The 56579-nt window shown below is 69.1% G+C and carries 55 protein-coding genes and 1 pseudogene (2 of these 56 only partly in view); 22 read left to right on the top strand and 34 right to left on the bottom strand.

Features of this window, described 5'->3' with window-relative positions; genetic code table 11:
- The 3 genes in view from OG558_RS21510 to OG558_RS21500 are tightly spaced (at most 15 nt apart) and all read left to right on the top strand, a layout consistent with a single transcriptional unit that may run on beyond the window.
- Nucleotides 1-396: the final stretch of a polysaccharide biosynthesis C-terminal domain-containing protein gene (locus tag OG558_RS21510; RefSeq protein WP_405071849.1), read on the top strand. Its footprint begins 936 nt before the window's first position; 396 of the gene's 1332 nt are visible here — the last part of the coding sequence; the start codon falls outside the window, past its left edge; the stop codon is at nucleotides 394-396.
- Nucleotides 393-1466, top strand: a complete 1074-nt coding sequence (locus tag OG558_RS21505; RefSeq protein ID WP_329474717.1) for a hypothetical protein — start codon at nucleotides 393-395, stop codon at nucleotides 1464-1466. Before OG558_RS21510 ends, OG558_RS21505 begins: the two co-directional genes overlap by 4 nt.
- A gap of 15 nt (nucleotides 1467-1481) precedes the next feature.
- A complete protein-coding gene (locus OG558_RS21500; protein ID WP_405071848.1) occupies nucleotides 1482-2147 on the top strand; it encodes a sugar transferase in 666 nt (221 codons plus the stop codon).
- Here the strand turns inward: OG558_RS21500 and OG558_RS21495 are convergent.
- The 3 genes from OG558_RS21495 to OG558_RS21485 all read right to left on the bottom strand — a co-directional run bounded on the left by OG558_RS21495 (nucleotide 2129) and on the right by OG558_RS21485 (nucleotide 5949).
- Nucleotides 2129-3718, bottom strand: a complete 1590-nt coding sequence (locus OG558_RS21495; protein WP_405071847.1) for an MBL fold metallo-hydrolase — start codon at nucleotides 3716-3718, stop codon at nucleotides 2129-2131. The genes OG558_RS21500 and OG558_RS21495 overlap by 19 nt on opposite strands.
- 301 nt (nucleotides 3719-4019) lie before the next feature.
- Nucleotides 4020-5279, bottom strand: coding sequence for a sensor histidine kinase (locus tag OG558_RS21490; RefSeq protein WP_405071846.1), 1260 nt, complete (start codon nucleotides 5277-5279; stop codon nucleotides 4020-4022).
- A gap of 10 nt (nucleotides 5280-5289) precedes the next feature.
- Nucleotides 5290-5949 carry a response regulator transcription factor gene (locus OG558_RS21485; protein WP_329474713.1) on the bottom strand — a complete coding sequence of 220 codons (660 nt, stop codon included), beginning with the start codon at nucleotides 5947-5949 and terminating at the stop codon, nucleotides 5290-5292.
- Nucleotides 5950-6044: 95 nt separating this feature from the next.
- Between OG558_RS21485 and OG558_RS21480 the strand changes: the two genes are divergently transcribed.
- Genes OG558_RS21480 through OG558_RS21465 form a run of 4 tightly spaced genes read left to right on the top strand, consistent with a single transcriptional unit; the run spans nucleotide 6045 to nucleotide 9288 of the window.
- On the top strand, nucleotides 6045-6767 hold the full coding sequence (locus OG558_RS21480) for an ABC transporter ATP-binding protein (RefSeq protein WP_405071845.1): 723 nt from the start codon (nucleotides 6045-6047) through the stop codon (nucleotides 6765-6767).
- Complete coding sequence (locus OG558_RS21475) at nucleotides 6764-7531, top strand: ABC transporter permease (protein ID WP_405071844.1); 768 nt, start codon at nucleotides 6764-6766, stop codon at nucleotides 7529-7531. Before OG558_RS21480 ends, OG558_RS21475 begins: the two co-directional genes overlap by 4 nt.
- The gene (locus tag OG558_RS21470; protein ID WP_405071843.1) at nucleotides 7528-8001 is read left to right on the top strand and encodes a hypothetical protein; all 474 of its coding nucleotides are present in this window, start codon (nucleotides 7528-7530) and stop codon (nucleotides 7999-8001) included. The genes OG558_RS21475 and OG558_RS21470 overlap by 4 nt, the downstream gene beginning before the upstream one ends.
- Before the next feature lie 39 nt (nucleotides 8002-8040).
- Nucleotides 8041-9288, top strand: a complete 1248-nt coding sequence (locus OG558_RS21465) for an MFS transporter (protein WP_405071842.1) — start codon at nucleotides 8041-8043, stop codon at nucleotides 9286-9288.
- 108 nt (nucleotides 9289-9396) lie between these two features.
- Here the strand turns inward: OG558_RS21465 and OG558_RS21460 are convergent, their stop codons facing one another.
- The 8 genes from OG558_RS21460 to hpnC are packed head-to-tail and all read right to left on the bottom strand — an operon-like array spanning nucleotide 9397 to nucleotide 19631.
- Nucleotides 9397-11181: a 1-deoxy-D-xylulose-5-phosphate synthase gene (locus OG558_RS21460; RefSeq protein WP_405071841.1), complete on the bottom strand. Its 1785-nt coding sequence runs from the start codon at nucleotides 11179-11181 to the stop codon at nucleotides 9397-9399.
- Entirely contained in the window at nucleotides 11178-12176 is a 999-nt protein-coding gene (gene hpnH, locus OG558_RS21455) for an adenosyl-hopene transferase HpnH (protein WP_405072190.1), read from the bottom strand. The genes OG558_RS21460 and hpnH overlap by 4 nt, the downstream gene beginning before the upstream one ends.
- 8 nt (nucleotides 12177-12184) lie before the next feature.
- Complete coding sequence (gene ispH / locus OG558_RS21450; RefSeq protein ID WP_405071840.1) at nucleotides 12185-13651, bottom strand: 4-hydroxy-3-methylbut-2-enyl diphosphate reductase; 1467 nt, start codon at nucleotides 13649-13651, stop codon at nucleotides 12185-12187.
- On the bottom strand, nucleotides 13648-15555 hold the full coding sequence (gene shc / locus OG558_RS21445) for a squalene--hopene cyclase (protein ID WP_405071839.1): 1908 nt from the start codon (nucleotides 15553-15555) through the stop codon (nucleotides 13648-13650). Before shc ends, ispH begins: the two co-directional genes overlap by 4 nt.
- Nucleotides 15552-16565, bottom strand: a complete 1014-nt coding sequence (locus tag OG558_RS21440; RefSeq protein WP_405071838.1) for a polyprenyl synthetase family protein — start codon at nucleotides 16563-16565, stop codon at nucleotides 15552-15554. Before OG558_RS21440 ends, shc begins: the two co-directional genes overlap by 4 nt.
- Nucleotides 16562-17899 carry a hydroxysqualene dehydroxylase HpnE gene (gene hpnE, locus OG558_RS21435; RefSeq protein WP_405071837.1) on the bottom strand — a complete coding sequence of 446 codons (1338 nt, stop codon included), beginning with the start codon at nucleotides 17897-17899 and terminating at the stop codon, nucleotides 16562-16564. Before hpnE ends, OG558_RS21440 begins: the two co-directional genes overlap by 4 nt.
- Nucleotides 17896-18759, bottom strand: coding sequence for a presqualene diphosphate synthase HpnD (gene hpnD, locus OG558_RS21430; protein WP_405071836.1), 864 nt, complete (start codon nucleotides 18757-18759; stop codon nucleotides 17896-17898). Before hpnD ends, hpnE begins: the two co-directional genes overlap by 4 nt.
- Nucleotides 18756-19631: a squalene synthase HpnC gene (hpnC, locus tag OG558_RS21425; protein ID WP_405071835.1), complete on the bottom strand. Its 876-nt coding sequence runs from the start codon at nucleotides 19629-19631 to the stop codon at nucleotides 18756-18758. Before hpnC ends, hpnD begins: the two co-directional genes overlap by 4 nt.
- 176 nt (nucleotides 19632-19807) lie before the next feature.
- Here hpnC and OG558_RS21420 point away from each other — a divergent pair, with 176 nt between their 5' ends.
- On the top strand, nucleotides 19808-20992 hold the full coding sequence (locus OG558_RS21420) for a helix-turn-helix domain-containing protein (RefSeq protein WP_329474701.1): 1185 nt from the start codon (nucleotides 19808-19810) through the stop codon (nucleotides 20990-20992).
- On the opposite strand, the gene OG558_RS21415 is transcribed toward OG558_RS21420, so the two are convergent.
- The 4 genes from OG558_RS21415 to OG558_RS21400 all read right to left on the bottom strand — a co-directional run bounded on the left by OG558_RS21415 (nucleotide 20948) and on the right by OG558_RS21400 (nucleotide 24151).
- Nucleotides 20948-22252, bottom strand: coding sequence for a wax ester/triacylglycerol synthase domain-containing protein (locus OG558_RS21415; protein WP_405071834.1), 1305 nt, complete (start codon nucleotides 22250-22252; stop codon nucleotides 20948-20950). The two genes, OG558_RS21420 and OG558_RS21415, sit on opposite strands and share 45 nt — an antisense overlap.
- 27 nt (nucleotides 22253-22279) lie before the next feature.
- A complete protein-coding gene (locus tag OG558_RS21410; RefSeq protein ID WP_405071833.1) occupies nucleotides 22280-23023 on the bottom strand; it encodes an SDR family NAD(P)-dependent oxidoreductase in 744 nt (247 codons plus the stop codon).
- 85 nt (nucleotides 23024-23108) lie between these two features.
- Entirely contained in the window at nucleotides 23109-23573 is a 465-nt protein-coding gene (locus OG558_RS21405) for a hypothetical protein (protein ID WP_405071831.1), read from the bottom strand.
- Nucleotides 23574-23683: 110 nt separating this feature from the next.
- Complete coding sequence (locus OG558_RS21400) at nucleotides 23684-24151, bottom strand: SRPBCC family protein (RefSeq protein ID WP_405071829.1); 468 nt, start codon at nucleotides 24149-24151, stop codon at nucleotides 23684-23686.
- A 215-nt stretch (nucleotides 24152-24366) separates the two neighbouring features.
- Between OG558_RS21400 and OG558_RS21395 the strand changes: the two genes are divergently transcribed.
- The 3 genes from OG558_RS21395 (at nucleotide 24367) to OG558_RS21385 (ending at nucleotide 26237) form a co-directional block, all read left to right on the top strand.
- Entirely contained in the window at nucleotides 24367-24666 is a 300-nt protein-coding gene (locus OG558_RS21395) for a hypothetical protein (protein WP_405071828.1), read from the top strand.
- 61 nt (nucleotides 24667-24727) lie between these two features.
- Nucleotides 24728-25459 carry a GAF and ANTAR domain-containing protein gene (locus OG558_RS21390; RefSeq protein ID WP_405071827.1) on the top strand — a complete coding sequence of 244 codons (732 nt, stop codon included), beginning with the start codon at nucleotides 24728-24730 and terminating at the stop codon, nucleotides 25457-25459.
- Nucleotides 25460-25508: 49 nt separating this feature from the next.
- Entirely contained in the window at nucleotides 25509-26237 is a 729-nt protein-coding gene (locus OG558_RS21385; RefSeq protein WP_405071826.1) for a GAF and ANTAR domain-containing protein, read from the top strand.
- Between the two features lie 209 nt (nucleotides 26238-26446).
- On the opposite strand, the gene OG558_RS21380 is transcribed toward OG558_RS21385, so the two are convergent.
- The 6 genes from OG558_RS21380 to OG558_RS21355 all read right to left on the bottom strand — a co-directional run bounded on the left by OG558_RS21380 (nucleotide 26447) and on the right by OG558_RS21355 (nucleotide 31052).
- Nucleotides 26447-27118, bottom strand: a complete 672-nt coding sequence (locus OG558_RS21380) for a GAF and ANTAR domain-containing protein (protein ID WP_405071825.1) — start codon at nucleotides 27116-27118, stop codon at nucleotides 26447-26449.
- Between the two features lie 50 nt (nucleotides 27119-27168).
- The gene (locus tag OG558_RS21375) at nucleotides 27169-28116 is read right to left on the bottom strand and encodes a YihY/virulence factor BrkB family protein (RefSeq protein ID WP_405071824.1); all 948 of its coding nucleotides are present in this window, start codon (nucleotides 28114-28116) and stop codon (nucleotides 27169-27171) included.
- Entirely contained in the window at nucleotides 28116-28748 is a 633-nt protein-coding gene (locus OG558_RS21370) for a DUF3618 domain-containing protein (protein ID WP_405071823.1), read from the bottom strand. The genes OG558_RS21375 and OG558_RS21370 overlap by 1 nt, the downstream gene beginning before the upstream one ends.
- Nucleotides 28724-29149: a phage holin family protein gene (locus OG558_RS21365; protein WP_405071822.1), complete on the bottom strand. Its 426-nt coding sequence runs from the start codon at nucleotides 29147-29149 to the stop codon at nucleotides 28724-28726. The genes OG558_RS21370 and OG558_RS21365 overlap by 25 nt, the downstream gene beginning before the upstream one ends.
- A 1-nt stretch (nucleotide 29150) precedes the next feature.
- Nucleotides 29151-29837 (bottom strand): hypothetical protein, encoded by a 687-nt coding sequence (locus tag OG558_RS21360; protein WP_329474687.1) that lies wholly within the window; start codon nucleotides 29835-29837, stop codon nucleotides 29151-29153.
- 237 nt (nucleotides 29838-30074) lie between these two features.
- The gene (locus OG558_RS21355; RefSeq protein WP_405071821.1) at nucleotides 30075-31052 is read right to left on the bottom strand and encodes a GlxA family transcriptional regulator; all 978 of its coding nucleotides are present in this window, start codon (nucleotides 31050-31052) and stop codon (nucleotides 30075-30077) included.
- Between the two features lie 92 nt (nucleotides 31053-31144).
- Here OG558_RS21355 and OG558_RS21350 point away from each other — a divergent pair, with 92 nt between their 5' ends.
- Both OG558_RS21350 and OG558_RS21345 read left to right on the top strand, forming a co-directional pair.
- Complete coding sequence (locus tag OG558_RS21350) at nucleotides 31145-31942, top strand: dienelactone hydrolase family protein (protein ID WP_405071820.1); 798 nt, start codon at nucleotides 31145-31147, stop codon at nucleotides 31940-31942.
- A 72-nt stretch (nucleotides 31943-32014) separates the two neighbouring features.
- The gene (locus OG558_RS21345) at nucleotides 32015-32644 is read left to right on the top strand and encodes an MSMEG_1061 family FMN-dependent PPOX-type flavoprotein (RefSeq protein ID WP_405071819.1); all 630 of its coding nucleotides are present in this window, start codon (nucleotides 32015-32017) and stop codon (nucleotides 32642-32644) included.
- Here the strand turns inward: OG558_RS21345 and OG558_RS21340 are convergent.
- Entirely contained in the window at nucleotides 32641-33381 is a 741-nt protein-coding gene (locus OG558_RS21340; RefSeq protein WP_405071818.1) for an SDR family NAD(P)-dependent oxidoreductase, read from the bottom strand. The two genes, OG558_RS21345 and OG558_RS21340, sit on opposite strands and share 4 nt — an antisense overlap.
- A gap of 158 nt (nucleotides 33382-33539) precedes the next feature.
- On the opposite strand from OG558_RS21340, the gene OG558_RS21335 reads away from it, so the two are divergent.
- Entirely contained in the window at nucleotides 33540-34541 is a 1002-nt protein-coding gene (locus OG558_RS21335; protein WP_405071817.1) for a sigma-70 family RNA polymerase sigma factor, read from the top strand.
- 793 nt (nucleotides 34542-35334) lie between these two features.
- On the opposite strand, the pseudogene OG558_RS21330 reads toward OG558_RS21335, so the two are convergent.
- Nucleotides 35335-35607: pseudogene (locus OG558_RS21330) on the bottom strand (PaaI family thioesterase); the annotation flags it as partial.
- Between the two features lie 344 nt (nucleotides 35608-35951).
- On the opposite strand from OG558_RS21330, the gene OG558_RS21325 reads away from it, so the two are divergent.
- A complete protein-coding gene (locus OG558_RS21325; RefSeq protein WP_405071816.1) occupies nucleotides 35952-36968 on the top strand; it encodes an SDR family oxidoreductase in 1017 nt (338 codons plus the stop codon).
- A 10-nt stretch (nucleotides 36969-36978) separates the two neighbouring features.
- Complete coding sequence (locus OG558_RS21320; protein WP_329474678.1) at nucleotides 36979-37464, top strand: DUF6328 family protein; 486 nt, start codon at nucleotides 36979-36981, stop codon at nucleotides 37462-37464.
- Nucleotides 37465-37466: 2 nt separating this feature from the next.
- Here OG558_RS21320 and OG558_RS21315 read toward each other — a convergent pair whose 3' ends face one another.
- From OG558_RS21315 to OG558_RS21270, 10 genes are all read right to left on the bottom strand, one after another.
- Nucleotides 37467-38639 (bottom strand): protein kinase domain-containing protein, encoded by a 1173-nt coding sequence (locus OG558_RS21315; protein ID WP_405071815.1) that lies wholly within the window; start codon nucleotides 38637-38639, stop codon nucleotides 37467-37469.
- A gap of 37 nt (nucleotides 38640-38676) precedes the next feature.
- On the bottom strand, nucleotides 38677-40368 hold the full coding sequence (groL, locus tag OG558_RS21310; RefSeq protein WP_405071814.1) for a chaperonin GroEL: 1692 nt from the start codon (nucleotides 40366-40368) through the stop codon (nucleotides 38677-38679).
- A 23-nt stretch (nucleotides 40369-40391) separates the two neighbouring features.
- Complete coding sequence (locus OG558_RS21305) at nucleotides 40392-41417, bottom strand: NAD(P)-dependent alcohol dehydrogenase (RefSeq protein ID WP_405071813.1); 1026 nt, start codon at nucleotides 41415-41417, stop codon at nucleotides 40392-40394.
- Nucleotides 41414-42130, bottom strand: coding sequence for an iron-sulfur cluster assembly protein (locus tag OG558_RS21300; protein WP_405071812.1), 717 nt, complete (start codon nucleotides 42128-42130; stop codon nucleotides 41414-41416). Before OG558_RS21300 ends, OG558_RS21305 begins: the two co-directional genes overlap by 4 nt.
- Nucleotides 42130-43173, bottom strand: a complete 1044-nt coding sequence (locus OG558_RS21295) for an amidohydrolase family protein (RefSeq protein ID WP_405071811.1) — start codon at nucleotides 43171-43173, stop codon at nucleotides 42130-42132. Before OG558_RS21295 ends, OG558_RS21300 begins: the two co-directional genes overlap by 1 nt.
- A 12-nt stretch (nucleotides 43174-43185) precedes the next feature.
- On the bottom strand, nucleotides 43186-43560 hold the full coding sequence (gene mimD / locus OG558_RS21290) for a propane 2-monooxygenase effector subunit MimD (RefSeq protein WP_329474673.1): 375 nt from the start codon (nucleotides 43558-43560) through the stop codon (nucleotides 43186-43188).
- A complete protein-coding gene (locus OG558_RS21285) occupies nucleotides 43557-44741 on the bottom strand; it encodes a hypothetical protein (protein ID WP_329474672.1) in 1185 nt (394 codons plus the stop codon). The genes mimD and OG558_RS21285 overlap by 4 nt, the downstream gene beginning before the upstream one ends.
- Nucleotides 44738-45781: an NADH:ubiquinone reductase (Na(+)-transporting) subunit F gene (locus tag OG558_RS21280; RefSeq protein WP_405071810.1), complete on the bottom strand. Its 1044-nt coding sequence runs from the start codon at nucleotides 45779-45781 to the stop codon at nucleotides 44738-44740. Before OG558_RS21280 ends, OG558_RS21285 begins: the two co-directional genes overlap by 4 nt.
- Before the next feature lie 93 nt (nucleotides 45782-45874).
- Nucleotides 45875-47524 carry a hypothetical protein gene (locus OG558_RS21275; RefSeq protein ID WP_329474670.1) on the bottom strand — a complete coding sequence of 550 codons (1650 nt, stop codon included), beginning with the start codon at nucleotides 47522-47524 and terminating at the stop codon, nucleotides 45875-45877.
- Between the two features lie 93 nt (nucleotides 47525-47617).
- On the bottom strand, nucleotides 47618-47863 hold the full coding sequence (locus OG558_RS21270) for a hypothetical protein (protein WP_329474669.1): 246 nt from the start codon (nucleotides 47861-47863) through the stop codon (nucleotides 47618-47620).
- Between the two features lie 162 nt (nucleotides 47864-48025).
- On the opposite strand from OG558_RS21270, the gene OG558_RS21265 reads away from it, so the two are divergent.
- The 3 genes from OG558_RS21265 to OG558_RS21255 all read left to right on the top strand — a co-directional run bounded on the left by OG558_RS21265 (nucleotide 48026) and on the right by OG558_RS21255 (nucleotide 52339).
- Entirely contained in the window at nucleotides 48026-49831 is a 1806-nt protein-coding gene (locus OG558_RS21265) for a sigma-54-dependent Fis family transcriptional regulator (protein WP_405071809.1), read from the top strand.
- Between the two features lie 91 nt (nucleotides 49832-49922).
- Nucleotides 49923-51140 carry an MFS transporter gene (locus OG558_RS21260; protein ID WP_405071808.1) on the top strand — a complete coding sequence of 406 codons (1218 nt, stop codon included), beginning with the start codon at nucleotides 49923-49925 and terminating at the stop codon, nucleotides 51138-51140.
- Nucleotides 51137-52339 carry an MFS transporter gene (locus OG558_RS21255; RefSeq protein ID WP_329474666.1) on the top strand — a complete coding sequence of 401 codons (1203 nt, stop codon included), beginning with the start codon at nucleotides 51137-51139 and terminating at the stop codon, nucleotides 52337-52339. The genes OG558_RS21260 and OG558_RS21255 overlap by 4 nt, the downstream gene beginning before the upstream one ends.
- A 6-nt stretch (nucleotides 52340-52345) precedes the next feature.
- On the opposite strand, the gene OG558_RS21250 is transcribed toward OG558_RS21255, so the two are convergent.
- On the bottom strand, nucleotides 52346-53308 hold the full coding sequence (locus OG558_RS21250) for a helix-turn-helix domain-containing protein (protein ID WP_405071807.1): 963 nt from the start codon (nucleotides 53306-53308) through the stop codon (nucleotides 52346-52348).
- Between the two features lie 109 nt (nucleotides 53309-53417).
- On the opposite strand from OG558_RS21250, the gene OG558_RS21245 reads away from it, so the two are divergent.
- From OG558_RS21245 to OG558_RS21235, 3 genes are all read left to right on the top strand, one after another.
- Nucleotides 53418-54545 (top strand): hypothetical protein, encoded by a 1128-nt coding sequence (locus OG558_RS21245; RefSeq protein WP_405071806.1) that lies wholly within the window; start codon nucleotides 53418-53420, stop codon nucleotides 54543-54545.
- A 34-nt stretch (nucleotides 54546-54579) separates the two neighbouring features.
- The gene (locus tag OG558_RS21240) at nucleotides 54580-56499 is read left to right on the top strand and encodes a putative Ig domain-containing protein (protein ID WP_405071805.1); all 1920 of its coding nucleotides are present in this window, start codon (nucleotides 54580-54582) and stop codon (nucleotides 56497-56499) included.
- A 79-nt stretch (nucleotides 56500-56578) separates the two neighbouring features.
- On the top strand, nucleotide 56579 holds a 1-nt sliver of the coding sequence (locus tag OG558_RS21235) for a LacI family DNA-binding transcriptional regulator (RefSeq protein WP_405071804.1). 1028 nt of this gene lie beyond the right edge of the window; only 1 of the gene's 1029 nt is visible here; only part of the start codon is in view: it crosses the right edge, with 1 base visible at nucleotide 56579; its stop codon lies off the right edge, out of view.

Raw genomic sequence — 56579 nt, 5'->3', positions numbered from 1 at the left:
ATCGGCGTGCTGATCGCGGCCGTCCCGGTCGCGCTGCTGGCCGCGCCGGTGATGCGGATCCTGTACGGCGCATCGTTCGGCCCCGCCGTGACACCGGCCCGCGTCCTGGTCGCCGGGATGGTGCTGGCCGGCGGCTCCGGGATCGCGAGCGCCTATCTCTACGGGCGTGGCACTCCCGGCCTGAACTCGTTGGTCCTGGGCGTCGGCCTGGTCATCACTGTAGCGCTCGATCTACTCCTCATCCCGCACTTCGGTGCACTCGGTGCCGCCATCGCGTCGACCACGGCGTACCTGGCGACGGACGCACTCCTGATCGGCTTGTTGCTGCGACTCAGCAAGCCCTCGTCCTCCCGGCACCGAGCGGCTGTCGCCGCGACCTCCGGAGGAACGCCGTGAAAACCGCCGCGCTGATGATCTGCCTCGTGCTGTCGATTGCCGGATGTTCCGGCAACCAGGCAGGCCCCGGCCCCTCGGCGTCCCCCGGCCTCGCCAATACGGCCGGCCCGTCCCAACCACCTCGTCCGACTCCCGGTACGACGCAGGTGGTGAGTCCGGCGCCCAACCCGGCGGACGACAAGTACGTCGCACTCGCCGACGCACTGCATCACCGCGGCGTTGCCGTCTGGTGGGAGACCGATCTGGTAGCGCGTTGGCTCGAGGGAGACGCCGCGTTCCGTCAGGCCATCACCCGCCTCGGCGAACTGGCCAAGGTGCCTGGGACGGCCGGCTTCAAGATCTCCGACGAGATCGGGTACGGCGACGGCCTCGGATCGGTCCCGCAGGCCACGGACTTCCTCCGCCAGGCCCGGGACGCACTGGCAGAGGTTGCCCCGGGCAAACAGATCCTGGTGGACGCCGTCGTACCGGAGCTCGGCTGCCTGCCGTGGCGCGGAGGGAACCAGGAAGGGTGCGCCCAGCGGGTCCGCTCGAAGTATCCGGCCGCGACCGCTGCGGCGGTCGAGAGCTACCTGCGGGCCGGCCTCATCGACCGGCTGGACCTCAGCACCGGACTGCTGGAGGACAGCACCTACGCCAAGTGGGGCCTGACACGACGTGAAGCGCAGACCGATGCCTGGAACCGCGTCCGCGCCCAGGGATGGGAGTCGCTGACGATCCTGCAGTCGCGCAAGGCGCTCGCCGATGCCGACGGCTATCAGGGGTCCGCGGGTCAGGCCGGTGACGATGCGGCCACCTACATCGACGTACCGGTCGGCGCCGGCGCCAAGGCGGTCGACATCTGGACCTGGCGCCAGCCGTACCAGGGCCGGACCGTCAGCCTGCTCGCACCGGACCTGTCCGCCAATCCGCTCTGGTCGTCGCTCGTGCAGCGGCACCGCAGTGGGGTCCAGCTCATCACGCACATGACGCCGTCGACGATGCCCAGCGACTCGGCCGGCTACAACCGCGAGTGCGATCTCGCCGCAACCGCGTTCACCGCCATCTTCGTTGCCGCAGGCACCGGTTAACCCAGGAGGGGACAGATGTCATCGAGTACTCATCGCCGGGCCATCGGACCGGCGCGCCGGCTGCTGGACGTGCTCGTCGCGGCGCTCCTGCTGCTGCTCGTGTCACCACTGCTCGCGATCATCGCGCTGTCGATCCTGGTGACCAGCGGCCGGCCGGTCCTGTTCCGGCAGCCGCGGATCGGCGAGAACGGCCGTCCGTTCGTCCTGTACAAGCTGCGCACCATGCGGATGGTTGCCTCGGGCCCAGAAGTCACGGCGGCAAGTGATGCCCGGATCACCCGCCTGGGCGCCTTCCTGCGCCGGACGGCGATCGACGAGCTGCCCCAGCTCTGGCACGTGCTGCGAGCACAGATGACGCTGGTCGGCCCACGGCCGGAGAGTGCCACGCTGGCCGACAGGTATCCCGAGAGCTGCCGATCGGTGCTGCTCGCCCGGCCAGGTCTGACCGGGCCGGCGCAACTGCAGTACCGCGAGCGGTCCGCCGTACCGCCGGAGGGTTGGACGGATGTCGAGCGGTGGTATCTGGACGTGCTCGTGCCACTGCGCGTCGCGGCCGATCAGGAGTACCTGAAGCGGCCGACGGTGCGCCGGACGTTGCACTACCTCGTCGTGACCGCGTTGTTCGTGTTCGGGCTCGCAGATGTCCAGCGGCCGGTGACCGGTCAGACGGCCTCTTCGTAGTCTTCCTCGGCCGGCTTGACCACGATCGGGTCGCAGCGGGCGTTGAGACAACTCCCGCTGCTCAGGTCGAACTCGAAGTTGTGTCCGAGGCAGCGCAGTACGCCGTTCACCACGACGCCGGTCTCGGCGAGATCCTCGCCCGCGTGCGGGCAGTAGCGACTCACCTGGACCTGCTTGCCCTCGACGGTGATCTCGGTGGTCTCCTCCGGATCACGCGCGGCCTCGAACCGCTCGACCGCCCGCAACGCGGCCCGATCGGCGTGCTTCAGCAGCCCGACCAGGTAGTCGTTGTAGCGATCCGGTTGCCGGCGGGCGACGAACCGCAACGACAGCAGGAGTTCCTCCCACCGGGTCCGCCCGGTCACGACACCGTCCAGCCAGCGTCCGTCGAGCGTCAGCCGGTAGTCGGCGTGCCCGTTCCCGCCGTCGAGATCGACGACCACCCGGCCTGGACCGATGTGGGCGTCCCAGACTCCGCCGTACGGACCGGTGACGTCGAAGCGCAGCGTCATGCCGATCCGGGCCAGGAAGTACTCCGACAGGGTCCCGAGCGATTCCAGGTGGGTCTTGAACCGGTCGGCCAGCCCGGGCCGCGCCTGGGGATTCGCGGCCCAGGCGGCCTCGATGGCCGGCCGCCGACGGGCGGCGTAGTCCGCCAGATAACGCCGCCGCTCGTCGGGGCCGGAGTCGAGCGAGAAGCCGTCCCAGTGCGGATCGCGGATGACCTCGAGCCGGTCGAGCGCGATCCGATCCCCCGGCAGCAGGCAGGCTCCCGGCTGCGTGGGCAACCGGTCGGCGAGCCAGGCGAGCGCCTCACCCTGGTCCGGGAAGATCCCGCCCGGATGCAGGCCGCTGTTCAGCTCGAAGAGGTCGTCGTCGAGGAAGCAGGGCGGCCCGGCGTACGGCATCACCAGCCGGGGCTGGACCTGACGGACCAGACGCGTGACGGCCTTGAACTTGCCGACCCGCTTGATCGTGGAGATCCGCTCCCGCTCGACCTCGTCGTACTCGTAGCGGACCGGATGCCAGCTCGCGCCGGACATCTGCACACCCATCACGTCCAGCTCGCCACCGACCTCGGTCATCGCCCGGCGAGCCTGGGCGAGCGAGATCCGGGCGTCGTTGGTGTGCATCACGCTGTGGCCGGAGATCATGAACAGTACGGCGGAATCGTGGGCCATCGGGCACTGCTCGGGGATCACGGTGAGCCAGTCGTGGTCGTTGAGCGCGTACCGCTGCCAGGCGTCGAGAACCACGATCCGGGTCCGGCCGATCGCGCGGAGCCGGCGCTCCATGATGGTCGACGGATACCGCGGCACCACCACCGGAACGGTCTCGGGCAGGCTCGCGATCAGGTCGAGGTCCAGGTGATCCAGGTGCTCGTGCGACACGACCACGAGATCCACGTCGAGCATCTCCGGCGTCAGCAGATGCGCGTTGTCCGGAAACGGGAACCACGACCCGAGGAAGGCACCGCCGGGCGACAACCAGGGGTCGGCCAGGACTCGGACGCCAGGCCCGTCGATCCGCAACCCGGCATGACCCAGCGCTGTGACCATCGGCTCACTCATGTCACCAGGCTCCCGGCCCGCCACAGGCCAGGCATCCTCCGCCTGAACGAGCCTGCCTACGTCAGTCGAGCGATGCCCCGTCCAGACACGATAGGTCGTACCAGTGTTGGTTCGGCGGTGGCTGCGAAGGCATGCTCCGCCCCCAGCGGTGTGGGCGAGGTGAGCGGGGCCGGTGTGCAAGCTCGACAGGAAGTATCGGTCCAGGGCTACTGGTCGGGTCAGGCATTCACGCCTGGCTCCGGCCGGCCCGGCCGGAGCCAGGGCGAACACCTCCTGTCGACCTTGCACACCGCCGCTGACCTCAGCCAGGTCTCGGGAGCCGGGTTTCGAAGGTGGCGGGGCCGGTGATCCGGATGGTGCCGCGATGACGACGGACGACGTCGGCGACGATGGCCAGGCCGAGCCCGGTGCCTCCGGAGTCGCGGGAACGCGCGGTGCCGAGCCGGACGAAGCGGTCGAACACACGGGCCCGGTCGCCCGGCGGGATCCCGGGCCCGTCGTCGGAGACCGTGAGGACGACGGCGCCGTCGGACTCACAGAGGCCGAAGCCGATCCCCGACCGGGCGTGCCGGGCGGCATTGTCGGCGAGGTTGTGAATCATCCGCGCCAGCGCCGCCTCGTCACCGTGGATCTGGCCCGCGGACACCGCGGTGGTGTCGATCGTCAGGCTGGTCGCCGAACGCAGCCGGCGTGCCTCGGCGAAGACCAGGTCGTCGAGGTCGACCGGCGTACACCGAAGTTCGGACCCGGCCTCGTCGGAACGTGCCAGCAGGAGGAGGTCGTCGACCAGGCACTGCATGCGCAGGTCTTCCGCGAGAACGGTGGTGGCCAACTCGTCGACGGTCGTGCGCCCGGGATGGGCCTGGGCGACCTCGGTGTGCTGCCGGATCGCCGCGATCGGCGAGCGCAGTTCGTGCGAGGCGTCGGAGACGAAGCGTTGCTGCGCCTCGTGCGATCGCTGGAGGCGGTCGAGCATCCGGTTCATCGTCGTCGCCAACCGGCCGATCTCGTCGGCTCGGCGGGCCGGAACCCGGCGATGCAACTCCGTTGCGGTGATCTCGTCGACCTCGCGCCGGATCGCTGTCACGGGCGCCAGCATCCGGCCGGTCACCACCCAGGTCACGCCGCCGACGATCAGCAGCATCAACGGCAATCCGGCCGCCAGGATGCGACGGACGAACTGGGTCGAGTCGAGCACATCCACCAACGGCCTGCCCACGACGACCTCGCCGCCGGACGTGATCGAAGCAGCGGCGAAGACGAAGTCCTCCCCGTGGCCAGGCGGTTCGACCCTGACGCACTCGCTCCCCGGCGAGGCAAGCTTCGGATCCCCACCGATCACGTGACCTGAGCGGTCGATCAGCTGCACCAGTTCGCGACTGGTCGAGACCGGCCTGCTGGCGGCCGAAGGCGACGCGGCGAGTTGCGCGGCCCGGGCGCGCGCGTCCTGGCAGACCTGATCGGTCAGGGCCGAGCCGAGCAGCGCGGTCAGCACGGAGCCGCCGGCCACCAGGGCGATGCCGACCACCAGCACCGCCAGCAGAGTCACCTTGAGTCGCACGGCGCCTCCCTCACCGCTCGGCCAGCCGGTAGCCGGCGCCCCGCAATGTGACGATGGACTCGTCGCCCAGCTTGGTCCGCAGCCGCCGGACATAGACCTCGACGATGTTCGGGTCGCCTTCGAAGTCGTAGTCCCAGACGTGATCCAGGATCATCCGCTTGGACACGACCTCGCCCTGCCGCCGGATGAAGAACTCCAGCAACGACAGCTCCCGCGCCGTCAGCACCAGTTCGGCCTCACCGCGCCAGGCCCGCCGCGCCGCCGGATCCATCCGGAGTGCACCGGCCTCGAGCACCGTCGGTCGCTCGACACCACCTCGCCGGACCAGTGCTCGCAACCGGGCGATCAGAACGGCGTACGAGAACGGTTTGGTCAGGTAGTCGTCGGCTCCGGTGTCGAGGGCCCGGACCTGGTCGGTGTCGGCATCCCTGGCCGTCAGCATCAGGATCGGGGTCCAGACGCGTTCGGCCCGCAGCGTCGCGCAGATCTCGAAGCCGTCGATCTCCGGCAGCATCAGATCCAGCACCAGGACGTCGTACCCGTACTCGCGGGCGAACCACAGACCGTCCGTCCCGGTCAGCGCGACGTCGACGGCGTACCCCTCGGCTTCCAGACCGTTGCGCAGGCCCGCGGCCAGCCGCAACTCGTCCTCCACCACCAGCGCCCGCATCACGCACCTCCGGCCGATCCTCCTCCATTCTGGCTGAATCCCCGCTGAAAGCACCGTTCAGCTGGGATTCAGCCCTACCGCCCTACCGTCGGTCCATGGCGACCATCGAGGCGATCGGCCTGAGCAAGCGGTACGGCGCGCGCAACGCCCTCGACGGACTCACCTTCGCCGCGGACGCGGGCGACGTGATCGGCCTGCTCGGTCCCAACGGCGCCGGCAAGACGACCACCATCCGGCTGCTCACGACCATCCTCGAACCGACCGGCGGCACCTTCACCGTGGCCGGCGTACCCGGCGATCAGCCGCACCGGATCCGGCAACGGATCGGCGTCCTGCCGGAGAGCGCCGGCTACCCGTTGCGGCAGACCGGCGCCGAATACCTCCGCTACACCGCACGGCTGTTCGGCCGGAACCGCCGCGACGCCCGCACGGCCGCTGAGCGGCTGCTCGCCGACGTCGGTCTCGGCGATCGTGCGGGGACCCGGATCTCGACGTACAGCCGGGGCATGAAGCAACGACTCGGGATCGCTCGGGCCCTGATCAACGATCCCGCGGTCGTGTTCCTCGACGAACCGGCGCTCGGCCTGGATCCGGCCGGCCAGCGCGAGATCCTCACGACGATCGCGGACATCGCCGGCCGGCGCGGCGCCACGGTGGTGCTGTCGACGCACACCTTGACCGAGGTCGAGCAGGTCTGCGGCAGTGTGCTCATCCTCGACCACGGCGTCCTGCGGGCCGCCGGGCCGATCGACGAGGTCGTCGCCGGTGCGGGCAGCCTCAGTGATGCCTTCCTCCGCCTCACCGAGGGTCGGCCATGACTAGGTGGACCGTGGTCGCCGAGCAGGAGATCCGGGATCTGTGGATCCTCGGGCGCGGGCCGGTGCTCGTGTTCGGGTTCAGTGTTCTGCTCAGCACGATGACCTACCTGGCCGCGACCAACCGGGCGATGAACTTCCTCGAGCAACGCGAAGCGGTCAACCTCACCGTCCAGGTCGGCCTGGCGGTCGGTGTCCTGCTCACGCTGGTCACCAGCTCCGACGCGATCAGCGGCGATCGTGAACGCGGGACCTTCGAGGCGCTCCTGCTCGCTCCGGTGTCGCGGCGCGGGATCGTCGTCGGCAAGCTGGCGGCAGCTACGACCATGTGGCTGGCCTGCCTCGTCGTGACGCTGCCCTATCTGTGGGTCCTCGGGCGAGGCGTCGCCGGAGCCGGTCAGGCAGCACTGCTCGCCCTGATCGTCGGCACCTTGGTCGCGACCGGGCTCGCCGGGATCGGTCTGCTCATCAGCGCGGTCACCAACTCCAACAAGACGAGCCTGGCCGCCGGACTGCTTCTGCTGCTCGTGCTGTTCGCCCCGACCCAGCTCCCGGCGCTCCCGAAGACCGGCTTCGGCGAGGTGATCACTCGGATCAACCCGATCGGCTCAGCCTTGCACTACATCTCGCAGATCCTGGTGAATCGGCGCACCTGGACCCACGACCTCAGCTACCTGGCCTCTCCGATCGTGGTGGCCCTGGTCGTCGCCGGCGTGGTGATCGTCGCCGGCCCACGACTCGTCCGACTGACCGCGGGGTCGCGATGATGCTGCTGAACCTGCTCGCCACGGTCGGGCTTGCCGACCCGAGCATCACCATGAACACCGACCAGCTCACCGCCGTCATCGGTCAGACCCTCACTGTCGAGTCGGTCGTCAACGAGTCCGGCCCGGCGATCGCCCACCTCAACGTCGTGAGCCTCGACGGGGTGTACGTCGACTTGGAGGACTGGAGTCAGGACGTCACCCAGCCGGTGGCCGCCGGCCCGGACACCCAACTGGATTGGGAGTTCCAGGCCGTGAACCCGGGCCACTTCGCGGTGTACGTCGTACTGATCCCGAAGAACGGACCCCTGGTCGCCGGGCCACCGGTCCGGATCACGGTGACGCCCCGCCAGACACTCGACACCGGCGGAGCGCTCCCCGTCGCGATCGCCGTACCGACAGCATTGGGCGCCGTGGCCCTTGTCGGCCGGCTGAAAACACGTGGCCGCGTCACGCGGAAAGTGGGAGGCTGACCGGGATCAGGCGATTGAGTCTGGAGTGAGAAGCGGTCCGTGGCAGTCGACAACCCCAGGGTTCCGCTGCGGCGGAACCGGCCGTTCGCGTTCTTCTGGTTCGCCCAGCTGCTCTCCAATGCCGGGTCGCAGGTCAGCGAGCTCGCGATCCCGTTGATCGCCGTCCTCACGTTGTCCGCCGGACCGACCGCGATGGGGATCCTGACGGCGCTCGAGGCGCTGCCGAGTCTGCTGCTCGGGTTGCTTCTCGGCGTCTTCGTCGACCGCATCCGTCGGGGCCGAACGCTGTTCTGGTGCAACGTCGGGCAGGGCGTGCTGATGGCCACGGTTCCGTTGGCTGCCGCCTTCGACCTGCTGACCATGGCCCAGCTCTACATCGTGACCTTCGCTGTCGGTTCTCTGGCCCTCGTTTACAGCCTCGCCCACACGGCCTACATCCCGGCGCTGGTCAAGGATCGGCGGCAGTTGACGGCGGCGAACAGCAGCATCGCGTTGACCGACTCGATCACGTCGGTCGCCGGGCCGGGGCTCGGCGGCGTGCTGGTCCAACTGCTCACGGCTCCCGTCGCGATCGCCGTCGACAGTGCCTCCTTCTTCGTCGCCGCCTTCCTCCAGGCCTGCGGGCGAGGACCCGACCCGCTGCCGACGGCCGAGAAGAGCCGGTTCGGTCTGTCCGTTCGGGCCGGGTTCGCAGCGTTCCGTCGCCAGTCCGGGATCGTCGCCATCACAGTCGGCAAGGGCAGTCTCGACTTCTTCCACTGGGGAGTCCTTGCCCTCTACATCTTGTACGCCGTCCGCGAGCTCGGACTGTCGCCGGCCGAGATCGGGGTGATCGCCGCGATCGGCTCCCTCGGCCCACTCCTGGCCGGCGTGATCACGACTCCGGTCAGCCGCCGGTTCGGAACCACCTGGACCTCGGTCGTCGCCGCGGTCCTCCTCGGCGGCGATCTGCTGATCCCGCTCGCAGGTGGGCCGACCATCGTCGTGATCGCGACCATCGGCCTGGGGCAACTACTGCTCGGGCTGGGTGTCGTCTACCTGATCATCGTCCGGTCGACCATGCTGCAACACACCGTCGAGCCGCACCTGCTCGGCCGCGTCGGCTCCGTGATCCGGCTCGTCGAATGGGGTCCGGGCCCGCTCGGCGGTCTCTTCGGAGGCCTGCTCGGCGCCGCCATCGGGCTTCGGCCGGCGTTGCTCATCCTCGGCATCGGCACCTTGTCCGCCGTTCCCTGGGTCGCGGTGGGAGCGGCCCGCGGACACCTCACTCTGCCGGACGAACGGTAAGGCGACCGTCCCGCCATGGGACCGGGGAGGGTTTTACCCCCGGAACGGCACAAAATCCTCCCTAGATCCACACCCCCATGTCTCGCAGCCGCCAGTGGTGGGGCAGCGCTAGCTCAGATGGCGGGTGACCGCGTGCGTGATGCCGTCGGCGTCGAGGCCGTGCGCGTGCAGCAGGTCCGCACGCTCCCCCGCGGCGACGAACTCACCGGGTAACCCGAGCGTGATGAGCTCAGGGCGTGCCGCCGTACGCCGGAAGGCCCGTCCGAGCGCTTCCCCGAAACCACCGGTCACGGTGTTGTCCTCGATCGTCACCACCACGCGGTGCTCGCCGGCGAACCGGACGAGTTCGGGATCGACCGGGATGATCCACCGGGGATCGGCGACGGTCGCGTGGATTCCCAGCTGCCGCAGCCGGCGCGACGCCTCTACGGCCGCCGCCGCCAGCGGACCCACCGGCACCAGCAGCACCTCGCGGACCTCCGGCCGATTGTCGGTCAGCAGTTCGGCCGCACCGATGGTGCCGGTGGCGCGCAGGACAGCTCCGCCCCGTCCGCGCGGGAACCGAAGCATGGTGGGACCAGCCTCGTGATCAACGCAGGCACGCAGGAGGAGCCGCAGCTGCTGAGTGTCCCTGGGCGCCGCGATCCGCATGCCGGGCACCAGTCCGCACAGCGCCAGATCCCACATCCCGTGGTGCGACGGACCGTCCGGACCCGTGATGCCGGAGCGGTCGAGGACGAAGGTGATCGGCGCCCGGTGCAGCGCCGCATCCATCAGGACCTGGTCGAAGGCGCGGTTGAGGAAGGTCGAGTAGATCGCGACCACGGGATGCAGCCCAGCGGTCGCCAGCCCGACCGCCGACGTCACCGCGTGCTGCTCGGCGATCCCGACGTCGAACACCCGCGAGGGATACCGGCACGCCATCGGAAACAGTCCGGTCGGCCGCATCATCGCGGCTGTCACGGCGACCACGTCCGGACGCTCGTCCGCGATCGCCACCAGTTCCTTCCCGAACACATCTGTCCAGGCGGGTCCGTGGACCTGGCTGGTGGCAGCCGCCGGGTTGACCGTGTGATGGTGGTCGGCCTCGTCGAGTTCGGCGGCAGCATGGCCGGCGCCCTTGCGGGTGAGGCAATGCACCACGACCGGATGCTGGAGGAGGGCGGCGGTCCGCAACGCCGCCTCGACGGCCAAGGTGTCGTGACCGTCGACCGGACCGAGGTAGGCCAGACCAAGCTGCTCGAAGACGTTGCCCCGGGCGGTGCCCGTACTCAACGCGCGCAACTGGACGGCCAGCGATCCGGCGGTGGGTTCGTACGATCGCCCGTTGTCGTTGAGGACGATCACGACCGGCCGGTCCGGCGCGGCCGCGATGTTGTTGAGCGCCTCCCAACACATCCCACCGGTCAACGCACCATCACCCACGACCGCGACGACCCGCCGTTCGAGCGAGCCGGTGAGCTGGAACCCCTTCGCCAGGCCGTCGGCGTACGAGAGCGCGGTCGAGGCGTGTGAGTTCTCGATGACGTCGTGCTCGCTCTCGGTCCGGCTCGGGTAGCCCGACAGCCCTCCCGCCTGGCGCAGGGTGTCGAAGCGACCGAGCCGGCCGGTGAGCATCTTGTGCACGTACGACTGATGACCGGTGTCCCAGACGATGACGTCCTGCGGCGATGTGAAGACGCGGTGCAGCGCGATCGTCAGCTCGACGACACCGAGGTTCGGGCCGAGGTGACCTCCGGTCCGGGTGACGAGGCGGACGAGCTCGGCCCGGATCTCGTCGGCAAGTCCACGGAGCTCAGCCGCAGGTAACCGCCGGAGATCCGCCGGTGAAGTCAGCGTGTCCAGGAGCCGAGTGCTGGGGCGTGGCCGCTCGTCGACACCCGGCGCGCTCATGATCCGACCGCGGCACGGATGGTCTCCCGCAGCGACCCCATGGTCGCGACCACCGCCGTCGGCTCGTAGCCGCAGTGCGCCATACAGTTCGCACACCGCGGATCCTTGCCCCGGCCGTACGCCGACCAGTCCGTGTCCTCGAGCAGTTCCTTGTACGTCCCGACGTACCCGTCCTCCATCAGGTAGCACGGCCGCTGCCAGCCCTTCAGCGAGTACGACGGGATCGCCCACGCCGTACAGGCGAAGTCGGTCTTGCCCTCGAGGAAGTCCAGGAACAGCGGCGAGTGGTTCAGCCGCCACTTCTTCCGGCGGCCACCGGCGAACGCCTTCGCGAACAGCTGCCGGGTCTCCTCGGGACCGAGCCAGTGCTCCTGGTCCGGCGCCTTCTCGTACGCGAACCCGGGCGAGATCTGCATGTTGTCGACGCCGAGCTCGTCGTTCAGATAGTCCAGTACGTCGATCACGTCCTGCGGCGTGTCCGTGTCGAAGAACGTGGTGTTGGTCATCACCCGGAACCCGGCCGCCTGGGCCTGCTTGATCGCGGCGACCGCCTCGTCGAACACACCGTCCTTGCAGACCGACGCGTCGTGGCGCTCACGCAGCCCGTCGATGTGGACCATCCAGGCGAAGTTGCGGTGCGGCGTGAACTTGTGCAGGTGCTTGGGCAGCAGCAAGGCGTTCGTACACAGGAAGACGATCTTCCGGCGGGCCAGCAGTTGCCGGACGATCTCGTCGATCTGCTTGTGCATCAACGGCTCGCCGCCGGCGATCGACACCATCGGTGCGCCGCTCTCCTCGATCGCGGCGACCGCCTGCTCGACCGGCATCCGCTGCTTGAGGACCGAGGCGGGATGCTGGATCTTGCCGCAGCCGGCGCAGGCCAGATTGCAGGCGAACAACGGCTCGAGCTCGACCAGCAGTGCGAACTTCTCCCGTCGCAGCAGCTTCTGCCTGAGCAGATAACCACCGAGGCGGATCGACTGACGCAGTGGCATGGCCACGGTCAGCTCACCTCCCTGGGCAGGGTGAATCGGATGTCCTCGTCGGCGACGCTGATCTCGGTGACCGCGACCCGGCCGAGACCGGACAGGCAGCGGACCAGATCGTCGACAAGCTGAGGTGGTGCGGATGCTCCCGCGGTGATGCCGATCCGACGTACGCCGCGCAACCAGTGCAGGTCGACGGCGCTCGCGTCGTCGACGAGGTACGCCGGGACCCCATCGAACGCGGCGACCTCCGCGAGCCGGTGGGAGTTGGAGGAGTTCGCCGATCCGAGGACGAGCACGAGGTCGGCCTCCCGGGCGACGGCTCGGACGGCCTGCTGCCGGTTCGTGGTGGCGTAGCAGATGTCGTCATTGCGCGGGCCGTCGAGCGCGGGGAAGCGATCCCGGAGAACGGCCGCCGTCTGCTCGGCCTCGTCGACGGCGAGGGTGGTCTGCATGACGTAGGAGACCCGCCGCGGATCGGCGACGCGCACCCGCCCGGCCTCGTCCGGATCGGCCACCACGACCACCTGGCCGAGCGCCTCACCCTGGGTGCCGACGACCTCCTCGTGATCACGGTGCCCGATCAGGAACACTGTGTTGCCCCGAGCAACAAAGCGGCGTACCTCGCTGTGCACCTTCGCGACCAGCGGGCAGGTGGCGTCGATCACCCGGAGGTTGCGGGCCGCGGCGTCGGTCCGGACCTGCGGGGCGACGCCGTGGGCGGCGAGCACCGTGACGCTGCCCTCGGGAACCTCGGCGACCTCCTCGACGAAGACCGCGCCGCGTCTCTGCAGTTCACGCACGACGTGGCTGTTGTGCACGATCTGCCGGCGGACGTACACCGGCGGGCCGTACTTCACCAGCGCACGTTCCACGATCTCGATGGCGCGCTCGACGCCCGCGCAGAAGGATCTCGGGCCGGCGAGCAGGACCTCGCGATCGCCGGTCGCGGCCGCCCAGGCGTCGATGACGGGAGCGGCGCGACGCAGGGCCCACAAGGCCTTCGGCCCCCGCACGAGCGTCCCTGGACGGAGCAGGCGATGATCCGGCGTGTCGACGACGGCACGGATCACCGCTGCCTGTCCGGGAGGTGCGGCGGCGGCGACCAGTGCGGATTCGGTGTCGGCCGCCAAGGCTCCGGTTGCTGCGAGTGTACGGCGAGCATCCGGCGCGTCGACGATTCGCCGGGTCGTCACGATCGGCCCGTGATGGACCCGCACACCGGCCCGTCGCAACGCACCCACGAGCAGCGGGGACGCGTGACTGGGCAGGGGTTCGGCGTCGCCCCGGATCTCGTCCGCGACGACCAAGTCGCCGGGCCGGAGTTCGTTGCCGAGAGCACCGGCCACGCCGGCGACCAGGACTGGCTGTCCATCAGTCAGGCGGCCGCTGGACGAACGTCCGGTGCGTACGACGTCGGCCGTGAGCCGGTCGTGGAGTGCGAGCCACTCGGACCACAACGGCGTACTGACGATTCCGGTCATCGGGTGCTCCGCGCGACATAGCGGCCGAGCGCCCAGATCGGGAAGACGAGCCGGTAGATCTCGTAGTTGATGTAGAAGTCGCCGGGGAAGCCGGTGCCCGTGTAGAGGTCCTCGTCCCAGCCGCCGTCCGAGCGCTGAGTACGGACGAGATACTCGACGCCTCCGTCGACCGCGGCCGAATGCTCGCCCGCGGCAAGTAGCGCGAGCAGCGCCCACGCCGTCTGCGAAGCGGTCGACTCACCCCGGCCGATCCACGCGGGATCGTCGTACGAGCGTAGGTCCTCGCCCCAGCCGCCGTCGTCGTTCTGGTGATCCTCGAGCCAGCGGACCGCCGCTCGAACCGCAGACGCGTCGGCGGACATGCCCGCGGCGATCAGGGCCGGGACGACAGCGCCCGTGCCGTAGACGTGATTGGCGCCCCAGCGGCCGAACCACGAGCCGTCGGCCTCCTGCGCGTCGAGCAGCCACCGTACGCCGCGACGGCACGGCTCCTCGTCCGTACGACCCTCAGCCGCGAGCATCTCGACCACGTGGGCGGTGACGTCGGCCGACGGTGGATCGATGACGGCGCCGAAATCGCAGAAGGGCAACGCGTTCGCCAGTGTGTGGGTGTTGTCGGCGTCGAACGCACCCCACCCGCCGTCGCGCGACTGCATCCCGGTCGTCCACACCACCGCACGATCGATCACGGCCCGCACCCGGGCTGGATCCGGATGACGCACGCGGCGCAGGGCAAGCACGATCTCGGCGGTGTCGTCGGTGTCGGGATAGTTGTCATTGGCAAACTCGAAGGCCCAGCCGCCCGAGGGCAGCTCAGGCCGGCGCACCTGCCAATCACCTCCGGCCCGGATCTCTTCGCCCAGCAACCAATCGGTCGCCTTGAGGACAGCCGGATCGTCGGCCGGAACACCCGCGTCCAGCAACGCAGCAAGAGCAAGCCCCGTGTCCCACACCGGCGACTGGCAGGCCTCCAGCCACCGGACAGGTCCGTCGGGCGAGGAGGCACGGACGGTGAACCCGTCGAGCCCTTCGATACCGGCGCGCACCGCGGGATGATCGAGCGGATAGCCCATCAGGTGCAGTGCGATGAGCGAATACACCCACGGCGGCTGGATGCCGCCCCAGCCGCCGTCGGCCTCCTGGCGCGCCAGAATCCACTCGACGGCGAGGCGCATCGCCTTCTGCCGCAGGCGTTTGAGCGGTAGGCGACGATTGCCGTGCAGCACGGTGTCGAGGCGCTCGAAGAACCCAGAGATGCTGTACGCCGGTTGCCGTGGCGGCCGCGGAGTCCCGGTCTTCAACTCGGCGATGCCGAAATCCACCGGATGCACGGGCTCAAGGGCACTCACGATGGTAAGCGGCACGATCGTCTGCCGAGCCCAGCAACCCCAGTTGTAGATGTTGAGCGGCGCCCACGCCGGCAAGTACACGATCTCCGGCGGGAGCGCCGGACAGTCGTCCCAACTCCACAATCCGAACAGCGCGAGCCAGATATGGGTGAAGACGCGAGCCCGCTCGACCCCGCCCTCGGACTTCACGAACTCGGCAGCCCTTCGCAGCTGCGGGGTATCGGGCTGATCACCGGCGAAACGCAGGGCAACCCAAGCCTCGACCGTGGTCGACAGATCGCCCGGCCCGCCGTGGAACGTCGCCCACGAACCATCGGCCCGTTGCTGGGAACGAATCCAGCGAGCGGTCTCCTCGTTCGTCCGCGGCGTGGCGATGCCGAGGAACGTCCGCAGCATCAGATCCTCGGCGTCCATCGTCACGTTGGTCGCGAGCAGGCCCTTCCACCAGCCGTCCTCGTGCTGGCGCCCGCGCAGGTGTTCCACGGCCGCGTCAAGGGCAGACCGTACGCCGGCCGTCGTACCGATCGCTGGATCGACGCGTTCGCCAGCGGTCATGACTGCCGCTCGATCACGAAGCGGGCGAGCTCACCGAGCCGATTGCGGGCGATGTCGTCGAGCTGTGTGTCGTCGAGAGCCTGCTCGGCCAGACCGATGCGGTCCCGCGCTTCCTGGACGGCCCAGTCCCGGCCACCAGCCCGCTCGATCAACTGGGCGGCGTACCGGAGCTCGTCCTCCGTCGGACTGCCGTCGCGACACAGCCAGGCGGCCAGCTCCCGCCCGGCGTCGCCACCATGATCGAGCGACCAAGTGACCGGCAAGGTCTTCTTGCGCGCGATCAGATCGGAGAACACCGGCTTGCCCGTGACCTCGGGGGATCCCCAGATCCCGAGCAGGTCGTCGACGAGCTGGAACGCCATCCCAAGCTCGGCACCGAACCTGGACAACCCGCCGACCACGACCTGCGGCGCACCGACCAGGATCGCGCCGATCGCGGCGCTGACTCCAAGCAGAGCTCCGGTCTTGCCCGCTGCCATGTCGAGGCACTCGTCCAGCGTCACGTCGTTGCGTTGCTCGAAGGCCAGATCCAGCACCTGCCCGCGAATCAACTCCCGGGTCGCGATCGCCAGCGCCCGGCCGGCCGCTTGTCCGTCCGGAGACTCACCCTCGGTCAACACCTCGTGGGCCAGGGACAGGAGCGCGTCACCAGCCAGTACGGCGGTCGCGTCACCCCAGACCGCCCACACGGTCCGGCGATGGCGGCGTTCGGTGTCGCGATCCATCAGATCGTCGTGCAGCAAGGAGAAGTTGTGGACGAGCTCGACCGCGACCGCGCCCGGCAACCCCGGTTCGGGCCGGCCGGTGACCGCCTCGGCGGCGAGCAGTGCGAGCGCGGGCCGCAGGGTCTTGCCCGGGTTCGCCACAGTCGGCGTCCCGTACTCGTCGGACCAGCCGAGGTGGTACGAGACGACCAGCCGGGTGAACGGATCGAGGCGCTCGACGGCCAGGCGCAAGGCCGGTGCGACCATGCCACGACTGCGGTCGAGGGTTTCCGCGGTGATCGTCATACAACTGCCTCCCGACGTTCTGCGGGGCGTCGTTCGAGCAGTGCGGCCACTGCGGCCTCACCACTGCGGACGGCGCCCTCCATGGTTGCGGGCCAGCCGGTGTCGGTCCACGCACCGGCGAGGTAGAGACCGGGCAGCGCCGTACGCGCCGATGCACGCAGGCCGGACGTGCCCGGCCGCTGCCGGAACGTGGCCTGCCGCTCCCGGGTGACGAAGAACTCCAGGACCCGCGCGTCGGTGATCCGCAGCAGTCGCTCCAGGTGCGGCAGCAAGCGGTCACGCAGCTCCGGGACCGGTGTGTCGATCAGGTCGTCGGCCGCCGACAGCGACACGGCGATGTACTGTCCTCGGCTGAGTCCGGCCTGACGGGTGCGGTCGAACACCCACTGCAGCGGGCTGTCGACAGCCGCGAAGAAAGGCTCCTCGAGCACGACCCGGTCGTAGATGACGTGCAGGTTCACGATCGGCGTACTGCCCAACTCCTCCGCCCAACCCGACTCCAGCTCGACCGCTCGGGCCGGCACGAGCGTCTCCGCAGCCGCCGGCGGAACCGCGAGTACGACGTCGTCGAACGCAGCACCGTCAATGGTCCAGCCGTTGCCTGCCGGTACGACGTCGCGGACCTTGGATCGGGTCCGCACGGTCACTCCCGCAGCCGTCAGCGCACGCGCCGCCGCGTCGCCGTGCAGTTCCTGCAGCGGCACCAGCGACCAGCCGATGTCCGCCGCCGCGGCGGACTCCAGCAGCCCGAGTTGGAAGACCGTCGCGGCCAGCGCCAGGGAAGCCCGCTCGGCCGGAGCATTCAGGGTCGCGATGCCGATGAGGTCCCAGACGGTCTCGATGGCCCGCTGATCCTGCCCGTGCGCGGTGAGCCAATCTCCGAAGGACTGCCGATCGACCTCGGGATCCGTGCGATCCACCCGGCCCAGCGCCAGCGCCCCGCGCACGACCCGCGCCCGAGCCGCCGGGCTCAACCACCGATACCGCGCCAAGGTCGACCCCAGGTGAAGAGGCGCAGGCAATCCGGTCCGGCGAAGTCGCCCGGCCCGCACATCGAGCTCACTGCGAACCGGTACGTCGAGCCGGTCCTGCACCGTCACCCGGTCAGAGACGCCCAGCCGCTCCAGAAAGCCCTGGTACGCCGTGCAACACCGCAAGAACACGTGTTGGCCGTTGTCGATCCACAGTCCGTCGCGCTGGAACGAGTGCGTGAGACCACCGAGCCGGGGACGTGCTTCGAACAACGTGACCGCAAAGCCTTCGTCGGCGCATCGCAGTGCCGCGGTGAGGCCCGCCAGGCCACCGCCGACCACTCCGACGCGCCGGGCGGTCATCGCCGTCCTCCTCCGGCCAGGGCGGTCACGGCGACGCGCGCCTTCTGGGCGACGCTCAGCGACAGCCGCTGGTCGTAGACGAGAACCGGATCGCCGGCGATCCGGCCCAGCAGATGGTGATAGATGCCGGCCATCGCCCGGCAGCACGCCGCGCTGCGCCGGTCGAGGTGCGGGACGAGCCGCAGGCCGAGCGAATACCAGTCGCCGGCGCGACCGGCGGCGTACCGGATGTAGGCGGCGAGCCGGCCGGCCGGGTCCTCCAGCGTGCCGAGGTCGTCGACGCGCAGGTCCACGCCGTACCGATCGAGCTCGTCCTGCGGGAGATAGACGCGACCGTTGCCGAGGTCTTCGCGGATGTCGCGCAGGATGTTGGTCTGCTGCAGGGCGATCCCGAGCTGGTCGGCGTACAGGGACGTTCTCGGGTCGGTGGTGCTGCTGCCGAAGATCGACAGGCACAGCCGGCCGACCGACCCCGCGACGTGCCGGCAGTACACGACGAGTTCGTCGAAGTCGGCGATCCGGACGTCGCCCAGGTCCAGCTGGACACCGTCGATGAGTTCCTCGAACGCGCCCAACGGCACCGGGAATCGGCGGGCGGAATCGTTCACCGCGGCCAGCACCGGGTCGCTGCTGTCGGCCAGCCTGCCAAGGTCCTTGCGGACCCCGGCGAGGGCCGTCTCCTTGTCCGCGGTCGCGTCGTCGCCGTCCCCGATGTCATCGATCCGGCGCGCGAGCGCGTAGATCGCACAGAGCGCGGAACGTTTGTCCGGCGGGAGCAGGCGGATGCCGTAGTAGAAGTTGCCGGCCTCGGTCCGGGTGATCTGCTCGCAGGTGGCGTACGCCTGCTCGATCGTGCTCATCGCGCCGCCCGCCGGCTCGCCAGCAGGCCGACGGCGCGCATCGCCGTCGTACGGCGCGACGGCCGGGCGGATCGGGCGAGCACGTCGCCCTCGGTCTGCCTCAGCGCCGACACGGTGGCCTGTCCTCCGGCCACGAAACCGGCCACGCTGACCTTGCCCCATCCCTGCAGTTGCCGCACGATCGCCGTCCCTTCAGCGAGCAGACCGGCGGCCCGCTCGATCTCGAACCGCATCAACTCTCGAAGTTGTGGACCCGCGCTCTGCTGATCGAGGTCGTTCTCGGCGACGCCGTACCGGCGCAGATCTTCCTGGGGGAGGTACGCGCGACCGGCCCGCCTGTCCTCACCGACGTCCTGCCAGTGCTCGAGCAGTTGCAGCGCGGTGCACACCTGGTCGGATCGCGCGATGGTCTCCGGGGTCGCCTGCCCGAAGATCTCCAGCACCATCCGGCCGACTGGTTCGGCCGACAGGGCGCAGTACCGGCGGAGGTCGTCGAAGGTTTCGTAACGCGACACCACCTGGTCCTGCAGGTTCGCCTCGATCAGCCGCTCGAACGGCTCGGCCGACATCCGTCGGGCGTGCACAGTCGGGGCCAGCCTCCGCAGTACGGCGTCCGACGGCTGACCGCCCGACCAAATCGTGCCGAGGTCCGCGGCCAGCTCGTGCAGCCGGGCCGTCCGGTCACCGGTGAACGTGTCGCCGATCTCGTCGACCATCCGGGCATAGCCGTAGATCGCGTGCAGGTGGTCACGATGCCGGCGCGGCAGGAAGCGCAGGGCGACGGGGAAGTTCTCGGCGTTCTCGCGAGTACGCAGCGCTTCCTCGCCGGTTGACGGGGAAGTGCCGGACGGCCGGGGACGCGAGCTCGCCATATCAGCCATCTTCGGTCCGTCCGGATCGCCAGGTCTGCCGCCGCCGGAGTGATTCCTGGACCTGAAAATTGTCACGACCGTACAATCCGGAGCAGGGCCGCCCGTTCGGACTCGCAGCAGGAACGGTCGGTCGGCGACATCGGCGCGAGGGTGCGAGGGGGCACACGAGACAGCAGATGACCACGGACGCGGCGCAGGGCCGGGCGCAACTGGAGCTTGCCCTCGACAGCCGGCTGCCGGAGCTGATCGCCGAGGTGCGGGATCTGCTCGCCGACGGCTGGCCGGAGTACGCCGCGTTCCTCGACCAGAACCCGGACGGCATGCAGCAGGCCGCCGAGCTGTTCGTCCATCGGCTCCTCGACATGGCCGAGCACGGCCGGTCGGCGTCCCGGATCGACCGGCTCGAAGGCGCGCAGACGATCCAGATCGTGTTCGAGCAGATCGGCCGCCGCCAGTGGCAGGCCGGCGAGGATCTGACCCGCCTACTCACCGCCTACCAGCTCGGCGCCCGGACCGCCTGGCGGCATGTCTCTGCCACCGCGCTGGCCCTCGAGGTCCGGCCGGACGTGCTGGCCGCGCTCGCCGAAGCCGTCTTCGACTTCATCAACCAGCTCTCGTCGGCGTCCGCGCGCGGCTACGTCCTGGAACAGGGCGAGGACGCCTCGGCCCGGGAACGTAGCCGCGAGGAACTGGCCGACCTGCTGCTGTCCGATCGCTCGGGCATGACCGCGATCCGGGAGGCGGCCGCGCGGGCGAACTGGCCGCTGCCCACGACCGGGGCCGTCGTCCTGGTGGACGCGAACGCCGACGTCGCGCGGCGGGTGCTGTCCCACGTGGACGCCGGATCGCTGCCGGTGCGGCACGAACAACTGTCCGGCCTCATCGTCCCCGATCCCGGCCTGTCCGGCCGCCGGGAGCAACTGCGGCGCGCCCTCCGGGGAGCGAACGCGGTGGTCGGCCACACCGTGCCGCTGGAGTACCTGCCGCGCAGCGTCACGATCGCGCAGATCGCCGTACGGCTCAAGCAGCAAGGCATTCTCACCGACGACCCGGTGTTCGCCGACGAGCATCTCGACACGATCATCGTCCATCGCGACGAACGCCTGATGGGATTCCTCCGCGAGCAGTTGCTCGCGCCGCTCGACGACCTCCCGGCCGGCGCCCGGGAACGGCTGATCGAGACCCTCACCGCCTGGCTGCGGCACATGGGCGACCGGACGGCGATCGCCGAGGAACTGCACATCCACCCGCAGACCGTGCGCTACCGGGTCGCCCAGCTGCGCGAACGGTTCGGCGATCAGCTGGACTCGCCGCGGTCACGTGCGCGTCTCTTCCTCGCGCTCGTGTGGCCGATGCGGTGAGACGTTCAGGACGTGCGCCATCCGGGCGGCGAGGACGTCCGCGTCGAAGACCGCCGGATCAGTGGCCAGACCGATCCCGAGCGAGCCGGCCCAGCTCAGCGCGCCCGCGGCGATCGGGGACCCGGGCGCCAGCGGCAGGATCGGGTAGACCGACGCGATCGTGATCCCGTCCATCGACAGGGGCAGCGTCGAGCCCGGCATGTTCGACACGATGGCGTGGAAGAACCGGCGCCCGTAGACGGTCCGGGCGAACCACCCGGCCAGCGGCTCGGGCAACGCGCGCAGGCCGGTCGCCATCACGAACCGCGAGGCCACCGCCCGGCTCGGCGTCCGCAAGCGCCCGGTGCGCCGGCTGATCTCGAGGACCAGCTCGTCGAACGGACGGCCGTCGAGCGGCACCTCGACCATCACGGCCGCGGTCGCGTTGGTCTCCGCCGCCGAACCGGAATCGCGCACCATCAACGGCACCGCGACCCGCATCCGGCCGCGCAGCCGGGTGGCGACCTCGGGATGGGTGGCGGCGACCGCCTCGGCGACCAGACCGAGGACGACATCGGTCACCCGGACACTCCGATCCGACGCGGCCCGCCGTACGGCGGAGAGGTCGAGAGCGGCCGTGGCGAACTCCCGTCGTGCCGATCCGCTGTCCAGACGTGCTCCCGCTCCGCCGTCGGTGGCCAGCTGGGCGAGTCCGGCGATGGTTGCGCCAAGCAACTTTGCGCGACCGGGCGCCGGACTGCGGAGGCCGGGCAGCTCGATCCGCGGCCGGAGCAGGTTCAGTGCCTGGATCACGGTGCCGATCCCGTCCGCGACGGCGTGGTGCAGCAGCAGGATCATCGCCGAAGCTCCCGGCGCCGCGTCGCGGACCATCACGAGTCGCCACAGCGGACGGTCGCGGGGCATCGGGGTCTCGGCCAGCTCGGCGATGATCCGCCGTACGCCGGCCGGACCGTCCGCCGAGCGGCGTTCGCTGACGTGCCACGACCAGTCGATCTCGGCGACGTCGATCCACCGCTGCCGGCGCCAGCGCGACCGCGGCCCCAACCGCTGGCGGAACCGGGGCAATCGGTCGAGCTCACCCTTCACCAGCTCGGTCACTCGCTCGAGCGACAACGCGTCGCCCTCGCTCGGCTCGAACACGACCAGCCCACCGACATGCTGAGGTGCCGCGGCTGTTTCTACCTGCAGGAAGAAGCCGTCACTCGACGGCACCACCACGCCCGCGCGGGCGGCCCGATGCGTCGATCCTCCGTCGGCCACGCATTTGTCATAGCACAAGCAGTCCGGTCACCCGGACCGGATCGACTCCCCGAATCGGGTGGCGAGTCGCCGGAAGCCGGCTGGAAACAGCGCCCGGACGACGGCCGCGAGCCGGATCCAGCGCGGGATCCACGTCTCGGCCCGGTCCTGCTCGATCGCACGGACGACGGCTCGTGCGACCGCCGCCGGCTCGACCGGTCGCGGTACGCGCCGGTCGTAGGCGCGACCCCGGGTGGCGAAGAAGCCGGTGTCGACCGCCGCGGGAACGACGACGCCGACCTGGACGCCCGTCCCTGCCAGCTCCAGCCGCAGACTCTCCGCGAACGCGTCCAGCCCCGCCTTCGCCGCCGCGTAGACCGCCTCCCCCGCGACGCCGGTCCGCCCCGCGACGGACGTCACCAGCACCAGACAGCCGGTACGACGCTCGACCATCCCCGGCACCAGCAGTCGGGCCAGCCGCATCGTGGTGGTCAGATCCACGGTGATCAGGTCCGCGATCTCCTCGTCGCTCATCTCGACGAACGGCCCGGACCACCCCTGACCGGCGTTCGCGATCAGCACATCCAGCCGTCCATGCGCGGCCAGGGCTTCCCCGGCCAGCGACTGCACAGCGCCGTACTCACGCAGATCGGCCTGCACCGCAACGCCGTTGACCTGATCCGCGACGTCCTGCGTACGCCGTACGTCGCGCCCGTGCACCACGACCACCGCCCCGGCCGACGCGAGCTCGAGACAAACGGCCCGCCCGATCCCGGCCGACCCGCCAGTCACCAACACCACCGCGCCGCCCAGCTCCAAGGCCCACCTTCCAGTGCTCCCGACCGCGCTGACTCACGATACTCGCCCGGTGGACGCCTCAACCGCCGGCGGCACTCCGGTCCTCGGCCAGCTGGATCAGTGATTCGGCAACCATCACGCAGCGCTCCTCGGCGCGAGATCGGGCCGGTCCGGCGTATCTCAACCGAGCCGAGGCGGTGATCGGATCCGCTCTGACCTCGATCAGGCTCCCTCCCGGTCGTGGCTGCACCCTGATCGTCAACCGGATCCAGCCACCCAGTCCACTCCGCAGGCGGAGGACCAGCTCCTGAGGTGGCAGCCACGACTCGACGACCGCCACGGTCAGGTGACGGTCGTAGGAGTGCCTGCCGTGCGGCTCCCGATCGGTGTCCTTCCGGACGATGCTGCCGGTTTCCGGCCACCTCCGGTCGGCGTCGACAGGTGTGGGAACGCCGACCACCCAATCTTCGAACAGCTCGGCCGTCGCGACAACCGCCATCACAGCCTCGGCGCTCACCGCGCCGAAGCGCCACGCCATCACCATCGAAGAACTCTCGGTCGATCAGACATCCGACGGCCTGTTTATCAGTCACGCGGACCAGGAGCGATCACATCCGGCGAGTCCCGGCCAAGTGTTGCCGTCAATCGGCCGCGTCACCCCGGGTAGGTGGACTGGGTTCTGTGCAGGCCGGCGCGTGATTCGGCCAAGTAGGCGAGGCGACGCAGGGTTTCGGTGTTGCGCCAGTGCAGGACGGGGTCGACGGCGAGATGCGGAAGGACGTGCACGGGACCTTCGCTGGTCTCTTCGCGCATCACCAGGAGGCAGCCGTCGGGACGGGTGGTGGTGACGAACTCGACCCGGCCGGCGCCGGCCGGCCAGACGCGGACCTTGATCACCAACCGGTGGTCCGGCTCGAACTCCTCGACCGTGGTCACGTCGTTCACCATGAACGGCCAGACACCGACCGAGTGGTGAAGACTCGTCCCGGGCGCCGGAAACCCTTGGTCGACCGACCGGACGCGCGCGGCGCCGACCACCCACCCGGCGTACGACCACCCGTCGCCCAGCACGGCGAACACATCCGCGCTCGAGGCCCGCACCACCCACTCGTTCTCACTCATGCCTGACCTGTACCCACTACGCACGCAACCGGAGCAGGCGCCACTGATCACTTCAGTGAGGGCCGGCGCCGATGACAACCGCGCCGTGGTGGCGCATGCTCGAAGTCTAGGGATCCCCGCAGTTGTGCGGTCGGCCGCAGCGGGTACCTGTACGGCAGCGCTTGCCCCGGACCACGGCACCTTCTCCACAGTACGACGGCTGAAGAGGTGACCCCATGGCCTCGGCAACGACATCCCCCGCGTGGCGATCCACCGCGGTGGCGCGGGCCTACGGTGGCTCGGCGCACGGACAGTGCTGGGCGATCGAAGGCGAGGACCCACCGGCGGAAGTCGCGGTCGTCCCGGACACTCCGATCTACCGGCTGATCCACCATCCCCGCACCCACCAGCCCGCCAAGGACCACCTGGGCAACTACCTCTACATGCCGGTCGGCCCGCAGGCCGACGGCAGGGCGCCGGAGCGCCCGGTGGACTTCGCTCCGTACGCCAGGCAGGCTGAGGCGGCGACGTCATGACCGGATCGGCCGGTCGGGTGGTGCAAGACGCGCGGATGACGACTCCGAGGTGAGCTGATCCGTGGCATCACCGCGAGTCCGGCAGATCCTCCTCGAGGTCCTCACCGATCCCCCCGGCCGGACCAGCACGGCCGAGCAGATACTGCGGCGTCTGTGCACAGCTTTGATCGCCGCGCTGCCCGTCGACGGCGCGGGCATGGCGTTGATGACGGCGGCCGGCCATGCGGGTCTCCTGGTCGCCAGCGACGCACCGGCGGCTGCGATGGAAGACCTGCAACAGACCCTCGGTGAGGGTCCGTGCCTGGACGCCTCACGGGGCGGCAGGCCGGTCCTGCTGCCGGATCTGGTCCAGTCCGGGACGACCCGGTGGCCGGCCTTCACCATGTCTGCCGCCGACGCCGGAATCGCCGCGGTGTTCGCCTTCCCCCTCCAGGTCGGTGCGATCCAGCTCGGTGTGCTCGACCTGTACCGCAGTACCACCGGCTCGCTGGACCGGCTCGAGCTCGCCGAGGCACTCGACTTCGCGGCCGCCGCCACCACGATCCTGCTCGAACTGCAGCACGGCACTCCCATCGGGCAGTTGCACCCGCTGCTGGCCGACGCCGCCGACGGGCGCCGCGAGATCCATCAGGCCACCGGGATGGTCTCGGTCCAGGCTGCCATCGGGCTGACCGAGGCGCTGCTGCTGCTGCGAGCAAGGGCCTATTCGACCGGGCGGCCGCTGCTCGATATCGCGCGCGATGTTGTGCACCGGCGGCTCAACTTCCCACCCGACAGCGATAATGATGAGTAGGCGGGGCGATGCGAGGATTCGACCAATCGACCGGGAAAGGAACCAGGTCATGACCAGAGAGCAGCGCCTAGGGCGGGTCTTCGTCGAGCTCGCCGATACTCTTGTCGACGACTTCGACGTCATCGATCTGATGCACCTGCTGTGTGAGCGCAGCGTCGAGCTCCTCGACGCCGACGCCGCCGGGCTGATCCTGGCCGACCAGCACGGTCTGTTGCAGGTGATGGCCTCGACGACCGAGGAAGCACGGCTGCTCGAGCTGTTCGTCCTGCAGAACGAGGAGGGCCCCTGTCTGGACTGCTACACGACGGGTCAGCAGATCACGAACGTCGACCTCGGCGAGTTCAGCCAGCGATGGCCGCGGTTCCACGCCGCCGCCACGGCCGCGGGTTTCCACGCGACCCACGCGCTGCCGCTCAGGCTGCGCGGCCGGGTCATCGGGGCACTCAACCTGTTCTGCGCCCAGCGCTCGACGCTGACCCGGGAGGACATCGAGCTCGGGCAGGCGCTGTGCGACATCGCCACTGTCGCCTTGCTGCAGGAGCGCGCCATCCGCTCCGGCGAGATCCTCGCCGAGCAGCTGCAGAGCGCCCTGAACAGCCGCATCGTGATCGAACAGGCCAAGGGCATCCTCGCCGCGAGCGCGGGCCTCTCGCTCAACGCCGCCTTCAACCTGATGCGCGCCCACGCCCGCAGCAACCACCTGCACCTCAGCGCAGTCGCCGCAGAAGTCGTCGCCCACACCCTCACCGCCACCGACCTCGAACCCGCCAACGGGTGAGTCAATCGCCGGCCTGGTCGTCGTCCGCTCACGCGAGTACGCCGTACGCAGCGGATCGGCGGCTTCGGTGGTTGGGAAACCGGCTGTTGTGTCGTTTGCGTGGGTCAGCCGTCCTAGAACGACGGCCAGGATCGACTTTGTGCACCAGATCCGTACGCCCAAGGCCCTCCCCGTACGGATCTGGTGCACATAGTGACCGATCCGGACCGCTATCCGCGGGTGGTGGCGATGAGGCGTTTGGCCACTTCTCGCAGTTTGATGTTGCCGTCCTGCGAGAGGCGGGTGAGGAAGGCGAAGGCGCGGTCGTCGGTCAGGTGGTAGCGCTCCATCACGATGCCGACCGCCGTACCGATCGTGGTGCGCGTGTTGACCGCTTCGCGCAGGTTCTGGATCTCGCGGGCATAGTCGATCGCCATCGCCGCCTGGTGCTGGAAGAGCACGCCGAGCGTTCCCAGGTCGCGGAAGGCCCCGACCTGCTTGGCATACAGGTTGAGGGCGCCACGCGACTTCGGAGCATTGAAGAGCGAGAGACCCGCTTGCGCGTGAACGCCGGCCGCCAACGCGCTCACGGCGTACCGGGGAAAGCGCTCGTCCCGGGCCAGATCCGGCGACGCGACGTGCACAGCGTCAGCCGCCGCTTCGTAGCAGGGACCTTCACGCAGGTCGTACTGCGCCTCGTCGAGACCCAACAGGAACTCATCCGTCGGCGCGGCCGTCTCCAGCCGGCCGTCGGCGTGCAGGATAGTGATGCTCGCGTAGTCGGTCTCGGGCAGCGCCTCGACCGCCGCAGCCGTGATGCGACTGAGCGTGTGGTCGAGGTCGCCCGGAGTCAGCGACTTCCCCAGCCGCTGCGCCAGATTCAGGAGTCGGTCCTCATTCACGCCACAACCGGTACCCGAATCGCCCACATGCACGCCGGTACAGCCCAAAGCTACTGCGGGATGGAGTCGGCCTTGACGGCGTTTCGCTCGCCGAGGGGACGCGGCTCACCTTTCGTAGTGTCCCGGGCGGTCTGCTGCTCGGTCTCGGCGTTGATCTCGGCTCCGAGCAGTACGGCGTACGCGGTGAGCCACAGCCACAACATCAGGACCACCACCGCGGCCAGACTGCCGTAGGTCTTGGCGTAGTTACCGAACGTCTCGACATAGATCGAGAAACCGATCGACGCGATCAGCCAGATGACGGTCGCGACCACGGCGCCCGTGGACACCCAGCGGATGCGTGGGGCGTCCCGATCCGGCCCCAGCCGGTAGGTGACCGCGAGCGCCACCGTGATCAGTACGACGGCCAGCACCAGCCGTACCGCCTCGAGCAGGATCCGGACCGGCGTGGCCACATCGTTCCCGATCGCCGCGCCGGCCGTGAACAGGGCGATCGCGAGCAGGACGAAGACGATCGCGCCCAACGTCATGCCCAGTGCCAGGAGCTTGCGGCGGACGAACCCGCGCGTCTCGTCCTCGTCGTACGCGAGGTTGACAGCGGTCAGGAGGTACCCCGCACCTCCTGACGCGCTCCACAACGCAGCCACCACGGCGATCGCGACGCCGATCCCCAGCCCCTGCCGTGGCGCCGAGGTCAGAGCGTCGAGCTGCTGGAGCAGCAGATCGCGCCCTGACGCCGGCATGGCCGCGGTCAGATCCTTGACCTGGTTGCGGATCTGAGTCGGATCCGCGACCAGCCCATAGGCCAACACTCCGGCGACGACGGCAGGAAACAGCGAGAGGAAACCGAAGAACGCGACCCCGGCCGCAAGCAGCGGAACCTGGTCGGCCTTGGCCTCGGCCCAAGCTCGCCGGATCACCTGCCACCAGCCGGTCGCCGGAATCTCGGTCGGCTTCTCGGCATCCAGTCCCGGAACGTCCCGCCGTTCGTCGCTCATCAGCTCGAGGGACCGGCCCGCCGGATGTTGTCCGCCGAGTGCTTGGCATCGTCCGCGACCTGGTGAGCCGCCGAGCGGCTCTCGTCGGCCACGTCGGTCGCTGCCTGGGATGCGGACTGCTTGACGTTCTCGACAGCCTGCTGGGCCGGCTCCTGGAGGTTGTCCTTCACCTCGTGCGCCATCTGGGCGGCCTGCTCCTTCACCGGACCGGCGGCCTCCATCGCCTTGTCCTTGGTGTCCTGCGCCAGGTCGCGTTCCCGCGTCGACGCCGGGAGCGCGGCGGCCGCGACCCATCCGGCCGCGAACGCGATCAGCCCGGCGGCCAGCGGCGTACCGCGAGTCCGGGCCCGGGCCATGTCCGGCGCGGAACTGACAGCGTCACCGACCTTGCTGCCCGCGTCCTGCACGGTCGACACGGCCGAACCGGCGGTATCGCTCACGGATCCGCCCACGGACTCTGCCGAGCCCATCACGTGCTCCTTCAGCCGATGGACCCCACCGCGAGCCCGGTCGACCCGCCGGCCGACGACGCGACCAGGACTGACCTTCTCCGTCAAGGCGTCCACGTCGCGGCCCACGTTGCGCCGCGTCTGCTCGATGTCGCGCTTCAGCTCTTCCGGGTCTTCAGCCATTTCGCATCCTCCTTGAGTGATTCGACCGTCTGGTCGGGTTTCGGATTGACTTCCTGGAGCTCCTTGCGTCCCGTCGTCGCCAGTACGGCGGCCACGACCGCCCAGACGGCGGCAACGATGAGCGCTGCCCAGATGAGATCCATGGCCTCGTCGAGAGCCCACATCACCGTCAAGGAGAGGAAGAGGGCGACCATCCAGCCGGCGAACGCCGCACCGCCGAGCATGCCTGCGCCCTTGCCGGCCTTCTTCGCCTCCGCCTGGAGTTCGGCCTTGGCCAGCGCCAGTTCCTGGCGCGTGAGTTGCCCCAGGTCGGTGGTCAGCTGGGAGACCAGCTGACCGACCGACTCGTCCATCGACAGCCGGGCCGGACTGCTGCCCGGCGGTGATCCGTCGACAGTCATGTCACAGCCCCGGTCCGGGCGAGTACCTGGACTGGACCGGGGCGCCGAGATCCTGGTTGGGCGCAACCGGCGGCGGGACGAGATAGTCGTCGACATCCGCGCCACCGACCGGTTGCCCCGGCATGCCGTTGCCGCTTACCGATCCATTGCTGTACGGCGTACCGCTGCTGCCCGACGCATTGGTGCCGCCTGCTGCCAGGGCACGCGTGAGGCGACCGGCCACGACGCCGGCGGCCGCGGCCACCAGCAGGAACGTGCCAGGCTTGCGCCGCGCGAACCCGCGGACCTCGTCCAGCAGATCGCCAGGCTCGTGCTGCTGCAGGAAGTCCGCAGCCTGATCCGCGAAGCCCGCACCGTGCCGTGCCAGCTGAGCACCCAGGCCGGACTGACCGTGCTCGGCCATCCCGCGCAGCTCATCGCTCACCGAACGGAGTCCGTTCGTGGCCCGGTCCTTCTGCTGGCTCGCCTGCCCGACCAGCTCGTTCCGCGTCTGATGGGCCAGCCGCCGGGTCTGCTCCCGGACATCCGACGTCACGTTCGATGCCTTGTCCTTCACGGTCCCCGCAACCTGACGGGCGGCGTCGGCCGACGTCTCCTTCAACTGCCCGGCTTCGTCCCGGGCTGTCCCGGCGACCCCTTCGGTGGGCGGACTGTCCGAGTCCATCCAATGGTTCGTTGTATGCGTCATGTGACGGCTCCTTCCAGGAGCATTGATTGACGTCGTGGGTCAGCCCGCGCCTGATCCGCCGTACGAGAAAGCACGGCAACACAGGGCTGAGGAGGGTGGCCTGGCTAGGCCTGAGGGCGCAGCATCTCTGCCTCGCAACAAGGACTTACCGAAATGGCACTCTTCCGTACCACCACTGAAACTAGCCGCCCGGTACCCGCCACCAAACGGCCTCACGCAACAATCTGGAGCCCTGGATCAAAGGCCGTCACGACCGCGTCGGAACGCTGCCCGGTATTCGCTGGGCCGCTGGCCCAGCTGCCTGGTGAAGAGAGCCGCAAACGTTCCGGGATTCTTGTACCCGACCGCGGTAGAGATGCTGGTGATGGTCCGGTCCGTGGTCTCCAGGAGATGCCGGGCACGACTCACGCGCGACGCCTGAAGGTAATCGAGCGGGCTCTGGCTGGTCTCGGCCGCGAACCGCCGGAGCAACGTGCGAGTACTGACATCGAAGGCGGCCGCCAACGCGACGAGGTCGTAGCGGTCGGCGAGGTTCTGGTCGAGCTGTCGCATGACCCTTCGGGAGAACTCGCTTCCCGGCTGCGGCAGGAGTGTCGCGTCGACGTACGGCGTCTGCGACGTACGCGCGTCATCGACAAGTGCGACCCTCGCGGTCGTCCTCGCGACCGCCGCACCGTGGTGTTCCCGGATCAGGGCCAGCGCGAAGTCGTACATCGCACTGAACGCGGCCGTCGTCGTCACCCCCGTGTCGGTGACGACCAGTTGCTCGGGCCGGACCTCGGTGTCCGGACAGCGTCGAGCCAGTTCGTCCGCGAAGAGCCAGGACGTCGTAGCTCGGCGCCCCGCGAGAAGGCCGGCCTCGGCGAGCAGGAATGCACCGACGCAGATCGATACAACTGCGTTGCCCGCGGCAACATGCGAGCGGATCACCGCGACTTCCGGGCCGAGCGGCGCAAGCGTCGCGTCCACGTGAACGTCCTGCGCGAGCTCGAACCCCGGCACGACGAGGACATCGACGTCACGTACGGCGGAGACCGCCAACCGCGCACCGCCCGACGCAACGACGTGCCGGCGAGGCGACACGACCGACACCTCGTAGCCGACCTGGTCCGGGCCGGCGACGTGTGTCGCCATGGTCAGCAGATCGGGTACGCCGTACACCTCGGACGCGAAGCAGCCCGGATAGGCCAGCACACCAACCCGCAGGACACTCATCCCTCGGCTCCTCACGTCTTTGGCGAGATTACCGCCAACTATGGCGATCTCGCCTCTCGCGGTCGGCCGATGGATCGCTTCAGGCTGTGCGCATGAGCATCTCGGACTTCTCCCGCCGACTCGTCGACGTGGACGGGGTGGTGAAGACCGTGTATGTCGCGGGCGCCGGGCCGGCCGTGATCCTGATGCCGGAGATGCCCGGCATCAGCCCCGACGTACTGCGGCTGGCGCGGTGGGTGCGAGACGCGGGCTTCACCGTCCAGATCCCTTCGCTCTTCGGGAGTGACGGCGCCTACCCCACGGCCGAGGGAGGCAGGGAAGTTGTCCGGCGCGCGTGCGTCAGTGCAGAGTTCCGTGCGTTCGCCGGGGGCGGCACGAGTCCGGTCACTGCGTGGTTGCGTGGGCTCGCCCGCCAAGCCCACGCGGAATGCGGCGGCCCCGGTGTCGGCGCGATCGGGCTGTGCTTCACGGGCAACTTCGCGCTCACCATGGCGCTCGAGCCGGCCGTCATCGCACCGGTGGTCAACCACCCGTCGCTGCCGCTGGACGACCCGGCCGGACTCGAGCTCAGCGCGGAGGACGCGATCGCGGTCCGGGACCGCATCACCCGCGACGGGCTGACCGTTCTCGCCTACCGATTCGACAGCGACCGCTGGTGCACCGGTCAGCGCTTCGCCGCCTACCAAGCCCTTCTCGGCGACGCCTTCGACGGCCGCGTTCTCCCCGGCAGTACGGCGAATACCAATGCGCCCCCGTTCTTCCGCGAGGTCGTCGAGACACCCCACAGCGTGGTGACCGCCCACCTCGTCGACGAGGCCGGCCACCCCACCCTGAAAGCACGAGACGAGATCCTCACCTACCTGACCGACCGGCTGAGACCCGCCGGGTAGACCACCGACCTGTCACAGGATCCGGACTCCGATCGTCTGATTGTCGACAAGCGTCCGAGCGGCAGGAGCATCATGGAACCGTTGACCCCTGTGACCACCGTCGAGCAGCTCGAGGCGTTCGGCGTACCCAAGCCCTTGGTCCGGGACAAAGTGCTCGGCGCCCTCGAGGACACGCACCGCGAATGGATCGCCGCTGCCAGTCTGGTGTTCGTGGCCACATCCTCGGCCGACGGGCGTTGCGACGTCTCGCCCAAGGGCGACCCAGCCGGGTTCGTGCGCGTGCTCGGCCCGACCCGGCTGGCCATCCCGGAACGCCCTGGCAACCGGCGGATGGACGGCTTCCACAACATCCTCGAGAACCCGCACGTCGGTCTGATCCTGATCGTTCCGGGCCGGAGCGACACCCTGCGCATCAACGGTCGCGCCCGGCTGATCACCGACCTGCCGAACCTCGACGAGTTGGTGGTCAAGGGACACAGACCGTCGCTGGCCCTGCTCGTCGACGTCGAAGAGGTCTTCTTCCACTGCACAAAGGCCTTCCGCCGCTCACACACGTGGATCCCCGAAACCTGGCAACCGACCGCGGCCCCTGCTCCTGCCGACATCGCCCTGGCCCTCTGGCGCAAGGGCCAGCCGGAAGACCAGGTCCGCCGCCGTTACGCCGAACTCGACCGCGAGGACCTCTACTCCGAACAGGACTAGGCGACCGACCTCGCTGACGACTTGGCGGGCTCTGGTGCGAGGGCGGCGAACTGGCGTTCGAGGGCCTTGGCTGCGCTGGAGCGCCAACTGTCAGCCATGGACTCCGACATCGGGTCCGGGAAGATGTCGTCCTCGCCCTTCTCCACACCGTCGAGGATGGCGCGCGCGACGTACTCCGGAGAGGCCTTCGGTACGTCGAGGTCGCGGGACATCTCGGTGTCGACGGGACCGGTCAAGACGGCGTGGACGCTGACGCCCTGGCCGGCCAGGAGGCCGCGCAGCGACTGCGACAGGGAGAACGCGGCCGCCTTCGAGAGCGAGTACGACGGAATCAGCGGCAGCGGCGCGAACGCCATCACCGACAACACGTTGACGATCGCTCCCCCGGAACCGACCAGCAACGGCAGGAAGGCCTGGGTCACGCCGTACGTGCCGTAGAGATTGACGTCGAGGCTCTGTTCGATCGCGGCCCGGTCGCCGAGGTCGTCGTACAGCGCGATGCCGGCGTTGTTGATCAGGACATCGAGCGATGCGACGCTCTCGACCGCCGCCTGGATCTGCGTCGCGTCAGTCACGTCCAGAGTGAGAGGCGTGACCCGCTCATCCGAGTGGACCAGCGGCCGACGCGTGCCGGCGTACACCCGTCTCGCGCCTCTCTTCAAGGCGTCCTCGACCAGCGCCTGACCGATGCCGCGATTGGCGCCGGTGACCAGCACTGTCTTGTCTGCGATTGTCATTGCACCGTCTCCTAGTTGAGGAATTCGAGCTGTCGAGGAGGTAGACAGCACGGCGCCGGGAAACTGGTCGCGCGCCGACCGCCCAGTTCGCGGCTCGGCCGGTGTCGATACTGGTGAGCGGGACAAAGACTGCGGAGACATGACGCGAGGGTGGAGTGGTGACAACCGAGCTGATGACCAAGGCACGGGCCGGCGACGGCGGTGCGTTCCGGGAGCTGACCGAGCCCTACCGCCGAGAGCTGCTGGTGCACTGCTACCGGATGCTCGGCTCCTTCCAGGACGCCGAGGATGCGCTCCAGGACGCACTGCTGTCGGCCTGGGAGGGCCTCGGTGGATTCGAGGGCCGCGCATCGATCCGCACCTGGCTCTACCGGATCGCGACCAATCGGTGCCTCAACGCGCTCCGCTCGGCCAAGCGACGCCAGGCCAAGGAGTGGGACGTGCCCGAGATCGAACCCCCCGAGCCGACCGGGTTCAGCGAAGTCGTGTGGCTCGAGCCCTATCCCGACGCATTGCTCGAGGGTGCGATCGACGGACCGCTCGGCCCGGAGGCGCGCTACGAACAGACCGAAGCGCTGTCGCTGGCGTTCGTGACCGCATTGCAGGTCCTGCCCGCTCGCCAGCGCGCCGTACTCATCCTGCGCGAGGTGCTCGGTTACCACGCCGACGAGGTGGCCGAGATGCTCGACTCGACCGTTGTCTCGGTCAACAGCGCGCTCAAACGCGCCCGCGCCGGCCTACAGCGCCGCCTGCCGACCGGCGAGCACTCGGCCCCGGCGCCGAACTCACCCGCCGAGCAGGCGCTCGTGGCGAAGTTCGTCCGCGCGTACGGCGCCGGCGACGTCGACACGCTGGTTGCGTTGCTCACCGACGACGTCCGTCTGTCCATGCCCCCGATCCCCCTCGAGTACCGCGGCCGCGATGCCGTGTCCCGTTTCTACGCCAGCATCATCAGCCACCGCAGGTACGACCTCGTGCCGACGCGAGCGAACGGGCAGGTGGCGTTCGGGACCTACCTCTACGCCCCCACCGACGGCATCCGCCACGGCACCGGTCTCCTCGTCCTCACCCTCACCGGCGACCGGATCTCCGCCCTGACCCGCTTCGACAACAGTGTCCTTCCGTCGTTCGGCCTGCCGCGATCACTGCCTGGCAGCTGACGCGCGATGCGGCAGCTCGAGAGCTGGTGCCGCGTCAAGCAGCGTTGGGGAGGTAATCGGGGTCGGCGGTTCTCAACCCCATTGGCTCGCGTCGGTGGGTCCGGTGGCGCCCAGCTCACCCTGCGCTCCCGGGCTCTTCTGCTCGACGCATGGGTGATCGCCAGCCGGGTGGTCGGGATAGGGGGCGATGTCACTGGGGTGCGCAAGGAGGCAAGGTGGAGGGTGTGCCGAGGCCGGGCCGGGCGGTTCCGGCGGGCTGTTCCCCCGCGGATCGGTCCACCTCTGGTGGGCCGGGACAGGTCGTGGTGGGCTGAGACAGGCAATTCCTTGTCCCAACCCACCACGACCCGTCCCACCCCACGGCCCCAGCCCACCGGCCCCGACCACGACCACGACCTGCCCCAGCCCACCGGCTCCGGTCCCCGGCCGGCGCTGTGTGTCGGCGCGGACATGGTCCCGAGCGACCCATTTCATGGGTTGACGTCCGAGATGGTGGGTTGGCGCCTCGGAATCCAGTACGGCAACCCACCATCTCGGACGTCAACCCACCAAATGCGCACCCGGTCCGCCTACTACCTGGGCGAGGTGCCGAACCGCCGGACAACCAACGCGACGGCGTGCCCGGCAACCTCGTCGCGTGCCCCGCAAACCTGTGCGGCCGGTGGTCTCACCGATGACCTACCGCCCGTCACATCACCCACACATCAAGCAGAAGAGCCGGTTGACCCCTCACAGGGAGGCGGCGGGTCGGCAGTACGTTCGGGGGTTCTCCCGATCAGGTGAGTTTGTTGCGCTAGGCAACGTCTACGACAAGGGCGGTGGCGGTCGCGGTGGCGACGATCCGGTCGTCGGCGTCATACAGGGTGCCTTCCAGGATGGCGTTGTCTCCGTTGCGGGTGACGACGCGACCACGTCCGGTCAACCGGCCGGTGGCGGTCGGGCGGACGAAGGTGGTGTTGAGGTCGAGGGTCTTGATGAAGCGGCCGGGCGGGAGGGTGGCGAGCAGGGCCGGGCCGACGGTGTCGTAGAGCATCGCGGCGAGGAACCCACCGAGGACCTCGCCGAACGGATTGGTGAAGCCTTCGGCGCCGTCGTACGCCGCCTGAACGCCCGCTCCGTCGACGCCCTGGCCAACGCATTACCGGCCAACGCGGTCACAGCAGGCGACCGGGACCTCCTCGAGTCCATCTGGTCGAACACTGCCACCACCCTCGCCCGGATCCTCCTCCACAACGAATCCGAGCCGACCCTTCGCGCCACCATCACCACCTTCTGGCATTACCAAACCGCCGGCCTGACCGCCCTCCTCCGCCACCTCGCCCACCGCTGACGACCAAACGACCTTCGCGCCGCATCAGGTCTGTTCGACCTGGGTACCGGGAGCGTCAAAGTGATCCGAGGAGGTCTGTGGTGCCGAAGGACCGGCAAGTTGTCGTGGTGACCGGAGCGAGCGCTGGGATCGGGCGGGCGAGCGCGATCGCGTTCGGCCGGCGGGGTGCCAAGGTCGCGCTGCTGGCGCGGGGCGAGGCAGGGCTGGACGGCGCGGCGCGGGAGGTAGAGGCCGCGGGCGGTACGGCGCTGACGATCCCGGTCGACGTCGCCGACTACGAGCAGGTCGAGAAGGCCGCTGCACAGGTGGAAGCGGAACTGGGGCCGATCGACGTCTGGGCGAACGTCGCGTTCACATCGGTGTTCGCACCGTTCCTGCAGATCGATCCGGACGAGTTCAAGCGCGCCACCGAGGTCACGTATCTCGGCTACGTCTACGGCACCCGTGCCGCCCTGGACCGGATGGCCCCGCGCGACCGCGGCACGATCGTGCAGGTCGGGTCGGCCCTGGCCTACCGCGGCATCCCGCTGCAGTCGGCGTACTGCGGAGCCAAACATGCCGTCCAGGGTTTCCACGACTCGTTGCGCAGCGAACTGCTGCACGACAAGTCCAACGTGCACGTCACCATGGTCCAGATGCCCGCGGTGAACACACCGCAGTTCTCCTGGGTGCTGTCCAGACTGCCCAAACACCCCCAGCCGGTGCCCCCGATCTACCAGCCCGAGGTGGCCGCCGACGCGGTTGTGTACGCCGCGGATCACCCGCGCCGCCGCGAGTACTGGATCGGCGGACCGACCATGGGCACCGTGATCGCCAACAAGTTCGCGGCCGGCCTCCTGGACCACTACCTGGCGCGGACCGGGTACAAGTCGCAGCAGACGAACCTGCCCGAAGACCCCCGCGCCGCGAATCTCTGGCATCCGGCCGACGGCTACGACGGCCACGACTTCGGCACGCACGGCGCCTTCGACGACCGATCGACGAGTCGCAGCTACGAGTTCTGGATGTCCCGGCATCGCACCCTCGTCGGTGTCATCGCCGCCGGTGCGGCGGCGGCAACCGGCATCATCGCCGCCCGGACGGCCCGCAGCCGGTAACGAGCCACCGATGATCCGCTACCAGCGAGAGGAAGAGGACTCCGGCGAGCAGCTGGATCGCCATTGGAACGAACTGCTGCAGGAACTGCGCCTGGCCCAGACCGGGACGCAGATCCTGTTCGCCTTCCTGCTGAGCATCGCCTTCCAGAACCAGTTCCACGCCGCCGACGGGTTCACCCACGGCGTGTACGCCGCGACGCTGGTCGCCTCGGCGCTGGCAGTCGCACTCTTCCTCGCGCCGGTGTCGTTCCACCGCATGGTCTACCGCCAGGGGCTCCGCGATCGGCTGGTCACCATCACCGATCGGCTCGCCCGCGCGGGCCTGGTCTTCCTGGTCGCCGCGATCTGCGGTGGAGTGTTGATCGCGCTGGACGTCGTGATGTCCAGAACGGCCGCGATCGTCATCGTTGCGGCCGTCCTGGCGTGGTTCGTCACCTTCTGGCTGGCGATTCCGGCGTACGTCCGCGCCACCCACGAACCCGAGCCGCACGACTGAGCTCAGGGCTTAGGCTTCTTCGGCTTGTTCTGGCCGGGTTTGTCGGGTTTCCCGTGCGGGGGGCTGGCGCTGTGGGTCGTGGGCACGTGTCGTGGCGAGGCGGCTGAGGGCCGAGACGTCGTCGTGTGGACGGCCACCGGCGATCGCGGCGTACTGCGAATCGCCGGCGACGGCGTGAACTGCTCGCCCGGCGACAGGTCGTTCGTCGCCGGCACGTCCACATCCCTTGTCGACAAGGCGATCCCGAGGACAGCCGACGCCAGCAGAGTGATCGCCGCAGCTGTCCCGGCAAGCACCGGCCTGGTCGGCGTCCGGCGTACCGGAAGAACGCTGGTCGTGTCCGATTCGCCGGCGAGGACGACCGGCGGCTTGATGCCCTGGGCAACCTGCGCCGCAGTCGGACGACGCGCCGGGTCCTTCGCGAGCATCCACAGCACCAGGGCCTCGAGATCCCCAGCCACGTCCGGCCGGAGTTCGCTCGGCGGGATCGGCGCGCGTTCGACGTGCTGGAACATGATCGACGCCGGCTCGTCGGCCAGGAACGGCGGATGCCCGGTGAGCACCTGGTACAGCACACAACCGAGCGCATAGACGTCGGACGGCGGCTCAGCAGGCTTGCCCAGCGCGCGTTCCGGCGCGAGGAAGTGGCTCGTCCCGACGATCTGCCCGGCCGAGGTCATTGTCGTACTCGCGTCGTCGAGCAAACGCACGATGCCGAAGTCGGCCACCTTCACCGACCCGTCGCCGGCCAGCAGCAGATTGCCGGGCTTGATGTCACGATGCACGATGCCCTGCCGGTGAGCGGCGGCCAGTCCGGACGCGGCCTGCCGAATGACGCGCTCTGCCCGGTCCGGCGGGAACGGGCCCTCGCATCTGAGCTCCTCACCGACCGTGCGATGGCCGACCAGTTCCATGGCGAGGTAGCAACAGCCGTCCTCGTCGCCGAAGTCGTACGCCGCGACGACGTGCGGGTCGCGGATCCGCGCCGCGGCGCGCGCCTCCCGCAGGAAGCGCCCGGGGGCGGCGAGCGTCCCCGGGACGGGCAGCATCAGCTTCACTGCCACGTCCCGTCCGAGGACCTCGTCGGTTGCGCGGTAGACGTCACCCATCCCGCCGCGGCCAAGGGCCGCGGCGATCCGGTATCGCCCCGCTATCAGGTCTCCCGCTCGCCTCACCCACCGGTCGGTACCCGTGACCGAACCGGCGCATGTATCACCCGACCGAGGGGCCGAGGCCCAGGGATTGCGGTGTGCTCGGGTCGGGGGATGGTTGGTGGAGGCCTTCGTCGAGGGCGCCGTACTCGGTCATCAGGGCCGCGCTGCCGCCCCACGGGGTTTGCTCCTCAGCCACCAGGGTGTTCGTGGTGAGCAGCAGGCCCGCGACCGAAGCGCCGTTCTGGAGGGCCGATCGGGCTACTCGCAGCGGGTCGATGATGCCCATCTCGAGCATGTTGCCGTAGCGGCCTTCGAGCGCGTCGAAGCCGTCGTCGACACCCATCTGGGTGGTTCGCTCGAGCACCTCCGCGCCCGAGTAGCCGGCGTTCGTCGCGATCAGGTACGCCGGCTCCCGCAGGGCGCGCCGGACGATCTCGACACCGGTCGCGTAGTCGCCCTTCACATCCAAGGCGTCGAGCGCGGGCGCGGCATGGAGCAAAGCCATCCCGCCGCCGGCGACGATGCCCTCGGCCATCGCGGCCCGGGTGGCCGACAACGCGTCCTCGACCCGGTGCTGGAGTTCCTTGAGCTCGGCCGGCGTCGGCGCACCGACCCGGATGACCGCGACCTTGCCGGACAGGGAACCGATCCGTTCGGTCAGCACGTCCTCGTCGACGCCGAAGGTCGCACGCTCCAACTCGGCACGCAACTGCGCGATCCGGAACGCGACCTCCTGCTCGCGCCCGGACGACGCCACGATCGCCGTACGATCCGCATTCACCCGGACCTGGTCCGCGCGGCCCAGTTGGGCGACGGTCATCGTCTCCAGGCTGAAACCGGAGTGCCGGCTGTAGACCGCGCCGCCGGTGATCGCGGCGATGTCCTCCAGTTTGTGCAGCCGCCGGTCGCCGAAGCCCGGTGCCCTGATCGCGACGCACTGGAACAGCCCGTTCACATGGTTGTGCACCAGCATGCTGAGCGCGGTCCCCTCGAGGTTCTCCGCGATGATCACCAGCGGCCGCGGCTCACGCATGATCTTGTCCAGCAGCGGCATGATCTCCTGAACCTTGGTGATCTTCTCGCTGCACAACAGGATGTAGGGGTCGTCGAGGTTGGCCTGCAGGCTGCCCGGGTCAGTCACCATGTACGGCGAGAGGTACCCGTTGTCGAACTCGAATCCCTCGACGAAGTCGACGCCCATGCCGTGCGTGGCCGACTCCTCGACGGTGACGATGCCGCCGTCCCCGATCGTGAACAGGGCCTTCGCGATCGCCGCGCCGACGAGGTCGTCGTCGTTCGCCGAGATCGCCGCCACCCGGGCGAAGTCCAGCTCGGTCTCGACCGGGTGGGCGACCTCGCGCAGCCGCTCGACCAGCTTGCCGACGGCCAGATCGATGCCCCGTTTCACCAGGACGGGGTTGCCACCGGTGCCGATCGCGGCCATACCCTCGCGGATGATCGCCTGGGCGATCACGGTCGCGGTGGTGGTGCCGTCGCCGACGATGTCGTTGGTCTTGATCGCCGCTTCCTTGACCAGCTGGGCACCCATGTTCTCGAACTGGTTCTTCAGGAAGATCTCCCGCGCGATCGTGACGCCGTCGTTGGTGACCACCGGCGACCCGGTGATCTTCTCCAGGATCACGTTGCGGCCCTTGGGGCCAAGTGTCGACTTCACCGCGTCCGCCAACTGGTCCACCCCGGCCAGCAGCAGGTCGCGGGCGTTCTCACCGAATCGCAGTTCCTTGGCCATCAGAGCCCTCCCAGGTCGTGAACTTACGGAACGAGGATCGCGCGGCCGCGGACCCGGCCGGCGTCGAGATCGGCGACCGCCTCGGCGGCCGCGGCGAGCGGATAGGTCCGGGTGTGCAGCGTGACCTTGCCGGCCTGCGCGAGTGCCATCAGCTCGGTCAGTTCGTTGAACGTGCCGACGATGTTGCCGACGATGTTCCGCTCGGTCGAGATGATGTCGAGGGTCGGGATCTGCACCTGGCCGCCGTACCCGATGACGAAGTACGAACCGCCGGCCGCCGTCATCGCGAAGCCGTCCTGCTCGGCGCCCTGCTCGGCGACGAAGTCCAGTACGACGTTCGCCCCGGCGCCGCCGGTGAGGTCGAGCACGGTCTGGACCTGATTGCCATCGGCAACCACCGTCTGGTCCGCGCCGAGCTGCTCGGCCAGCTTGAGCGCCTCGGGGTTGCGGTCGACGACGATGATCCGGGTCGCGGTCAGCGCCGCCAGGCACTGCACGCCGATGTGCCCGAGACCACCCGCGCCGATCACGACACACGTCGTACCGGGTGGCAGCAGCGGGATCGCCTTGCGGACCGCGTGGTACGCCGTGATGCCGGCGTCGGCGAGTGCCGCCACGTCTTCTGGCTTGGTGCTCGGGTCGAGCTTCACGCAGGCGCGTGCCGAGGTGAGGAGGTACTCCGCCATCCCGCCGTCGCTGTCGAGGCCCGGGAACGTGCTGTTGGAGCAATGCATGTCGTTGCCGGCGCGGCAGGCCTGGCAGAGGCCGCACGTCGGTGTCGGGTGCAGGATGACCGTGTCACCGACCTGCACATTGGTGACGGCGGAGCCGATCTCGTGTACCCAGCCGGCGTTCTCGTGGCCGATCGTGTACGGCAGGGTCGGGTGCATCGCCGCGTCCCACTGCCCCTCGATGATGTGCAGGTCGGTGCGGCACACGCCGGCGCCGCCGATCTTGACGATCACGTCCAGCGGTCCCTTGACGACCGGTTCCGGTACGTCCTCGACCACTGGCTGCTGGTGGTATCCGTGCAGTCGAACGGCCTTCATCCCTCTGCCTCCTCGCCTGCACCGGTCTCGGCGTACCGGTGCCGCAGCATTCCCCTACAGATGCCGGTGTTGGCCTCGATCCCGGTCCGGGTGAGGCGTGCCATGCCCAGATACTTCGGCGCCCCGGCGCCGGTGATCGCGGTACCGGTGCCGGGGTCGATCAGGAGCGGTGCGGCCGGGTCCGTCCGCAGTCCGAGCTCGGCCCGCCGCCGCAGCAGCCGGTCGAGCTCGGTCGATGCCGGTACGTCGCCCAGCGTCAGGCCGGTCAGGTCCCCCCGATCGGTGCCGGCGGCCATCAGTTGCCGGCACACCTGGTCGGTTCCGGCCAGCATCGCCTTGGTCACGAAGGTCCGGCGCAGCTCGTCCAGTTCGTCGACCGCCTCACCCGCGAACGACGCGACGAAGCCCGCCCGAGCCGCGACCCCGGCGTTGATCTGATCGGCCGCGAAGTGATCCTCGAGCGCCACATCGGCACTGCGGACTTCGGGGAGCGCGGACACCACGTCGTACGCGTCGGCGACCATCAGGAAGGCGAAGTTCGGCGCACAGAAGTACGTCGGCAGGCGCAGCCGCACGACGGCATCGCCGGCCGCCGAGACGACGCAGGTGGACACGAACCCCAGCGTCGTGATCGGCTCGTCCAGCTCCGGATCCCGAACCGCGTCCAGGGCGGTGAGCACCGCCCTGGACCGTTCCGTCACCAGTGCCGTCATTACTGCGTGACCAGCTTCGCGTCGTCAGGCGCGGCCGGCGTCGCCTCCTTGAGTTGATACTCGTCGGGCACCTTGAGGTCGTACAGCTTGGCCGCGTTCAGCCCGAGGATCTTCTTCTTGCCCTCGACCCCGAGCCGCGGGTAGTCGGTGAACTCGTCGCCTTCGGGGAACTCCCAGTCGACGAAGCCCTCGATCTGCCACTTCGGCTCCCAGATGGCGTAGTCGCTGCCGAAGGTCATCTTGTCCTCGCCGACCCAGAACAGCAGCTCCCCCATCACCTTCGCGAAGAACCGTGGCCGGGCGTTCATCAGGCCGCCGATGACGACGGACAGACCGGCGTACACGTTGGGTTCCTGGGTCGCCATGAAGCAGAAGTCCTCGATCCGCGGCAGCCCGACGTGCTCGACGATGAAGTTCAGGTCGGGGAAGTCGGTCGCCGCGTGGTCGATGTCGGAGACGTCGAACGCGTCCTTGTCCAGCGGCCAGATCGTGGGGCCCTTGTGGACGTGGATGTTCTTGATCCCGAGCTCCTGGGCCTTCTCCAGGTAGCGGTACGCCCCGGGGTCGCTGAGCTTGTAGCCACGCGATCCGTTGTTCCACTCGGCGGTGTAGAGCTTGACGCCGCGCGAGCCGTACCGGTCGACGTTGCGCTTCAGCTCCTCCAGCCCGTTGTCGCCGTCCCGCGGGTCGAACCGGGTGTTGTGGACGAACATGCCCGGGTGCTTCTCACCCAGCGCGGCGTTCTTCTCGGTGGTGTTGAACCCGTCCTTGTACCACTCCTTCAGGTACGTCGGCTGGAACACCGCGACATCCACATAGCCGTCCTCGAAGACGTCCTTCATCAGGTCGTCCTCGGAGTACTTCATGAACTTCTCGATGGTCCAGTGGGTCTCCTTCGGCGCGAGACTCTGGTAGGCGTGGAAGCACTCGATCCAGCCCTTCGCGTACTGTTCCGCGCCCGGCACCCAGTTGTCCGGACCCGCGTCCCAGAAGTGCATGTGGCTGTCGACCACGTAGTACTTCTCGCCGTTCTTCTCGTACACGTCCGGACCCCCTTACTTGGTTGCGGTCAGGTCGAAGCCGAGGTACTCGGCCGCGTCCTCGGGATTGGCGACCAGGATCGTCCGGTCGTCGGTGTGGATCATCCGGCCGTAGTGCGTCGACATGTTCTCCTCGAACTCGGCCTGGTCGAAGTAGCCGGGCTCCTCACCGAGAGCCTCGGAGATCTGGTCGTACACGACGTCCATCCGGCCGACTGCGTCGACGCGGATCATCGACGGCAGCGGCGTCACGGTCACGTTGTCCTTGTGACTCATCACCTCGGCCACGACCGCGCCGACCTGATTGTTCATCAGGGTGAATCCGGCCTTGTTGGACGCGGTGCTGTTCGACTTGAAGGGGCTCTCGTGGACTGCCTTGAGCGTGGTCACTGTGCCAACTCCTTCGGTTCTTCGAGGCCCAACGAGGACAGGATGCCGCTGAACCGGCTCTTGACCCGGTCGAGGCCGTCCTCGAACCGTGGCGGTTTCGCATCCGGCTGCGACCACAGCGGCTGCAGGATGCGGGCCGCCTCCAACGAACGCGTGGTCCAGTCCGAGGCCCAGTCCTGCATGATCGCCCTGTTGTGGTCGGCGAACTCACGGTCGTTGGTGAGCAGCTCGAACATCGCCGTCGTGTAGCGCAGGTCGCGCTCGGCGAAGTCGTACTCGGCGGCGCCGATCACGGTCGGGGTGACAAAGTCGCCGTTGCGCGGAGCGGCCTGCTGGACCAGCTGGCTGCGGAACAGTTCGCCGACGAGCGGCTCGAACACGACGTTCGCGGCGAAGATCGCCTCACACCAGTCGTCGATCGCGGTCAGCCGCTCGGCGAGGTCGCGCACGCCCTGCCAGGCCGGGTCGGACTTCCACGTCTCCAGGTGGGCGGTGCCGTCGAAGCCCTCGATCTCCTCGGACAGGGTCAGGTTGTACAGCGCGAGGTCCTGCGCGGCGCGGATCCTGTGCATGCTGTTCACCGAGATCGCGTTGTTGTGCATGTTCGTCGGCGCGCGCCGGTTCGCGTTGGCGTACAGGTAGAGGCCGAGACCGTGATCCACGTGCATCCAGGCGCCGATGTGGTGCTCGACGAAGCGCACCCAGTTGGTGTTCCACTGCTCGAAGGCCTTCGACTGCTTGGCGGCCTCGACGTTCTGGGTGACCTGGCGGACGACGTTGGAGTTGTAGCGGTAGAGCGTGAGCTCCCACTCCTCGTTCGGGTCCCGGAACTCGTGCCAGCCGGTCGCCGGCCACTCCTTGACGACCATGCCGCCGGTGCCTATTCCGCGCTGCGGCTCGGGCTTGTCCGAGCCCCACGCCTTCAGCACGGTCCAGTCCAGCGGATACCCGCCGCGCCCGTCGGCGAACCCGTACAGCCAGCCCTGGGTGAGGTAGTGCCGCGGATCCGGTTGGACCTCGACGGTCACGTCCTCGTAGTGGCTCTGCTTGCGCTTCTGCGGCGTGTAGTAGTTGTACCGCCGTGAATCCGAGTCCGGGAACACGCGAGCGCCAGCTTCGGCGTCGGTGAAGACCGGCTTCGGCACGCTCCGCTCTGCGGCGGAGTCTTGTGTGGTGGTCATCGGCTCTCTGCCTCCAGCACCTTCGAGTCACCGGCGTCGCCGGTCGTGGTGAACTTGTCGTAGTAGATGCGCTTCGTGACGACGCCCAGGCCCTCGAGCATCGGGATTGCGGCCTCGACCATCGGGGGCGGCCCACACACGTAGGCGTCGGCGCCGGTCAGGTCCGGCTCGTGCCGGCGGACGACATCGGTGATCAGACCGACCTCCCCGTCCCACTCGTCCTCGGACAGCGCCGGCACGTAGCGGAACCGCGGCAGCGTCTCCTCGAGCCGCCGGAACTCCTCGTCGAAGCACAGGTCCCGGCGGGTGCGGGCACCGTAGTAGTACGTCGTGGGCCGGTCGATCCCCCGCTCGGCCATCGACCGCAGCAGCGCCAGGATCGGCGCCATCCCGGCCCCGCCACCCACAAAGATCAGCCGGGCGTCGGGGTTGTCCCGCAGGGTGAAGACCCCGAACGGCCCGGACAGCTCCAGCCGGTGACCGACCTGCAGTTTCCGGTCGAGGAACTCCGAGAAGATGCCGCCCGGGTAGACCTTGATGACGAACTCCAGCTGACCGCTCTCCCGGCTGGACGTGTTCGCCATCGAGAACGAGCGAGTGGCGTCCCAGCCCGGCACCTGGATGTCGACGTACTGACCGGGGAAGAACTTCAGCTCGCCGGGATCCACCAGCTTCAGGACGAGATGGCGCAGGTCGTGGGTGACCGGCGTGATCGCGACCACCTCGGCGTTGCGTTCCTGGATCGGCAGCCCGGAGCGGATCATGTCCTCGTCGTAGTTGAGCAACTCGATCGTGAGGTCCTCGTACGGATGCGCGCGGCACAACAAGGTGTAGCCCTCGTCCAGCTCGTACTCCGGCAGTGCGAACGTCGAGTACCGCTCGAGCTCGATGTCATCCCCGTCCAGGACGAAGGACTTGCAGGACGAGCACTGTCCCTCCTTGCAGCCGTGCATCAGCATCACGCCCTGCTCCGCCGCGGCGCGCAGGATCGTCTGCTCCTCGTCGACCTCGATCTCGATGCCGACAGGTTCGAACCTCACGACATGTTTCTCGCCCATGGCTCCTGCTGCTGGTCCGGGGGATGAATCGGGGCGGGCGGGTACCAGGCGCACCCACCCGCCCCTTGGAGGGGTTCAGGCGTCGGCCGGTGCCCGTCCGGCAGGGCCTCCGCGTACGTAGCGAGCGGCGAACGCGGTCCGCTCGTCGTCACTCATCTCGTTCAGCAGCACGTTCGGGCTCGCCAGCGGCGGGCACCTGCGCAGGTGGTCCAGCGTCCACATCTTGCTCGGGTCGAGGTTGAGGTGTGGCTGCGCGACCATCGTCTTGCCGTCGTCACGGACGAATCCCATGTCCGAGACCACGTCGGCCCAGTTCCAGCCGTGGTACAGGGTCTCCCACTCGCGGTGACCGATCAGCTGGCCCATGTTCGGCGTCTGCCGGCCCTGGTACGTCGGCCGGAACGCCGTCTCGTCGGTCCACTTGCACATCTCGTGGCAGTAGGTCCGCCACTGGCCGTCGACCTTGGCCATCACCATGTCCTCGCGGACCAGGCACGGGACCATGCAGGTCCAGCACCGGTGCGGGTACTCGTAGTCGACGTCCTCGAACACGATCGGCTTGTGTCCGTTCGGCATCGACAGCCGGTTGTAGTTCTCCCACCACGCGCCGTACTTGTCGTACCAGCCCGGGTACTTGTACTCGAACCACTCGAAGTCCTTGTCCGTCATCGGGTCGATCCGCCAGTAGTTGGCGAGCCAGCCGGTGGCGAAGAACTGGGCGACCTCGTGCACGTAGCCCTTGTTCCAGATCTGGTTCCAGGACTCCTCGATCAGGTCGTGCGGGATCTCGAGGCCGTACTTCTCCAACGGGACGAGGTAGCTGCGGTAGTAGTCGTCGTAGATCCACCGCCGCCACATCTCGGCGTAGCTCTCGCGATCCTTGCGGCGGTCCTTCGTGCCGTACTCGATGAAGGTCCCGATCGCGGCGTCGACGACGCGGTGGTTGTTCCACCACGCGTACCGCAGGTCACGGGCGAGCAGCTGGTGGTTGCCCTCGTCGGCGAGTGCCATCAGCAGCGTCGCGTACCCGTTGCTGATGTGCCGCGACTCGTCGGACTGCACCGAGTGGAACACCGTCGGCAACAGGTAGTCACCGTTCGCGGCGGCCTCGGCCGGCATGGCCACGAACAGCGTGTTCGTGAACGCCGTCTCGGCCACGATGGTCAGGTAGATGCTCGCCGCGGTGATCGCGTCACCGGTGATGAAGCCTTCGGCGAACTGACGCCCGATCGTGCCGCAGTAGTCGCTCTGGAAGTCTCGCAGGCTCGAGTTGAACCCCGCCGGGTCGATGTAGTTGTTCATGTACAAGCGTTTGAGGTTCTGCTGGATCGTCGAGTGCCTGACCTCGTCGATCATCTGGATCGCCTGGCCGTTGTGCAGCTCAGGGTTCGGCACCGTCCGGAAGAGCAGCGGCATCGCCCGGGCGGCGGAGATCTCCGGCAGCGGAATGATGCTGAGGAAGAGCTTCTGCCACTCCAGCCAGCGCTCCTGCACCTGGCGGAACATGTTGCCGCGGATCGCGCCGTCCGAGGCGCCGTACACCCGGTGGTCCTTCTCCTCCTGCATCGGGAAGTACGACCGCAGGACCTGCTTCAGCGGGTCCTTCTTCTGTGCCTTCTGGAACGTGTAGTCGGTTCCGTACTGGGAGACCGGCTCGTGGTACGCCGGTTCCCAGGACAACTCCTGGATCTTCTGGTGGGCCCTCGCCACACTCTGGCGACTCATGGCACTCCTCCCGCTCGCGTGGCCGACTGTTCTTGCAGTACATGCCCGCTGCCACCGCGGAGAGGTCTCAAATTGAGATGCGCGTCACAGACTTCACGGCTCGCCGAACATCGCCTGCCGGAGCTCGGCCAGCCGGGCGTCCTTCTCCTGCGCGAGACGCTGATCGCCTTGCAGATCAGGGTGGATGCCGAAGCACCGCAGCAGCTCGGCGGCCGGCTCGCCCGGGTGCCCGGTCGCGCCGAGGACCGGATGGAGGCCGACGTCGGCCAGGTGTTCGAAGACGACGTGCACGACGGTCCACGGGTTGTACGACTCCTGGCTCGGGATACCGTTCTCCATCGGAACCTCCTGATCGCCCTCCTCGCATCACAAGCCCGGAAACCACGGCTGGTTGTCTCAATCTGAGACACCGCTTGCGGCTGGGTGTACTACGCTCGAAGTGCGAGTCACTGGGTGGGGCCCGAGCGGATCCGCTCTCCCTGCCTGGTGTCGGGAGGCTCCGTGGACGAACTCACCCCTTCGGCCGAGGACAGTCGCCGAGCCGCAACGGCCCGGCTGAACTTCCTCACCCTCGAACCGATCCGGCCGCAAGACGTCCGGCCGCCGATCCTCGCGTCCTGGGTGCGATCGCGGCGGCACTGGCACCTGCCCGCCGACCGGATCACCCTGCCCTTCGTCGAGGACCCCGACCTGGACATCCCCCTGACCCGCAGCGCGCTCCCGGTGTTGCAGCAGTTGCACGAGAATCTCGACGGTCAGCCGATCAGCGTCATCCTCACCGACCGGACCGGCATGGTCCTACAGCGCCTGACCGCGGACAGAGAACTGAGCCGGCACCTCGACAAGGTCAACCTCGCGCCGGGCTTCAGCTACGCCGAGGAGTTCGCCGGCACGAACGGGATCGGCACCGCCCTCGAGGGCGGCGGCCCGATGCACGTCTTCGGCCATGAGCACTACGCCGAGGACCTCGAGGACCTGGCCTGCGCCGGCGTACCGATCCGGCACCCGATCACCGGCAAGACGGTCGGCGCGATCGACCTGACCTGCTGGCGCAAGGACGCCGGCTCCCTGCTGATGGCGCTCGCCAAGACTACGGCGGAGAACATCCGGTCGGCCCTGCTGAAGGACAGCTCGCCCCGGGAGCTGACGCTGCTGCAGGCGTACCTGCAAAGCAGCCGCCGGCTCGGCGACATGGTCCTCGCGGTCGATGAGGACCTCCTGCTGATGAACGCCATGGCCCGGCAGTCCCTCGACACCGCGGATCAGCGCGCGGTGCTCGGGCACGCCGTGGAGATGCTGGCTCGTGGCGGCTCCGACGCGGTCGTCACGGAGTTGCCCACCGGCAGTCGGGTCCGGATCACCTGCCGCCCGGTGGCGGTCGGTGGTCAAGGTGGTGCGGGGATCATCCAGGTCAGCCCGCACAACTCCGGACCGGATCGCGGGACGCCGGCCGTCGGCCACCGCCCGCCGCCGCGTCCGGTCCTGCCCGGGCTGGTCGGCCACAGTGCGCCCTGGCTCGGGAGCAGTCGTGAGGTCGACAACGCGTACCGGGTCGGGCAATGGGTGGTGCTCACCGGCGAGCGCGGCGTCGGCAAGGTCGCACTCGCCCGGGCCGCCCATCACCAGAACAACCCGGCCGGCTTGTTCCACGTGCTCGACGCCGCCCGGACGGGCGATGGTTTCGGCGCCGAACTGGAGGCCGAGCTGGCCGACGACTCGGTGCATACGCTGGTGATCCGGCACGTAGAGCGGCTCGACGCGGCCGGCGTCGACGCGACCGTCGAGGCCCTGTACGGCGTTCTCGAGCGCCGGCCGTCCGATCCACCATGGATCGCCCTTACGCTGACCAGCGACGAGACGGAGCCCCCGGACCTCGGGGACCTGCTGACCTTGTTCCCGCTCACCGTCGAGGTGCCGCCGCTGCGGCATCACGTCGAGGACGTCCGCGAGCTGGTGCCGTACTTCCTCAACCAGTTGAGCCACGGTGAGCTGACCTGTGCACCGGAGGCGATGCAGCAGCTGATGCGATCGTCGTGGCAGGGCAACACCGCCGAGCTGTGCCAGGTCCTGAAGCAGGTCGTCCTGCGGCGCCGCCGGACCGGGGTGATCACGCCCGCGGACCTTCCGGCCCGGGTCCAGGCGATCAGTCGCCGCAGTCTCAGCCAGCTCGAGGCCCTCGAACGCGACGCGATCATCCGCAGCCTGGTCGCCAACGAGGGGCACAAGGGGCGTGCCGCGAAGTCCCTCGGCATGTCCCGCGCCACCATCTACCGCAAGATCCACGACTACGGCATCCAGCCGCCATAACGATCACATTTGCGCCGTTAATCGACGGTCGGGACAGATTTGATCAGATTTGGGTTGCCCTCGGTGGGTGGGACAGGGTTCCATTGCAGGGGTGACGGAGACGCGTGCCGCCGGACCGGCGGAGGAGCAGGAATTCTCGTACCGGCCGCTCGTGTGGCTGGCGGTCGCGACGTTCTCGATGGGGATCGACGGGTACGTGCTGGCGGGTCTGCTGCCGGCCATCGCCGGGGACCTGCGCGTCAGTACGGCGGCCGCCGGGCAGCTGATGACGATCTTCGCACTGACCGCGGCCCTGGCCGGACCGGTGCTCTCGACCGTGACGAGCCGCTGGGAACGGCGTACGACGATCGTCCTGGCGCTCGGCGTCTTCGTGCTCGGCAACCTGATCGTCGGACTGGCGCAGAACTACCCGATCGCGCTGAGTGGCCGGGTCGTGGCGGCGCTCGGCGGTTCGCTGCTCAACGCCGCCGTCCTGGGCTACGTGATCGCGATGACGCCGGTCCAGCATCACGGCAAGGCGTTGTCCTTCGTACTCGGCGGCTGGATGGTCGCGACCGCGCTCGGCGTACCGGTCGGGCTGGTCATCGGACAGTCCAGCTGGCGGTTCCCGCTGATTATGGTCGCCGTGGTCGGCAGCATCGCGCTGGTCGGCATCATGATCGGGCTGCCCCGCCTGCACCTTCCGGCCGCATCGCTCGCCGACCGGCTCCGCCCGCTCGGTCAACCCCGGCTGCTCGCCGCGCTGCTCGTCACGACCGGCATCCTCTGCAGCAGCTACACCTGCTTCACCTACGCGGTGCTGATCCTCGGCCCGCACCTCGGCGCTGACTGGATGATCATCGCGGTCATGTTCGGGTACGGCGTCGCGAGCATGGTCGGGAACGCGGTCACCGGCCGGCTGACCGACCGTTTCACCCCTGTGCGCGTGCTCACCGTGGTTCTGACCGGACTCCTGCTGAACTCGGTCCTCGGAATGACCGGGCTGATGCTCTCGCCGGCCGTCCTGGTCACGGTGCTCGGCCTGCTCTGGTTCTTCCTCGCCGGCGTCGGCAACGGGGGCGCCGCCGTCCCCCAGCAGGCCCGCCTCGGAGCGCTCGCCCCCGCGTCCGCCGCGATCGTGATGGCCTTGAACGGCAGCGCCATCTCGCTCGGCTCCGCGCTGGGCAGCGGCCTCGGCGGCGTGGCCCTCACCACCGGCCTTCCCCCGAACGGTCTGCTCGGCGTCGCCTCCGTCGTCCTCGCCATCACCGTCACCCTCCACCTGATCGTCTCCCGCTCCTCCACTGCCGCAAAAGTCGCCGTCGAGTGACGAACACGTGCGCCACGGAGACGATTGAGGAGCAGGAGTTCTCGTACCGGCCGCTGGTCTGGCTGGCGGTGGCGACGTTCTCGATGGGAATCGACGGGTACGTCCTGACCGGGTTGCTGCCGGCCGTCTCCGCGGACCTGCACGTGAGCGCGGCGGCCGCGGGCCAGTTGATGTCCGCCTTCGCGCTGACCGCCGCCTTCGCCGGGCCGGTGCTCGGAACGCTGACGAGCCGCTGGGAACGCCGTACGACGATCGCCTCGGCGCTCGCCGTCTTCGCCCTCGGCAACCTGATCGTCGGGTTCGCGACGACCTACCCGCTCGCGTTCGCCGGCCGGGTGGTGGCGGCGCTCGGCGGCTGCCTGCTGAACGCCGCTGTCAGCGGGTACGTGATCGCGGTGACTCCGGTCCGGCATCGTGGGAAGGCCTTGTCGTTCGTGCTCGGCGGGTTGCTGACCGCGACCGCGCTCGGCGTACCGGTCGGCCTGGTGATCGGGCAGTCCAGCTGGCGATACCCGATGATCCTGGTCGCCGTGATGGCAACGATCGCTCTGGCCGGCATCCTGCGCGGCCTGCCTCGCCGGCACCTCCCCGCGGGACGGCTTGCCGACCAGCTTCGCCCGCTCGGCCGGCCGCGGCTGCTCGGCGCTCTGCTCGTCACCACCGGCATCCTCTGCGGCAGCTTCGTCTGCTTCACGTACGCCGTCCTGATCCTCGGCCCGTCCTTCCCCGCCGGCTGGATGATCATCGCGGTCATGTTCGGGTACGGCGTCATGAGCGCGTTGGGTAATGCGATCACGGGCCGGCTGGCGGACCGCTTCTCGGCACCGCGCGTGCTCACCGTCGTCCTGATCGTGCTGGTGCTGAACTCGATCCTCGGCATGGCCGGCCTGATGCTGACCTCGGCCGTCGTGGTCGCGGTGATCGGCCTGATCTGGTTCTTCGCCCAAGGCATCGGCAACGGCGGCGCCGCCGTACCGCAGCAGGTCCGGCTGGCCGGCCTCGCCCCGGCGTCGCCCGCGATCGTGATGGCCCTCAACGGCAGCGCGATCTCGCTCGGTTCGGCGCTCGGCAGCGGACTCGGCGGTGTCGCGCTGGCCGCCGGGACCGCACCGAGCGGCCTGCTTGGCGTCGCGGCCGTCGTCCTCGCCGTCACACTGGGCCTGCATCTGGTCGTCGTGAAGTTCAGAGTGTCGTCCTGACAGCGGTCAGCGCCAACCGCGGCGGGCGGCTTGAAGGCCGGCCTGGAAGCGGCTGGTGGCGCCGAGCTGGTCCTGGACCTCGGCGATCCGGCGGCGCAAGGTCCGGCCGCTGACGCCGAGCTGGCGGGCGATCGCCTCGTCCTTCATGCCGCTGGCGAGCAGGTTGATCAGCGTCGTGACCGGATCCGTGGCCGCGGACGCTGTCAGCCGGAGCGGCGAGGCCTGGCCCCACAACTGATCGAACAGAACCTGGAGGGCGCTGGTCAGTGCGGAGTCCGTGACCACAACGGCGCGCGCCTGGCCCGGCGTGGACGGGCCGTCGCCGGCCAGCGGGAGGATCGCGGTCCGGCCGTCGACGATCAGCAGCTTCACCGGGACCTGCGGCAGCACGCGAGCCTGTTCCCCCCGCTCAGCCATCGATCGCAGCCGGTCGACCCAGCCGGGGTGGTCCAGCACCTCGGCCGCATAGATCGCCCGGAACCGGACGCCACGATCCAGCAGTGCCAGTTCGGCGCTCGACACCTGGTGACTGCCGTCCGCGACGTACGGCGGGGTGTCCGTGCCGACCGCCTGTTCGGTCGCCCCACGCAACATGTCGTCGATGCGGGCCTCGATCGCGTCGCGGCCGACCGCGATCTCGATCAGGCGGCTCGGCTCGGCCTGCAACTGCCCGGCGCTGAACTCGCGGGCGAGCTGGTCGGTCATCGCGGCGACCCCGTCCAGCGCCGCCCGCCGTTCGCGCACCAGCATGCCGAGCCCGGAGCGCGGGTCGACCGGCGCCGGCGCGGCCTCGGATCCGCCGCGCACCAGCCCCGCCGCGACCAGTCGGCCGACCGCCGCCTGGACCGCCGCCACCGGCACCTCCAGCACCTCGCTGTGCTGCCCGACCGGTACGCCGGGATCGCGCAACAACTGCTGGTACACCCGCGCGTCCACAGCGGACAGTCCTACTGCTTCCCAATCAGCCACCGTCCGAGCCTAGTTGGCCGGAATCGGCGTTTGGCCGGATCCGGCGCCAAACCGGCCGAACCAGCGCTTAGCGTGTCCCCAGGAAGCACCCCTGTCCGAGGAGTGAACTGTGCGTTTACATGCTGGCCGTTCCGCGATCGCCCTGGCAGGTGCGGTTGCGACCGCCGTTCTCGTCGGCTCCGGCGCCGGCGTGGCGACCGCGCAACCCAACGAACCCGCCTTCGCACCGCAGTCGATCGTCTGGCCGACGCAGAACGACGGTTACCTGCTCGGCGGCGTCCAGTGCGGGACGGCGCCCTGTCCGGCCGCGGTCAAGGCCACCCACGACGGCGGCAAGACCTGGACGACCGCCGGCCGCACACACAACGGACTGGCCATGAGCGGTGAGCCGGGCCTGACCAGCCTGCAGTTCGCGGACCAGAAGTTCGGCTGGGCCTACGACCCGTTCCTCGAGGTCACCCGGGACGGCGGCAAGACCTGGACCCAGGTCCCGGTGCCCGGCAGCGACGCCAAGGTGCTGAACCTGCTGGCCTCGTCCGACGGCACGTACGTCGTCACATCGGGCTGCGCGATCGGGACCGGGATCTGCGACGACCGGCCACTCAAGGTCTGGCGCGCACCGGCCGGGAAGTCCACCGGCTGGAAGCAGCTCGACCTCGCGGTGGGGGCCTATGACCACGTCACCTGGGCCGCCGAGGGCTCGACGGTCTACGCCCTCACGGCGGGGTTCAACGGACCGGGCCGGCTGTCCACCCTGCGCAACGGCACGGTTCGCTCGACCAGCACGGTCAGCTGTGCGGACCCGGACGACGCCGCCATCACCGACCTCGCGACGAACGGCCCGAACCGTCTTTTCGTGCTCTGCATGGCGAACTACGGCCGCGGCCACTCCGACAAGACGCTCCTGGTCTCGGGTGACGGCGGCAAGACCTTCCGGTACGACGCCATCCCCGGCGGCCTCGGTCTGGCCGGCCAGCTCGCGGTCGCGCCGGACGGCGCGGTCATGCTCTCCACGCTCACTGCGAGCCTGGTCTACAACCGTCCGACGCTGTCGAAGGCGTGGCGCGTCGACCAGACCTGGCTCGAGAACAGCGAGCACATCCACGACCTGGTCTTCCAGTCCGGCTCGACCGCGTGGCTCGTCGAGCGCGATGCGGCGTACACCCCGGACACCAAGCTCTGGGTGACCCGCGATGCCGGCCAGAGCTGGCAGCAGGCCACCGTCGTCCCGGCGTGAAGCCGATCCACTCTCGAATCATCGGAGTACACCTGTGATCTCACTGCGCCGGTTGGCGATCCCGCTCGCCCTCGTCCTCGTCGGCGCCACCACCACGGTGGCGGCCGCGGACGTCCAGGAGTCCCCGAAGGTCGTGGCCAGCTGCGACCAGAAGGTCGAGCCCGGACACTTCACCTGCTTCGCGCAACGCCGTGCCGACCTGGGCTTCCGGACCCGGGTCGCCGGTGCGCCGGCCGGCTACGGTCCGACCGACCTGCAGGCGGCGTACAAGTTGCCGTCGGCATCTTCTGGTCAGGGACAGCGGGTCTACGTCGTCGACGCGTACGACGACCCGACCGCCGAGGCGGACCTGGCCGTCTACCGTCAGCAGTTCGGACTGCCGCCGTGCACGACCGCGAACGGCTGCTTCCAGAAGCTCAACCAGGACGGCCTGCCGAGCCCGCTGCCGGGGCCGTCGCGCTCCTGGTCGGGTGAGATCTCGCTCGACCTCGATTCGGTGTCCGCGGTCTGCCCGCACTGCGGCATCACGCTGATCGAGCCGGACTCCGCCAGTACCGATCTGCTCGCGGCCACCAAGACCGCGGACCGGCTGGGCGCCAAGTTCGTCTCACTGAGCTGGGGCGGACCGGAGTCGGCCGACCTCGCCGAGCTCGACAGCACGTACTTCAACCCGCGCGGCGTCGTCTACGCGGCATCCACCGGCGACAGTGACTACGACGCCGGTGTCTCGTATCCCGCAAGCTCGGAGGCCACCACCGCGGTCGGCGGTACGACGCTGACGAGAGACGACTCGGCGCGCGGCTGGACCGAGACGGTGTGGAACAGCTTCCCCGGAGACGGCACCGGTTCGGGATGCTCCAGCCTGATGGCCAAGCCGAGCTGGCAGTCGGTCATCCCGGCCGCGGTCTGCCCACAGCGCGCCGTCGCCGATGTCTCCGCGGTGGCCGACCCCGCGACCGGTGTCGCCGTCTACCAGACCACCGGTGGCGCCGGCTGGGCTGTGTACGGCGGCACCAGCGCAGCGGCTCCGATCGTCGCTGCGATCTACGCACTTGCCGGTGACCCGGACCCCGCCTCCCGTCCGGCGAGCTATCCGTACGGCGTCACCGGCAACCTCAACGATGTTGTCCAAGGCAACAACGGCGACTGCACCCCCGCACCGCTGTGTACGGCGCAAGCCGGCTGGGACGGCCCGACCGGCCTCGGTACGCCGAACGGCACCCAGGCCCTGAAGTCGCCGACGACCGCGAACCGGATCACGGTCGACGCACCGGCACAGCAGGCCAATGCCATCGGCGATGTCGTCGCACTCCGGGCGCGCGCCACGGACTCCGGCCGGCGCCCGGTCCGGTTCACCGCCACGGACCTGCCGACCGGTCTGCGGCTCGATGGGTCGACCGGGATCATCTACGGTCGGCCCACTCAGCCGGGCACCCACTCGGTCACCGTCACCGCGACCGACTCGACCAAGGCGCGGGGCAACACCGTGATCAGCTGGGTCGTCAGCACCCGCAAGGGCGCGCGTGGCGTGGTCAACGGCGACTTCGAGTCCGGTACGGGCGGCTGGACGCAGACCGCGGATGTGATCCGCGCCGACGGCCAGTACAGCCACGACGGTCTGGGCTACGCCTGGCTCGGCGGCACCGGAACGACCCACACCGACTCGCTGAGCCAGCGGGTCAGCGTCCCTTCCGTCGGGCATCCCGGTGTGCGCTTCGCCCTGCGGATCGCGAGTGACGACACCTCGGCTGCGAACCACGACGTACTCCAGCTGACCGTCGACGGCCACCCGGTCCGGACGTACACGGCTGCCCAGAGCAGATCGTCGTACGGCGATCAGGTCGTGGACCTCACGCCGTACCGCGGCCGGACGGTCACGCTGGCGTGGACGAGCACCGAGGACGACGCGACCTCGACCACCTTCCTGCTGGACGACATCAGCGTCGCGCGCTGACGAGCTGTCCCAGGCATCGCGACCGAAAGGCAGCAGGCCGCGTGAGATGCTGAGACGTCAGGCGATCGAGGACGGGACCA

Source organism: Kribbella sp. NBC_01510 (genome assembly GCF_045040325.1).
GTDB lineage: Bacteria > Actinomycetota > Actinomycetes > Propionibacteriales > Kribbellaceae > Kribbella.
Note: the sequence above shows the minus strand (reverse complement) of the source record. Positions and strands in the feature narration are given on the sequence as shown.

Excerpts from the sequence above, each read along its gene's own strand:
- OG558_RS21345 (WP_405071819.1), top strand. The coding sequence starts at position 32,015 with ATGGAACCGTTGACCCCTGTGACCACCGTCGAGCAGCTCGAGGCGTTC.
- OG558_RS21320 (WP_329474678.1), top strand. The coding sequence starts at position 36,979 with ATGATCCGCTACCAGCGAGAGGAAGAGGACTCCGGCGAGCAGCTGGAT.
- OG558_RS21340 (WP_405071818.1), bottom strand. The coding sequence starts at position 33,381 with ATGACAATCGCAGACAAGACAGTGCTGGTCACCGGCGCCAATCGCGGC.
- OG558_RS21485 (WP_329474713.1), bottom strand. The coding sequence starts at position 5,949 with ATGCGGGCGCTGGTGGTGGAGGACGAGTTGCGGCTGGCCGCGGGCCTG.
- OG558_RS21475 (WP_405071844.1), top strand. The coding sequence starts at position 6,764 with ATGACTAGGTGGACCGTGGTCGCCGAGCAGGAGATCCGGGATCTGTGG.
- OG558_RS21305 (WP_405071813.1), bottom strand. The coding sequence starts at position 41,417 with ATGAAGGCCGTTCGACTGCACGGATACCACCAGCAGCCAGTGGTCGAG.
- OG558_RS21405 (WP_405071831.1), bottom strand. The coding sequence starts at position 23,573 with ATGGTGATGGCGTGGCGCTTCGGCGCGGTGAGCGCCGAGGCTGTGATG.
- OG558_RS21385 (WP_405071826.1), top strand. The coding sequence starts at position 25,509 with ATGACCAGAGAGCAGCGCCTAGGGCGGGTCTTCGTCGAGCTCGCCGAT.
- OG558_RS21300 (WP_405071812.1), bottom strand. The coding sequence starts at position 42,130 with ATGACGGCACTGGTGACGGAACGGTCCAGGGCGGTGCTCACCGCCCTG.
- shc (WP_405071839.1), bottom strand. The coding sequence starts at position 15,555 with ATGACCGCTGGCGAACGCGTCGATCCAGCGATCGGTACGACGGCCGGC.
- OG558_RS21470 (WP_405071843.1), top strand. The coding sequence starts at position 7,528 with ATGATGCTGCTGAACCTGCTCGCCACGGTCGGGCTTGCCGACCCGAGC.
- hpnE (WP_405071837.1), bottom strand. The coding sequence starts at position 17,899 with ATGACCGCCCGGCGCGTCGGAGTGGTCGGCGGTGGCCTGGCGGGCCTC.
- OG558_RS21285 (WP_329474672.1), bottom strand. The coding sequence starts at position 44,741 with ATGACCACCACACAAGACTCCGCCGCAGAGCGGAGCGTGCCGAAGCCG.
- OG558_RS21270 (WP_329474669.1), bottom strand. The coding sequence starts at position 47,863 with ATGGAGAACGGTATCCCGAGCCAGGAGTCGTACAACCCGTGGACCGTC.
- OG558_RS21275 (WP_329474670.1), bottom strand. The coding sequence starts at position 47,524 with ATGAGTCGCCAGAGTGTGGCGAGGGCCCACCAGAAGATCCAGGAGTTG.
- OG558_RS21375 (WP_405071824.1), bottom strand. The coding sequence starts at position 28,116 with ATGAGCGACGAACGGCGGGACGTTCCGGGACTGGATGCCGAGAAGCCG.
- ispH (WP_405071840.1), bottom strand. The coding sequence starts at position 13,651 with ATGACCGGAATCGTCAGTACGCCGTTGTGGTCCGAGTGGCTCGCACTC.
- OG558_RS21420 (WP_329474701.1), top strand. The coding sequence starts at position 19,808 with ATGACCACGGACGCGGCGCAGGGCCGGGCGCAACTGGAGCTTGCCCTC.
- OG558_RS21500 (WP_405071848.1), top strand. The coding sequence starts at position 1,482 with ATGTCATCGAGTACTCATCGCCGGGCCATCGGACCGGCGCGCCGGCTG.
- OG558_RS21355 (WP_405071821.1), bottom strand. The coding sequence starts at position 31,052 with ATGAGTGTCCTGCGGGTTGGTGTGCTGGCCTATCCGGGCTGCTTCGCG.
- OG558_RS21365 (WP_405071822.1), bottom strand. The coding sequence starts at position 29,149 with ATGACTGTCGACGGATCACCGCCGGGCAGCAGTCCGGCCCGGCTGTCG.
- hpnH (WP_405072190.1), bottom strand. The coding sequence starts at position 12,176 with ATGCCACTGCGTCAGTCGATCCGCCTCGGTGGTTATCTGCTCAGGCAG.
- hpnC (WP_405071835.1), bottom strand. The coding sequence starts at position 19,631 with ATGGCGAGCTCGCGTCCCCGGCCGTCCGGCACTTCCCCGTCAACCGGC.
- groL (WP_405071814.1), bottom strand. The coding sequence starts at position 40,368 with ATGGCCAAGGAACTGCGATTCGGTGAGAACGCCCGCGACCTGCTGCTG.
- OG558_RS21495 (WP_405071847.1), bottom strand. The coding sequence starts at position 3,718 with ATGAGTGAGCCGATGGTCACAGCGCTGGGTCATGCCGGGTTGCGGATC.
- OG558_RS21440 (WP_405071838.1), bottom strand. The coding sequence starts at position 16,565 with ATGACGATCACCGCGGAAACCCTCGACCGCAGTCGTGGCATGGTCGCA.
- OG558_RS21370 (WP_405071823.1), bottom strand. The coding sequence starts at position 28,748 with ATGGCTGAAGACCCGGAAGAGCTGAAGCGCGACATCGAGCAGACGCGG.
- OG558_RS21400 (WP_405071829.1), bottom strand. The coding sequence starts at position 24,151 with ATGAGTGAGAACGAGTGGGTGGTGCGGGCCTCGAGCGCGGATGTGTTC.
- OG558_RS21395 (WP_405071828.1), top strand. The coding sequence starts at position 24,367 with ATGGCCTCGGCAACGACATCCCCCGCGTGGCGATCCACCGCGGTGGCG.
- OG558_RS21350 (WP_405071820.1), top strand. The coding sequence starts at position 31,145 with ATGAGCATCTCGGACTTCTCCCGCCGACTCGTCGACGTGGACGGGGTG.
- OG558_RS21460 (WP_405071841.1), bottom strand. The coding sequence starts at position 11,181 with ATGAGCGCGCCGGGTGTCGACGAGCGGCCACGCCCCAGCACTCGGCTC.
- OG558_RS21360 (WP_329474687.1), bottom strand. The coding sequence starts at position 29,837 with ATGACGCATACAACGAACCATTGGATGGACTCGGACAGTCCGCCCACC.
- hpnD (WP_405071836.1), bottom strand. The coding sequence starts at position 18,759 with ATGAGCACGATCGAGCAGGCGTACGCCACCTGCGAGCAGATCACCCGG.
- OG558_RS21480 (WP_405071845.1), top strand. The coding sequence starts at position 6,045 with ATGGCGACCATCGAGGCGATCGGCCTGAGCAAGCGGTACGGCGCGCGC.